The sequence below is a fragment of the Phaeobacter sp. B1627 genome (assembly GCF_006265095.1).
In the GTDB taxonomy this organism is placed as follows: Bacteria; Pseudomonadota; Alphaproteobacteria; order Rhodobacterales; family Rhodobacteraceae; genus Epibacterium.
The window spans coordinates 1-45,186 of the sequence record NZ_VCNK01000037.1; the positions used below are offsets into that span (position 1 = coordinate 1).

The 45,186-nt window shown below is 62.5% G+C and carries 46 protein-coding genes, 2 tRNA genes, 3 pseudogenes and 1 riboswitch; of the genes and pseudogenes, 27 read left to right on the forward strand and 24 right to left on the reverse strand.

All coding sequences use genetic code 11. The features are described from left to right. The first annotated feature begins 474 nt into the window (after positions 1 to 474). Positions 475 to 876: a Cu(I)-responsive transcriptional regulator gene (cueR, locus tag FGE21_RS17355; RefSeq protein ID WP_139664682.1), complete on the forward strand. Its 402-nt coding sequence runs from the start codon at positions 475 to 477 to the stop codon at positions 874 to 876. An 81-nt stretch (positions 877 to 957) separates the two neighbouring features. Here cueR and FGE21_RS17360 read toward each other — a convergent pair whose 3' ends face one another. After that, entirely contained in the window at positions 958 to 1,887 is a 930-nt protein-coding gene (locus FGE21_RS17360; protein ID WP_139664683.1) for a CehA/McbA family metallohydrolase, read from the reverse strand. Between the two features lie 684 nt (positions 1,888 to 2,571). Between FGE21_RS17360 and FGE21_RS17365 the strand changes: the two genes are divergently transcribed. Beyond that, positions 2,572 to 4,236 (forward strand): tetratricopeptide repeat protein, encoded by a 1,665-nt coding sequence (locus tag FGE21_RS17365; RefSeq protein ID WP_139664684.1) that lies wholly within the window; start codon positions 2,572 to 2,574, stop codon positions 4,234 to 4,236. 197 nt (positions 4,237 to 4,433) lie between these two features. Next, a tRNA-Gln gene (locus FGE21_RS17370) sits at positions 4,434 to 4,508 on the forward strand. A gap of 282 nt (positions 4,509 to 4,790) precedes the next feature. On the opposite strand, the gene FGE21_RS17375 is transcribed toward FGE21_RS17370, so the two are convergent. The 5 genes from FGE21_RS17375 to FGE21_RS17395 all read right to left on the reverse strand — a co-directional run bounded on the left by FGE21_RS17375 (position 4,791) and on the right by FGE21_RS17395 (position 8,774). Then, positions 4,791 to 5,294 (reverse strand): DUF3299 domain-containing protein, encoded by a 504-nt coding sequence (locus FGE21_RS17375; RefSeq protein ID WP_139664685.1) that lies wholly within the window; start codon positions 5,292 to 5,294, stop codon positions 4,791 to 4,793. 189 nt (positions 5,295 to 5,483) lie between these two features. Further along, a complete protein-coding gene (locus tag FGE21_RS17380) occupies positions 5,484 to 6,734 on the reverse strand; it encodes an ABC transporter permease (RefSeq protein WP_139664686.1) in 1,251 nt (416 codons plus the stop codon). Next, the gene (locus tag FGE21_RS17385; protein WP_255731640.1) at positions 6,731 to 7,411 is read right to left on the reverse strand and encodes an ABC transporter ATP-binding protein; all 681 of its coding nucleotides are present in this window, start codon (positions 7,409 to 7,411) and stop codon (positions 6,731 to 6,733) included. The genes FGE21_RS17380 and FGE21_RS17385 overlap by 4 nt, the downstream gene beginning before the upstream one ends. A 35-nt stretch (positions 7,412 to 7,446) precedes the next feature. Continuing rightward, positions 7,447 to 8,121, reverse strand: a complete 675-nt coding sequence (locus FGE21_RS17390) for a DUF2796 domain-containing protein (RefSeq protein ID WP_139664688.1) — start codon at positions 8,119 to 8,121, stop codon at positions 7,447 to 7,449. A 248-nt stretch (positions 8,122 to 8,369) separates the two neighbouring features. Continuing rightward, positions 8,370 to 8,774: an Rrf2 family transcriptional regulator gene (locus FGE21_RS17395; RefSeq protein ID WP_139664689.1), complete on the reverse strand. Its 405-nt coding sequence runs from the start codon at positions 8,772 to 8,774 to the stop codon at positions 8,370 to 8,372. A gap of 103 nt (positions 8,775 to 8,877) precedes the next feature. On the opposite strand from FGE21_RS17395, the gene FGE21_RS17400 reads away from it, so the two are divergent. The 15 genes from FGE21_RS17400 (at position 8,878) to FGE21_RS17470 (ending at position 23,081) form a co-directional block, all read left to right on the forward strand. Further along, on the forward strand, positions 8,878 to 9,156 hold the full coding sequence (locus FGE21_RS17400) for a DUF6525 family protein (protein WP_255731641.1): 279 nt from the start codon (positions 8,878 to 8,880) through the stop codon (positions 9,154 to 9,156). A 68-nt stretch (positions 9,157 to 9,224) separates the two neighbouring features. Beyond that, on the forward strand, positions 9,225 to 10,760 hold the full coding sequence (locus FGE21_RS17405) for an ABC transporter substrate-binding protein (RefSeq protein ID WP_139664691.1): 1,536 nt from the start codon (positions 9,225 to 9,227) through the stop codon (positions 10,758 to 10,760). Then, on the forward strand, positions 10,757 to 11,440 hold the full coding sequence (locus tag FGE21_RS17410) for an ATP-binding cassette domain-containing protein (protein WP_139664692.1): 684 nt from the start codon (positions 10,757 to 10,759) through the stop codon (positions 11,438 to 11,440). The genes FGE21_RS17405 and FGE21_RS17410 overlap by 4 nt, the downstream gene beginning before the upstream one ends. A gap of 35 nt (positions 11,441 to 11,475) precedes the next feature. Then, positions 11,476 to 12,159, forward strand: a complete 684-nt coding sequence (locus tag FGE21_RS17415) for an ABC transporter ATP-binding protein (RefSeq protein ID WP_255731642.1) — start codon at positions 11,476 to 11,478, stop codon at positions 12,157 to 12,159. Further along, positions 12,156 to 13,094, forward strand: coding sequence for an ABC transporter permease (locus FGE21_RS17420; RefSeq protein WP_139664694.1), 939 nt, complete (start codon positions 12,156 to 12,158; stop codon positions 13,092 to 13,094). The genes FGE21_RS17415 and FGE21_RS17420 overlap by 4 nt, the downstream gene beginning before the upstream one ends. Further along, a complete protein-coding gene (locus FGE21_RS17425) occupies positions 13,087 to 13,881 on the forward strand; it encodes an ABC transporter permease (protein WP_139664695.1) in 795 nt (264 codons plus the stop codon). The genes FGE21_RS17420 and FGE21_RS17425 overlap by 8 nt, the downstream gene beginning before the upstream one ends. Beyond that, positions 13,878 to 14,864, forward strand: coding sequence for a DMT family transporter (locus tag FGE21_RS17430; RefSeq protein WP_139664696.1), 987 nt, complete (start codon positions 13,878 to 13,880; stop codon positions 14,862 to 14,864). Before FGE21_RS17425 ends, FGE21_RS17430 begins: the two co-directional genes overlap by 4 nt. Before the next feature lie 332 nt (positions 14,865 to 15,196). Beyond that, positions 15,197 to 16,114, forward strand: coding sequence for a glycosyltransferase family 2 protein (locus FGE21_RS17435; RefSeq protein ID WP_255731643.1), 918 nt, complete (start codon positions 15,197 to 15,199; stop codon positions 16,112 to 16,114). Beyond that, on the forward strand, positions 16,111 to 16,905 hold the full coding sequence (locus FGE21_RS17440; protein ID WP_218062788.1) for an NAD(P)-dependent oxidoreductase: 795 nt from the start codon (positions 16,111 to 16,113) through the stop codon (positions 16,903 to 16,905). Before FGE21_RS17435 ends, FGE21_RS17440 begins: the two co-directional genes overlap by 4 nt. Beyond that, the gene (locus FGE21_RS17445; RefSeq protein WP_139664698.1) at positions 16,898 to 17,692 is read left to right on the forward strand and encodes a glycosyltransferase family 2 protein; all 795 of its coding nucleotides are present in this window, start codon (positions 16,898 to 16,900) and stop codon (positions 17,690 to 17,692) included. The genes FGE21_RS17440 and FGE21_RS17445 overlap by 8 nt, the downstream gene beginning before the upstream one ends. Then, a complete protein-coding gene (locus FGE21_RS17450) occupies positions 17,689 to 18,882 on the forward strand; it encodes a DegT/DnrJ/EryC1/StrS aminotransferase family protein (RefSeq protein WP_255731644.1) in 1,194 nt (397 codons plus the stop codon). The genes FGE21_RS17445 and FGE21_RS17450 overlap by 4 nt, the downstream gene beginning before the upstream one ends. Before the next feature lie 80 nt (positions 18,883 to 18,962). Continuing rightward, positions 18,963 to 20,081, forward strand: coding sequence for a GDP-mannose 4,6-dehydratase (gene gmd / locus FGE21_RS17455; protein WP_139664699.1), 1,119 nt, complete (start codon positions 18,963 to 18,965; stop codon positions 20,079 to 20,081). A 365-nt stretch (positions 20,082 to 20,446) separates the two neighbouring features. Further along, entirely contained in the window at positions 20,447 to 21,253 is an 807-nt protein-coding gene (locus FGE21_RS17460) for an allophanate hydrolase subunit 1 (RefSeq protein ID WP_139664700.1), read from the forward strand. After that, a complete protein-coding gene (locus tag FGE21_RS17465) occupies positions 21,250 to 22,302 on the forward strand; it encodes a biotin-dependent carboxyltransferase family protein (RefSeq protein WP_139664701.1) in 1,053 nt (350 codons plus the stop codon). Before FGE21_RS17460 ends, FGE21_RS17465 begins: the two co-directional genes overlap by 4 nt. After that, on the forward strand, positions 22,299 to 23,081 hold the full coding sequence (locus FGE21_RS17470; protein WP_139664702.1) for a LamB/YcsF family protein: 783 nt from the start codon (positions 22,299 to 22,301) through the stop codon (positions 23,079 to 23,081). Before FGE21_RS17465 ends, FGE21_RS17470 begins: the two co-directional genes overlap by 4 nt. Before the next feature lie 226 nt (positions 23,082 to 23,307). On the opposite strand, the gene FGE21_RS17475 is transcribed toward FGE21_RS17470, so the two are convergent. From FGE21_RS17475 to thiC, 7 genes are read right to left on the reverse strand one after another with little or no spacing between them, the layout of a single operon-like run. Further along, complete coding sequence (locus FGE21_RS17475) at positions 23,308 to 24,033, reverse strand: hydroxymethylpyrimidine/phosphomethylpyrimidine kinase (protein ID WP_139664703.1); 726 nt, start codon at positions 24,031 to 24,033, stop codon at positions 23,308 to 23,310. Next, a complete protein-coding gene (locus FGE21_RS17480; RefSeq protein WP_370285789.1) occupies positions 24,030 to 24,998 on the reverse strand; it encodes a ThiF family adenylyltransferase in 969 nt (322 codons plus the stop codon). The genes FGE21_RS17475 and FGE21_RS17480 overlap by 4 nt, the downstream gene beginning before the upstream one ends. After that, positions 24,986 to 25,579: a thiamine phosphate synthase gene (locus FGE21_RS17485; protein WP_139664704.1), complete on the reverse strand. Its 594-nt coding sequence runs from the start codon at positions 25,577 to 25,579 to the stop codon at positions 24,986 to 24,988. The genes FGE21_RS17480 and FGE21_RS17485 overlap by 13 nt, the downstream gene beginning before the upstream one ends. Continuing rightward, positions 25,579 to 26,346: a thiazole synthase gene (locus tag FGE21_RS17490; RefSeq protein WP_139664705.1), complete on the reverse strand. Its 768-nt coding sequence runs from the start codon at positions 26,344 to 26,346 to the stop codon at positions 25,579 to 25,581. Before FGE21_RS17490 ends, FGE21_RS17485 begins: the two co-directional genes overlap by 1 nt. A gap of 4 nt (positions 26,347 to 26,350) precedes the next feature. Further along, entirely contained in the window at positions 26,351 to 26,548 is a 198-nt protein-coding gene (gene thiS / locus FGE21_RS17495) for a sulfur carrier protein ThiS (RefSeq protein WP_139664706.1), read from the reverse strand. After that, positions 26,517 to 27,482, reverse strand: a complete 966-nt coding sequence (locus FGE21_RS17500; protein ID WP_139664707.1) for an FAD-dependent oxidoreductase — start codon at positions 27,480 to 27,482, stop codon at positions 26,517 to 26,519. The genes thiS and FGE21_RS17500 overlap by 32 nt, the downstream gene beginning before the upstream one ends. Beyond that, positions 27,479 to 29,293 carry a phosphomethylpyrimidine synthase ThiC gene (gene thiC / locus FGE21_RS17505; RefSeq protein ID WP_139664708.1) on the reverse strand — a complete coding sequence of 605 codons (1,815 nt, stop codon included), beginning with the start codon at positions 29,291 to 29,293 and terminating at the stop codon, positions 27,479 to 27,481. The genes FGE21_RS17500 and thiC overlap by 4 nt, the downstream gene beginning before the upstream one ends. Before the next feature lie 121 nt (positions 29,294 to 29,414). Beyond that, a riboswitch (TPP riboswitch) is annotated at positions 29,415 to 29,536 on the reverse strand. Between the two features lie 188 nt (positions 29,537 to 29,724). On the opposite strand from thiC, the gene FGE21_RS17510 reads away from it, so the two are divergent. Continuing rightward, positions 29,725 to 30,243: a DUF2478 domain-containing protein gene (locus FGE21_RS17510; protein WP_139664709.1), complete on the forward strand. Its 519-nt coding sequence runs from the start codon at positions 29,725 to 29,727 to the stop codon at positions 30,241 to 30,243. A 1,253-nt stretch (positions 30,244 to 31,496) separates the two neighbouring features. Then, on the forward strand, positions 31,497 to 32,357 hold the full coding sequence (locus FGE21_RS17515) for a LysR family transcriptional regulator (protein WP_176695477.1): 861 nt from the start codon (positions 31,497 to 31,499) through the stop codon (positions 32,355 to 32,357). Between the two features lie 116 nt (positions 32,358 to 32,473). Here FGE21_RS17515 and FGE21_RS20490 read toward each other — a convergent pair. From FGE21_RS20490 to FGE21_RS20110, 3 genes and pseudogenes are all read right to left on the reverse strand, one after another. After that, positions 32,474 to 32,731, reverse strand: a pseudogene (locus FGE21_RS20490) (hypothetical protein); the annotation flags it as partial. A 215-nt stretch (positions 32,732 to 32,946) separates the two neighbouring features. After that, a pseudogene (locus FGE21_RS17525) lies at positions 32,947 to 33,883 on the reverse strand (IS5 family transposase). Positions 33,884 to 33,992: 109 nt separating this feature from the next. Then, positions 33,993 to 34,076 (reverse strand) — tRNA-Tyr (locus FGE21_RS20110). Between the two features lie 118 nt (positions 34,077 to 34,194). Between FGE21_RS20110 and rlmB the strand changes: the two genes are divergently transcribed. The 4 genes from rlmB (at position 34,195) to FGE21_RS17545 (ending at position 36,757) form a co-directional block, all read left to right on the forward strand. Then, positions 34,195 to 34,983 (forward strand): 23S rRNA (guanosine(2251)-2'-O)-methyltransferase RlmB, encoded by a 789-nt coding sequence (gene rlmB / locus FGE21_RS17530; RefSeq protein ID WP_139664712.1) that lies wholly within the window; start codon positions 34,195 to 34,197, stop codon positions 34,981 to 34,983. Positions 34,984 to 35,065: 82 nt separating this feature from the next. After that, positions 35,066 to 35,371, forward strand: coding sequence for a hypothetical protein (locus FGE21_RS17535; RefSeq protein WP_255731645.1), 306 nt, complete (start codon positions 35,066 to 35,068; stop codon positions 35,369 to 35,371). Between the two features lie 140 nt (positions 35,372 to 35,511). Further along, a complete protein-coding gene (locus FGE21_RS17540; RefSeq protein ID WP_255731646.1) occupies positions 35,512 to 35,994 on the forward strand; it encodes a YHS domain-containing (seleno)protein in 483 nt (160 codons plus the stop codon). Positions 35,995 to 36,292: 298 nt separating this feature from the next. Continuing rightward, positions 36,293 to 36,757, forward strand: coding sequence for a CoA-binding protein (locus FGE21_RS17545; protein WP_139664714.1), 465 nt, complete (start codon positions 36,293 to 36,295; stop codon positions 36,755 to 36,757). A gap of 150 nt (positions 36,758 to 36,907) precedes the next feature. Here FGE21_RS17545 and FGE21_RS17550 read toward each other — a convergent pair whose 3' ends face one another. The 3 genes from FGE21_RS17550 to hisA form a co-directional block, all read right to left on the reverse strand. Further along, entirely contained in the window at positions 36,908 to 37,228 is a 321-nt protein-coding gene (locus FGE21_RS17550) for a phosphoribosyl-ATP diphosphatase (RefSeq protein ID WP_139664715.1), read from the reverse strand. Continuing rightward, entirely contained in the window at positions 37,225 to 37,986 is a 762-nt protein-coding gene (gene hisF, locus FGE21_RS17555; protein WP_139664716.1) for an imidazole glycerol phosphate synthase subunit HisF, read from the reverse strand. Before hisF ends, FGE21_RS17550 begins: the two co-directional genes overlap by 4 nt. Before the next feature lie 355 nt (positions 37,987 to 38,341). After that, on the reverse strand, positions 38,342 to 39,064 hold the full coding sequence (hisA, locus tag FGE21_RS17560) for a 1-(5-phosphoribosyl)-5-[(5-phosphoribosylamino)methylideneamino]imidazole-4-carboxamide isomerase (protein WP_139664727.1): 723 nt from the start codon (positions 39,062 to 39,064) through the stop codon (positions 38,342 to 38,344). A 202-nt stretch (positions 39,065 to 39,266) separates the two neighbouring features. Between hisA and FGE21_RS17565 the strand changes: the two genes are divergently transcribed. Continuing rightward, entirely contained in the window at positions 39,267 to 39,656 is a 390-nt protein-coding gene (locus FGE21_RS17565; protein ID WP_139664717.1) for a DUF2147 domain-containing protein, read from the forward strand. A 170-nt stretch (positions 39,657 to 39,826) separates the two neighbouring features. On the opposite strand, the gene FGE21_RS17570 is transcribed toward FGE21_RS17565, so the two are convergent. The 3 genes from FGE21_RS17570 to hisB all read right to left on the reverse strand — a co-directional run bounded on the left by FGE21_RS17570 (position 39,827) and on the right by hisB (position 41,703). Beyond that, a complete protein-coding gene (locus FGE21_RS17570; RefSeq protein WP_139664728.1) occupies positions 39,827 to 40,078 on the reverse strand; it encodes a WGR domain-containing protein in 252 nt (83 codons plus the stop codon). A gap of 178 nt (positions 40,079 to 40,256) precedes the next feature. Beyond that, the gene (hisH, locus tag FGE21_RS17575) at positions 40,257 to 40,895 is read right to left on the reverse strand and encodes an imidazole glycerol phosphate synthase subunit HisH (protein ID WP_139664718.1); all 639 of its coding nucleotides are present in this window, start codon (positions 40,893 to 40,895) and stop codon (positions 40,257 to 40,259) included. Positions 40,896 to 41,115: 220 nt separating this feature from the next. Next, the gene (gene hisB, locus FGE21_RS17580) at positions 41,116 to 41,703 is read right to left on the reverse strand and encodes an imidazoleglycerol-phosphate dehydratase HisB (RefSeq protein WP_139664719.1); all 588 of its coding nucleotides are present in this window, start codon (positions 41,701 to 41,703) and stop codon (positions 41,116 to 41,118) included. 179 nt (positions 41,704 to 41,882) lie between these two features. On the opposite strand from hisB, the gene FGE21_RS17585 reads away from it, so the two are divergent. Further along, positions 41,883 to 42,122, forward strand: coding sequence for an Lrp/AsnC ligand binding domain-containing protein (locus tag FGE21_RS17585; protein WP_139664720.1), 240 nt, complete (start codon positions 41,883 to 41,885; stop codon positions 42,120 to 42,122). A gap of 350 nt (positions 42,123 to 42,472) precedes the next feature. On the opposite strand, the gene FGE21_RS17590 is transcribed toward FGE21_RS17585, so the two are convergent. Together FGE21_RS17590 and FGE21_RS17595 are read right to left on the reverse strand one after the other, a co-directional pair. Further along, a complete protein-coding gene (locus FGE21_RS17590; protein WP_139664721.1) occupies positions 42,473 to 43,825 on the reverse strand; it encodes an aminotransferase in 1,353 nt (450 codons plus the stop codon). A 369-nt stretch (positions 43,826 to 44,194) separates the two neighbouring features. Continuing rightward, positions 44,195 to 44,449: pseudogene (locus tag FGE21_RS17595) on the reverse strand (transposase); the annotation flags it as partial. 350 nt (positions 44,450 to 44,799) lie between these two features. Here FGE21_RS17595 and FGE21_RS20495 point away from each other — a divergent pair. Further along, positions 44,800 to 44,964: a hypothetical protein gene (locus FGE21_RS20495; protein WP_255731648.1), complete on the forward strand. Its 165-nt coding sequence runs from the start codon at positions 44,800 to 44,802 to the stop codon at positions 44,962 to 44,964. The last annotated feature ends 222 nt before the right edge of the window (positions 44,965 to 45,186 follow it).

Below are 45,186 nucleotides of genomic sequence, written 5' to 3' on the forward strand. Positions count from 1 at the left end.
CCCGGGGCAAGTGCAACAGCGGCGCGGGTTTTCATCATCGGTGTTCCTTCTTGTCTGACTTTTCAGACCCTTGGTCCCGATAGGCGGAGAGGTGGATCGGGTATCGGGGCGGGTCTCATGGGCGAATGTCACACCCGGAACTGCATGGACCGGGCGTGGTTGAGCTAGGCCTACATCACTCATCGGGCGGGGCGCAACTACGGAAGAGAGGGCGGAAGCGCATTCCGAGTTTCAGGCCAGAGCGTAGGCCAGGGCCTCAGGCCGGAGCGTCAGGCCCGAATTTCAGGCGGAGTGCCAGGCTGTTGTTTCGAGGCTCGCGGATCAGCCCTTCAGGAAAACCCCTTCTCAGGGCCCCATACTGTTGCAAACCTGTCAAGTTTACGTTGAGTGGCTTGAGATTGCGGGTGGGTTTGCCCATCTTGAGGAGTGTAGGGCGCGGGCAGCCGCGTGGGCGGACCAGGGAGGTGCAAAGACATGAATATCGGCGATGTCGCGACCAGATCAGGGCTGCCGGCCAAGACGATCCGCTATTATGAGGATATCGGTCTGATCCGCCCTGGCCGCAGTTCCAATGGCTATCGCTGCTTTGAGGAACGTGACCTGCATAAGCTGGCGTTTCTGGCGCGCGCGCGGGCGTTGGGGTTTTCGATCGAGGATTGCCGCGTACTGCTGGGCCTCTATGAGGATGAGAGCCGTGCCAGCGCCGATGTCAAACAGCTTGCGCAAACCCATCTGACCAAGATCGAGGCGAAGATCGCTGACCTTGCGGCGATGCGGGCGACGTTGAAAGAGCTGATCACCTGCTGTGCCGGTGACACCCGTCCCGATTGTCCGATCCTGAAGGATTTGTCCGGCGAGGGCGCGGGCCAGTCGTGACGCGCGGGGCGCGGCCCGCCCGCCGTGGCTGTCCTGCCACGGCCGTTGGCCCGGACGCCGACCGCGCAGTCGCCGAGCGGATCAGAGCGTGCCGGGCCAGACCGGGTTTGACCAGGCGCGTTTGCCTGCCCGGTCGATGACCGTCACCCGCAGCCAGGGGCTCTTGCTCAGTCGCCCGAGTTCCACCCGGACGTCGGTCATGGCGTCGCCAACGGCCATTTCGGCGGCGTTGCCATGGGCCTGGACAACCACAATGGAGGCCGCTGAACAGGCAACGCGAACCTGGCTGTCCTCCAGCCAGATGCCATGAATCTCCGGCCCCTGTGAGGCGTAGAAATGACCGGCCTTCAGGGCGGCGAGCAGATGCTCCGGGTCATTTTCAGCCGCTTTGACCATGACCCAGCCTCCGAAAGCGTCCGGCCCTTTGAAATGCGCGTCGTCAGTTGCGATCAATGTCAGATCGCGCCCCTCGGACAACAGCAGCTCCAGCATTGGCATCCCCGTGCCACGGTCGCTGAGGCTGTGGGCGCCGTGATTGTAGATCTCGACCGCATGGGCTGCGGTGATACTGCGCGCATCCTCCATGGTCAGCCCGGACCATTGGGGATGGGCGATGGCGACAAAAGCGCCGGCCTCCCGGGCGCGCATTGCGATCTCAGCTCCGGTTTCCTGACCCGCGACCGGCTGGAAGTCGGGGGAGTTGGAGGGGGCGAAATCCGCAGGAAGACCTACGGCCAAAAGATGCCAAAGCTCACCGTTGGCCTGCGCGCCGGAATGCAATTCTGCGCCGAGCAGCGTCGTGAACCGGTCGTCCCGAAATGGCAGGGTGTCGGTGATCGGATAGTCCCAGCGGCCGACAAAGTGATCCGTCAGAGAGATGAAATCATAGCCTTCGGCTTTGTATCTGCGACAGACCTCAGCAGGGTCCAGCGCCCCGTCGGTCACATTGGAATGCGTGTGCAGGTTGCCCCGGAAAAAGGATCCGGCAGCGGTGAAGGGGGGCAGCAGCATGGTAGGGCTCATTTCCTCAATCGGGGTGTCGATCCGCCCGACCTACCGAGTCTGTGCGACAGCCGTGTGACCGGCTTGCGGTCAAGCGCATGCAGGCCCTGAGCCTTCATCGCGGCCCCGGTGGAGCGCGGTGGCCGTCGGCTTGTCTTTTTGTCGGTGATTCTTGGACATTTGAGAAGGCGGCTGAATCTTCCCGACTGCAGCAATGTCCGGCAGGGAACGATCAATCCGGTTTACCGAGGACGCGCCACTGCGGCGATGGAATCAGAGTCTTTTCGATCAGGGCACGCCCTTCTGGCCTCGGGCAGGGCGCCGTGCGATCCGGTTGACCCTAGGTAATCTGCGGCGGCAGTGGAGGAAACCAAATAAAAACCTAGATTAAAAATTAGGCTATTCGTCGGATGGCGATTTCCAAGCAATTTCATATAATTCCGCTCGCGGCAGCGTGAAATTGCAATACATGTTATGCAAGTTCAGGTTGTGTTGCCGTGTGGTCTGTTAACCATTTGTAGCGAGTGTTTACAATCTGTTAATAGGCTGAAAGGAAAAGCTTTTATATAATGTCCCTTTTTTTGTTGGCCGGTCGCGGTTTTGGTGGTTTAATGGTGGCGTGAGGTTGCTCATGGGCAATTTATGAGTTTTTTGCCACAGCGTCTCTGGTAATGGTTATGGCGAGAGTGTCCAATGGTAGTAGTTTTAAAAGTCCGTCAGTGCGGTGCGTTTGGTGTATTCCGACCTGATGGTGAGTCTATTCAACTCGGTGCAAAACATCAGGCGCTTATGGCGCTTTTGATCACGGCCGAAGACGGAATCCGAACGCGTGCATTTCTAGAGCACATTTTATGGAGTTTCGCCCAGCCGGAGCAGGCCAAGGCCAGTCTGCGAACAGCGCTTTCGACCTTGCGAAAACACATTGGCCCCCTGGCTTCCGGCGCATTGATCGCCAACCGGGAGCGGGTCACGCTCGACCTCAGCATGATCGAGATCGAAGCCGACGCATCCCGTGGTGATTTCATGGAAGGCTTTGAATTGCCCCATGAACATGTCTTTGCGGACTGGCTGGCAGAGATGCGGGCGCAGACCGACAGTTCCACCAGCCAAGGAAAAGATCTGCCCTGGGCGCCGCGCGACCGGAGCCGGATTATTCTGGACGAGCTACTGCCGTCTATTGCAGTGTTGCCCTTCGTACAGCGATCGCCCGGAAACGCCACGGCGCCGCTGGGGTCGATCCTGTCGGAAGAGCTGTCGCGCCAATTGTCGCGGAGCCAGGCGTTTTCTGTCACCTCCTACATGGCCTCCCGGCAATTCAGTATTGAGGATGTACGCCCGGCAGACGTGTCCTCCGTCGCCGGAGTGAGCTATCTCGTGTCCGGATCGGTTTTTATCGATGGCCATGATTTCATTGCGCAGATAGATCTGCATGATGCGCATCGCGAAAAGGTGATTTGGTCGCGGGAATTCAAAGGGTCGCTGTCGGATCTTCTGATGGGACAGAGCAGCTCTCTGCGCGAGGCGACCAGCCAAATTGGTCAGACCGTCGTCGGAGAAGCCGTGCGGTTGGTCAGCTTTCGCCCTTTGTCCAATCTGGCCAATCACACCTTGCTGATGGCCGCGATCGTGATGATGCAAAGCAAACATCCCGACCAGTTCGAAAAATCGAACGAGATTCTCGATACCCTGCTGGAACGCGAAATGCACCATCCCGTGGTGCTGACCTGGGCTGGGATCTGGCATGTGATGCAGGTTCAAAAAGGTCTCTCTGCTGATCGCCACAAAAGCACCCTGATGGCTGAAAATCTCGCCAGTGCCGCGCTTGCACAGGATCCCGCGTTTTCGCTTGCCCATACTCTTCGCGGGATGATTGCCAGCTATCTGACGTTCGACTTCGACACCGCGCAATATTCCTATGACAAGGCGCTGCAGGACAATCCGAACGAGGCGTTGGCCTTGCTGCTGAAGGGCGCGACCCGGGCAATGCAGAACCACCCGGATGAGGGGCTGCGTCTGACCGAGGCGGCGCGAAAACTGACGCCTCTGGGGCCACAGCGCTACTACTTTGACTCTTTGGCGGCATCCGTGAATTTGGCCGCCCGGGACTATGACCGCGCCATCGAACTTGCGGACCAATCGCTGCAGGAAAACGATTCCTACCCATCGACGCTGCGCACCAAGGCGATTGCGTTGCAGATGTCGGGCAGGGCGGATGAAGCGCGCGATGTCGTGGCCTGTCTGATGCGGGTCAGCCCGGACTTCAGCCTGTCGCGATACATGCAGGAACACGCGGCCGCCTTCACGCCTTCAGGGCGGGACTGGGCCAGTGCGCTGCGGGAAGCGGGCGTCCCTGAGTAGTCCTTCTGGCGCTGATGCACGGGATAAACAGAGGGCCACCCGCCCTCTGTTTACGTCTTTGAAATCATTGTGACCCGGAGTTTAATATTCTGATTTTGTTGAGAAAACAGCTTTGGTCGCTCGGGTGCGCACTTTTTTCGCAAAAACCCCTTGCAGCGCTCTGCAACACTCATTAGAAGGCCTCTCACACAGAGCGCTGGGATGTAGCCAAGTGGTAAGGCAACTGTTTTTGGTACAGTGTACCGTAGGTTCGAATCCTACCATCCCAGCCAATTTCCTCCAGAAAACGAATGCGGCCCACCGCGATAGCATGTAGCGCACCGGCAAACCGTCGGTCTCCAGATCGCTGTCGCTGGTAAACAGGGGCGCGGAGCAGTGGTGCGCAAACTGGGTTTCATAGACCGGGATGCAGACGGGGATGCAGACGGCGCGCGCTGTCTGGAAGGCGGGTGTTACCTCGCGGGAAAATCCTCTTTGCAACGCTGACTTCTGTGAAGCAGTCGTGTCGCTCAGTCGCGTTCCTCGCCCAAACCTACGGGACGCGGGACGGGTTTTCAAAACGGTACGATGCGATCCGCTGAAATGGCATAGGCGATGTCAGCCAGTTGCGTCGAGGTCGAAGCGGTGCCGAACATGCCCGTGACGTTCACGGCTTCAAACAGGCCTGTTGCTTCGTAGGGCTTTGCGGTGGTGACAAACACTAATTGGTTCGCGGGCGGCGGCGGGACATGGACGCAGGCGCCGACAAATGGCACCAGGATAAACGCAGTCACGCCCGTCCCGGAGTATTCGATGGGGACAATGTAGCCGGGCAGCCGCACTGTCTGGCCGTTCCAATCCGTGCGCACCCCGTGCGACGGGGGTTGCTGGCGTGTCATCGCAGGGGTGTCATGCTGAATGAGGCCCTGTACGAATGGCGGGACCCTGGGCTGCCCCTCCGGGATCAGATCGGTCCATTTGAGGTCGATAATATCTTCGGCCATTGCACCGGATGGTGCAACCGCCAGTGCTCCGAATGCCGCCAGCACGGCCCTGCGGTCCAGGCGCCGGATTACCATTGGAACACCTCGATCAGATCGGCGTCCTGCGCATCGCCAATGTCAGCCAGGGAAGGGGGCGGGCATGTGGTCGGGCAAGTGAATTGACGTCGGTGTCGCATCTGGCCACCCGCAGGCGGAGGTGGCGCGCATGGTGCAGCAGCTGCGATCAGAGGCCGAGAGGGCAATTCCATCATATCATTCCGTCTTCTAGATCCTGACCATCATACCATCCGCCAGTGACATGCGGTAGGCTCTCAGCGCAGGCCCGACACTCACAATCGCGCCAGCGGCGACCACGCCCAGCACCACCTGAAGCTCGCGCAGCGATGGGGGCTCTATCGGGAGCCACAGGCCGAAGCTGGCATCAATTGCGGGCTGGGCGATCAGCAACCCCAAGTAAAGCATCCCCAGTCCGGCTAGCGCTCCGATCGCGGCCATAACAGCTGCCTCGATGATCAAAAGACTCAGGATCACGCGCGGGCGCGCGCCCATCGCGCGGAAAATAGCCATCTCGCGGCGGCGCTCGTTCAAGCTGGAAAATATCGTGGCCATCATACCAATCAGGGCTGTGACGACCACCATCCCGGACACGGCAATCAACGCTGTTTCTGCGATCCCGACGATCTGCCACAATTCCTGCAGCGCAACGCCGGGCAAAATCGCCAGCAACGGCTCGTGTGGGTAGTCATTTATCGCGCGTTGCAATCCAAACACCTGCAGTCGGCTTTTGACGCCGATCAGGGCGGCGGTCACCGCCTGCGGTTCAAGCGCCATCTGCCGGATGGTCTGCGCCGATGTGGACTGTCCCGGGATCGCTGCACCATTTTGCCAATCCACATGAATGGCCTCGATGGCACGAAGGCTGACAATCACGGTCCGGTCGACGGGCGTCCCGGTTTTTTCCAATATGCCAGAGACGCGAAACGGTTGATTGTCGTGGTCCACAAAGGAGGCAAGCCCGTGTGCCACGACGATCGGATCGCCGATCGCGTATCCCAATGTCGCCGCGACATCGGCGCCGAGGACGGTGTCAAACACATCGTCCATCACGGCGCCCTCTGCAAGGATCAGGGATCGGCCCGCGCGGAATTTGTAGCGATCAAAGAACTCCGTGGTTGTTCCCATCACCCGGAATTGCCGGTGGCTGTCTCCCAGAGAGATGGGGACAATCCAGTCCGTTTCGGGGCGAGCGGCAATGTCCTGGTAGCTTTCCCATGTCAGATTGTTGGTCGCATTCCCGATGCGGAAAACCGAATAGAGAAGCAGTTGGACCGAGCCTGATCGCGCCCCCATGATCAGGTCGGTCCCGGAAATCGTATCGGCAAAGCTGGCTTTTGCGCCAGTGCGCACCTTCTCGACCCCTGAAAACAGGGCAACGGACAGGGCAATGGCGAGGATCGTCATGCCCACAGTCAGCAAACGGGCGCGCAGCGACGCAAGGGCAAGACGCAGGATCATGGGCGGACCTGCATCGTTTGCGTGATGTCAGCCATCCGGACGACACGATCAAATTGCGCCCCGAGGCGGGCATCGTGGCTCACCATCAACAGGGTGCTGCCAGAGGCGCGCGCCTGGGCAAACAGCAAGCTCAGGAAGGTGGCCTGTGTCGCGGCATCCAATGCCGATGTCGGCTCGTCCGCGACCAGCAACGGCGGTGCCCCGATGAGGGCGCGCGCCGCCGCGACGCGCTGTTGCTGCCCGACGCTGAGCCTGCCGGCCTGTGCGGTCAGGGTTTCCGGCGGCAGCCCCAGGTCAAGGCACAGTGCCCGTGCCGCCGCGCGAGGAGATGGCACGCGGGCGCGGCGCATCGGGGCGAAACGCAACGGAAGAAGGATATTGTCGAGGACAGTTGCATAGGGCAACAGATTGAATTGCTGAAAGATCAACCCGATATGCTCCGCCCGGAACCGGTCCCGCGCCCCTGCCGACAAGGAGGCGATGTCTGTGCCGCCAACCCTGACCGTGCCCCTCTGCGCGGTTATCGTCCCACAGACCAGCGATAACAGCGTCGATTTGCCGGACCCGCTTTCCCCCAGAAGCAAGACGCTCCCGGCCTTGGACAGTTGGAAGTGCGGAATGTTCAGCGCAAAGGAGGCCCGCCCGCCCCAGCGGTAGCAAACGTCCTCTAGCGACACGACGGGTTCATCCTGTTCCACGATCGGGCCAGGCCTCAGAACAATTCGCGCAGATCGAGCGTGGGGGCGTCCCGCATAACCTCAAACGCGGTCGCTCCGCGGTCCGTGATCACCTGAACGTCCAGCTCCATCGCCTTTGGGAAGGCCTCAAAATATGCAAATGTGATGAGGCTTGCCCGGGTGGGGTCATTACATTCCAGCAGGTATTGCGCCTGAAATTCGCTATGAGCTGGCTCCTGCCCGTGGCTATCATGCTCATGCTCATGCTCATGCTCATGTTCATGCTCGTGATCCTCTGTCTCATTCTCGCCCGGCAGAGTCTCACCCCTGTGCCCGCCCATCTGCTCGCTCGACTGCCCGTCTGTGTCATGCTCCTCGTGCTCCGCCTGTCCTGCTTCGCTTTCAAGGGAGGCACTCGCTTCAAGAACACTGCATCCGGCCGCGTCAGGGAGGGAGAACAAGTCGAGCGGACGCGCCAGACGGGCAACCGCCTCATTCACCTTCGCACGGTCTTCACTGCTTTTGGCCGCATATTCAAAGCCTGTGATATCGGCGCCCGGGACATGAAGCGCCATTGCAATGCGGTCGCCGTCAAAGGCGATGTCCAAATGGCCTACACCGTGCTCGTGCGCGTCCAGCTGGCGCATCCCCTGAGCAGTGACAGCGCCGGCCGAGAGAAGAACAAGGAGGGTGGAAACGGATTTGATCATGGGCTTGCCCTTCGAGACGTTTGGACGGGTACATACCGCGTGGTCATTGCAGCGGTGGTGAGATTCAAAATGGGTAGAGAGGATCACAGCCTATGGGGCTCGATGGCCGTGTCTGGCCTGTGGGATATGCTTCGGCGGCATCCCAGCCTCTGCATTTGCGGCCCCTGAGCTGGCGGCCCCTGAGCTTGCGGCCCCTGGACTTGCGACCTGTGGACTGGCCACCTGTGAAAGCCTTGCCTGCGGCATCTTCAGGTCCCCCGCATGTCTGAGATGGAGGTTTCGCGGAGCTTCTGAACAAGGCTGTGCTCGATGTCCTCCAGCACGCCCGAGACGGTTCTGTGCAACGCGTTCTCCACCGAGCAGCCGGACGCATGGGGGCTTTGGTCACTGGCGACCAGCCGCTCATCCAGCGCGAGATAGACATCTGCCAAGGTGATTTGTTCAGGAACGCGCGCCAGTCTCCAGCCGCCTGCGTGGCCCTTTTCCGACGTCAGCAGTCCCGCCTTGCGCAACCGTCCTAAAACGCGGCGCACAACAACTGGATTGGTGCCTGCGTGCTCGGCAATATCGGCAGATGTCCGCATTTCATCCGGATTTCCCGCCATATGGCTGAGGGTATGAAGAGCCAGGGACAGGCGGCTGTTTCGCTTCACGGCAGATCTCCGAATATTTCTTGACCCTCACGTAACATTTCAGGTTGCGTGGCTCCAGTAACTTCTCTAGTTACGTGAAGACTTTTCAACTCCGAGCGACACAATGCCCTCACAACATTCCCGCAACCTGGGTCAGACAAGTCTGCGCGGCAAGCGGCGTGCGGGAGCGCCGATGCAGACCTATGACGCATTGCCCGCGCCCCTGCGGCTCTGGCTGGGGCAGGCGGTGCTTCCGTGGTCACCTACCTCTGCGCGCCGCATCTGGAACACCGCCCGTGCCCGCGGTCTGAGCGAGAATGACGCATTGTCGATGCTCTCGAAAGCCGAAGCCAAAACACTCTCCCGCGATACGTTCAGCACGCAAATCCCCCGTAATTTCTAGATCCGCCCGTAGCCTAAATCCGCCCGTAGTCTAAATCCGCCCGTAGCCTAAATCCGAAGGACGCCATTATGTCACTCTTTGAGAGCCTCGCAGCATCCGCCCTGATCGCGCTGAGCCTGGCGCAACCCGTCTTCGCACAGAAGGCTGACCAGAAGGCTGACCTGACGATTGCAGTCGGTTTCGGTCCGACATCGGATGTGCCTGATCCACGTGCGGGATACAATGGCTGGATGTCCAACCAGACGGGCGTGACAGAGACGCTGATGGGCATCGACTATGATCTGAAACTCTATCCGCGTCTGGCACAAGTCATAGACCTGATCCAGCCGACCACATGGCACGTCACCCTTCGCGAGGGGGTCAAGTTCCATGACGGAACCCCGGTGACCGCCCAAAGCGTAACCGATGCGATTGCGCCGGTGCTTGACCCGAGCCATTCGGCGTATAATGCGAGGATCGCCGATCTGCTGGATCTGGCCTCCGTCACGACGGTCGGCGACCGTGTTGTCGTGTTTGAGACAAACAGCCCGAACGCGGCCTTTCCATGGTCCCTTTCCGAGCCCGGTCTCGCCGTATTGGGGGCCGGATCCGGGGCGTTTCCCATCAACGGCACCGGCCCGTATATCTTCCGAGAGGCGATCGCCGGGCAGCTCTACCGCGTCGAGGCAAATCCGGATTACCGCCTTGGCGCCCCCGGTCTCAATGAGGTGCGCGTGGTGGCGATTTCGGATCCCGGTGCTGCGGCGCTGGCATTCGAGGCGGGGGACGTCGATATGGTGATCAACTACCCAGAAACGGATTTCACCCGCATTCAGGCCACCGGCGCGCTTGGGTTTTCCGCCCCGACGGGGCGTTTGTATTTCTACACGGTCAACGCCGCCAGCGGCCCGATGAGCAATCCGCTGATCCGCCGTGCCGTCTCGGTCGCAATTGATCGCGAGGGGATCGTGGAGGCGGCCTTGTCGGGTGTGGGCGGTGTCCCGGCGGGGACGATCTATCCGGCCGGAACGGGATGGGCCGCGGATATCACTCCTGTCTACGACCCGGCCATGGCAGAGGACCTGCTGGCCGAGGCGGGAGCCGTGAAGACGGCGGGGCGCTGGTCCCTGGAGGGAGCGCCGCTGGAAATCGACATTGTGACATATGCCTCCCGCGCCGCATTGCCGCCCACCGCAGAGCTGACCCAGGCTTTTTTGCAGGCGATCGGGATCACGGCAAATATACGCATCGGCGAGTACGGGGCCAGTGCCGATGCCATTTCCGACGGAAGCGCGGACATGTTTCTGCAGGCCTGGGTCACCGCGCCGCAGGGCGACCCTGGTGCGGTCCTTGAGACGCTGTTGGGATCGGGCGGCGGGTCAAACGCGGGCGCCTACAGCAATGGCGAACTGGATCAGCTTCTCGCCGACGGCCGCAGCACCTTTGATGAGGGCGCGCGCGCGGACATCTATGATCGTGTCCAGCACATCATCGCATCCGAAGCGGCGATGATCCCCGTTTTTCATGTGAGCCAGACCAATGTGGCGCGCGCGGGATTGACCGGTTACGCGGTGCACCCGACCGAGACCTACTGGATCACTCATGAGACGGCTTTGACAAAATGACGATCCGGGCCACTGGCCTGAGCGGTATCCGCGCGGGTCGCATCATTCTGCATCCCACCGATCTGGAGATCAGGGCCAGCGAACGGGTTGGGCTGGTCGGCCCGTCGGGATCCGGTAAATCAACGCTGGGTCATGCGCTGGTCGATCGCCTGCGCCAGCAGGGGCGAGGGGTGTCCCACGTCCCGCAAAGCCCGGACGAGGGGCTGGATCCGTTGCGCTCCATGGCGTTTCACTGGCGCGAGGCGGCGCGGGCGATCGGGGTGTTGCCTGACCCTGCACAGCAACAGGCGCTGTTCTCGGCTCTTGGGATTTCGGGCGGCAACATGCGCGACCGCCCATGGGGATGGAGCCGCGGCATGCAACAGCGGTTTGTGATTGCAATGGCCCTTATTGGCCGCCCCGAGCTTCTGGTCATGGATGAGCCGACCTCGGCGCTAGATCCGGTGGTTGCCGCCGATACCATGGATTTATTGGAGGGCTATCTTGCCACGCGCAGCACAGCACTTCTGCTCATTACCCACGACCTTGGCCTGGCGGCACGTCGGGTGGCGCGGCTGATGGTTATGGACCAGGGCCGCATCATCGAGGACGCCGCAACCGCTCACTTCCTGACGGCCCCGGAAACCCATGTGGGCAAAATGCTGTGTGGGCATCGAAACTGGCGCGCATTTCCATGCTGAACCTAGATCGTGTCTGCGTGCACAGGGCGGCCAGGATGACCCTTGATACGGTGTCGCTGAGCCTCGCTCCGGGGCGCACGCTTGCTGTTGTCGGACAAAGCGGAGCGGGAAAATCGACGCTCATCAACGCAATTCTCGGGCTGGTGCGCTGCAGCGCGGGAGAGATCACATGGCAAAATGCACCTCTGTGCCGTTGCCGACCCGCCGTTGTCCTGCAAGAGCCGCGCAGCGCCTTCAACCCGCGCCTGTCACTGCGCCGCTCGGTGATGGAACCGCTGGCCGCCCGCCGACGGACTGCAGATCCCGCGCGGTTGGAAAAACTGTGTGACGGGCTTGAAATAGCGCCTGCGCTGCTGGAGCGCCGCCCGGCGCAGGTCTCTGTCGGTCAGGCGCAGCGGATCGGCATTCTGCGGGCGCTGATTGCGCAGCCCCCCCTTGTCTTGTTTGACGAGCCGCTCTCTGCCCTGGACGCCATAGCGCAGAAACAGACGGCCCGTCTGATCGCAGATCTGCAGCGCGAGGAGGGCTTTGCCGCGTTGATCGTCACCCATGATCTGGGCTATGCGGCCGCCTGTTCCGATGACATTGCCGTGCTGCGCGCGGGGCGTATCGAAGAACTCAGCCGCACGGAGGCCTTTGTTGCCGCACCTGAGACGGCCTATGGTCGCACTCTGCGCAATGCCGCCTTCGCGCTCGGCGCGTTGGAGCACGCTGCATGACGGGGCTTGTGGTCGGGCTCATTCTGCGCGCCGGTGTGGTGCTCACAGGGGCGGCGCTGGCGACATTTGCCTTGCTTTGGCATGCCCCGGGGGACCCGGCGCTTGCGATTGCGCTGGCACGATTTGACACGGTGGTGCCTGCGGCGGTGATCGATCAGCTGCGCGCGGAGGCCGGACTGGACGGCGGCTTCTGGCAGGCCTTTCTGGCCTGGGTGGCGCCATTGCTGGTGGGCGATTTCGGGCAGTCGTCTGTGACGGGACGCGACGTCTGGCCGGACCTCGTGAGGGCAATGTCCTACACTCTGCCGCTCGCCCTCGCGGGGCTGCTGGTGGGTCTGATCATATCTCTGCCGCTGGCGCTGGTGGCGACGCGGCGGCCGGGGGGCTGGCTTGATCGATGCGCCGTGGGGGTGGCGGCGCTGGGAGCGTCGATCCCTGCCTATTGGCTGGGTCTGCTGCTGATTATGCTGTTTGCGGTCCGGCTGGGCTGGTTGCCCGCCACGGGGGCGCGGACGCCGGTCCATATTGTGCTGCCCGCTGTGACATTGGGGCTGGGGGTGGCCGCGTCGTTCACGCGGATCCTGCGCTCGGGTATTCTCGATGCGCGGGCGCAGCCTTTCCTGCCGGCCTTTCGTCGCCGTGGCGTGGCCTGCCGTGACATCGCGCGCGCCCATGTCGCACCGCATGCGGCCATTCCGGTCGTGACTGTATTCGGCCTCGAATTGGCCTTTCTTCTGGAGGGGGCCGTCATGGTCGAGACCATTTTTGCCCGTCCGGGGCTGGGCAGTTTTCTGGTCGGCGCGATTGAGGCCCGCGATTTTCCCAAGGTACAGGCCGTCGTCGTTTTCTCCGCGCTCCTGTTCGTGACCTTCAATATGATCATCGACCTGATCTACCGCGCCATTGACCCGCGCATCGGAGAGCACAATGCGTAGTGTCGGCGGTCTGGCTGCCCTCTTTCTGCTGCTTGGGATCGCGGGACCGTGGCTTGCGCCGCATGATCCGACACAGATCAATATCGCGCACCGCCTGAGCCCCCCGGGCGCCGAGTGGCTGCTGGGAACGGATGCTTTGGGGCGCGATATTGTGTCGCGCCTTCTGCATGGGGCGCGCTGGTCGCTTGGCCTCGCCTTTGTCATCTCTGTGGCAGGCCTGTGTATCGGCACCCTCGTGGGCCTTGTGGCTGCCCTGGGGGGAAGACTGGCCGATTGGGCCCTCATGCGCACAACCGATACGTTTCTCGCCTTCCCGGACCTTGTGGCGGCGGTGGTCATTGCCGGGGTTTTGGGCGCGGGAACAGGCAGCCTGATCTTTGCCCTCACCGTGACAGGGTGGATGCGATATGCCCGCGTTGCACGGGCGGTCGGGGTCTCGCTCCATTCGCGGGGATATGTGGTGCAGGCCCGGTTGGCCGGCCTGTGGCCTGCAGCCATTGCCTTCTGGCACTATCTGCCGTCGCTGCTGTCCTCGCTCATGGTGGTCTGGACCGGGATGTTCGCCCGCGCGGTTCTGGGCATATCGGCGCTGGGTTTTCTCGGCTTCGGGGTTCAGCCTCCTTCGCCAGAATGGGGCACGATGCTGCTTGACGCCCGCATTCATATGCGATCAACACCGCTGCAAATGCTATGGCCCGGTCTTGCGGTGGTTGGCTGCGTTCTTGCCATCAATCTGACGGGAGATGCGCTGCGCGACCGGCTTGCCGAAAAGGATGGTCACCGATGACACAGAGGGACCCGTCCAGCCTTGGCATTGGCCTGCGCGTGCTGTCTGGCGTGTTGATGGGCGGTATGTTTGTCTGCGTCAAAACGGTCAGCGCAGATGTCCCCTTGGGCGAGATCGTCTTTTTCAGATCAGCCTTTGCGTTGGTCCCGCTGATCCTATTCCTGTGGCTGCGGCGCGAATTTCCGCAGGGACTGGCGACAAAGCGGCCCCTGGATCATGTTCTGCGGGCCAGCTTCGGTGTGATTGCGTTGTTTGCCTCCTTTGCGGCGGTTGCCAGGCTGAACCTCGCCGAAGCAATCCTGATCGCGCAGCTGTCTCCCGTGATTCTGGCCGTCGCCGCATGTGTTCTGTTGCGCGAGCGGCTGACGCGTTGGCGGGTTGGGGGGCTGGCGCTGGGCTTTGCGGGCGTGGTTGTCATGGTGTGGCCGGAGCTTGACAGCGCCGCCGCGTCCGACAAACGCATCACCGGGCTGTTGCTTGCGGTGCTCTCTGCCGGGATGTCGGCATTGGCATTGATCATGGTGCGACGCCTGAACAAAACCGAAAGTCCGGGCGCGATTGCGCTGTACTTTGTCCTCGCTTCGATGGTCGGGGCATTGGCCACGATACCGATGGGGTGGAACCTGCCAAAGGGTGCGACACTTCTATGGCTGATTGGGGCGGGCCTGTTCGGCGGGTTTGCCCATATCGCGATGACCCTTGCCTTTCGCTACACAGAGGCGTCAAGGCTTGCTCCCTTCGAATACATCGCACTCCTTTGGCCCCTGCTGGCGGATCTTTTGATCTTCCGGCTGCCGCTATCGAGGAGCTTTCTGTTCGCTCTGCCCCTTGTTCTGTTGGGCGTCATGATTGCTTCCGCAGAACGGAGCCCGGCGGCCCGGGCAGGGCCCGGCGGATGGAGACTGCGACGCCGCTCAACTGATCCGCGACGACCAAATGATGGAAAATTCCCCCGTCCCGAAGTGGAAGCGCCCGAGGCATGACCCCTCCCGGAGGCTGATTTCCGGGCCGCCCAACTCCAAGCCGCCGATGCCTGTCACGATCCGACACCCCGAGAGGGGAAATCCTGAAAACCTACTGCGCGCACAGGCCGCGCAATCCAGCGCTGTGATGGGGTTAGTGCACTGAAATAATGGAATAGACCTGCGATCGCGATACAGGCTGCACCGCAAGTTTCCACTTAACTTAAAATTATTTCTTTGGACCTATCTGTTTTCCGAGAGCGGAGAAAAAGCCGCGTATATGGATCCGGAGAACCCGAGGCGTGCAGTTTAAATCGTATAACCAGCCTGTTTCAGACCTGCGCAAGCCACCTATGGCGACTGTGTTTTGCGCAGTGTGGCATAAACAGGCGGACAAACTGGATCTGTTGCGGTCCCATTGGGAAAACCTGAAGGCGCAGTCATTGCCGGTCGAGGCCTGCTATATTTTCGACAATGGGGATGAGGCACCGGACTGGCTTGATGCAACGTGGCATAGTTTTTCCGAGCCGCTGACCATCTATGAGGCCTGGGCGGCCGGGGTCGCGCTGAGCAACACCAAATATACCATGAACCTCAATATGGATGATCGCCTCGCCACCGATGCGGTGCGGATGATGGTCTCCACTGCCGAAGCGACACAATCGGCACTCGTTGCCGGCGATTGGTTGGTCAGTTTCGACAAATCGCATCTCAACGCAGAATTTACAGTGACGGATCTGTGGGGGACGCATCATTCCCCGGAATGGCCCTTGATGGCACAGCCCAATTTGCGATTGGGCAGCGGCAGTGGCGATCGCGGCACCTTTGGCCCGGCGACGCTGTGGAATCTTGACATATTGGGGAAATGGTATCCGACCCATTTCAACAATAATACGCCGATCCAGTCGATCGGCGACCAGATATTCTGGAAAGTCGTACTGCAGAACAAGCAAAAGGCGACCCGGCTGCCGTTGATCATCGGGCGTTACTTCTCCGATACCAATAGCCAGGCGGAGTTTCGACCGCACAATGACAACGCGTTTCTGAAGACATATGGTGTCAACCCTGTGTCGTTTGCGCAATGCGTGACCTCTGGTGATTTTTCCAAACGTCCGGGGCAGGCTGGCGCCGCGCTGGATGCAGAGGCGCGGGATGCGGCTGCGCCAGAGGCGCTGAATGCGGTTGAGCAGGCCAGCGCCCAACTGGCTGAAAAATTCCGCGCCGCGGGCCTCGGCGCCGGGGCCGGGCCAACGCCGGGAATATCTCGATGATGCGGGTCCTTCTGACTGGAAGCGGCGGCATCGTCGGCAAGCATGCAAAACGGGCGCTTGCCGAGCTGGCACCCGATGCAGAGGTCCTGTGCAACACCGCCGATCTGACCGATCTGGCTGCGACGACGCGGATGGTTGAGGACCTGGGCCGGATCGATTTGGTCATCCATCTTGCCGCCCTGGTGCCGGTGGCCGAGGTTCGATCCAACCCCGCCCGGGCGTTTGCGGTCAATGTCGGCGGAACCATGAACCTCTTGTCGGCGCTGACGGATAACGCGGCCCGGTTCTTGCTGTGTTCCTCCAGCCATGTCTACGCGAGCAAGGACGATGCCATTGGGGAATGTGATCCGACCGTCCCCGTTTCGGTCTATGGCCAGACCAAGTTGCTGGCGGAACGGGCCGCAGATCAGATCTGCAGCGCCACCGGGCGGTCTCTGTGTCGGGCGCGGCTCTTTTCCATTCATGACCCGCAGCAGACAGGGAGCTACCTGCGGCCCACATTGCAGCGGCGCTTTGCCGAGGCTGACCCCGAGGCAGAGTTTGAACTATATGGCGCGGGAAGTGTGCGGGATTTCCTGACCGCGCAAGAGGCCGCGCGACTGCTGGTGCAGCTGGCCCTGTCCGGAGCCGACGGGGTGGTGAACGTGGCGTCGGGGCAGGCGATCACCGTGGCGGATTTCGCGCGCGAACTGGCGCCATTCCCGCTAAAAATCAGGCCCCTGGGCCAGAACGACACCCTCAAAGCCGATGTGACTCGCCTGCGGGCGATCCTTGGAGAATACCATGCCTGAAAAACAGATTTCGCCTGAAAAACAGATTTCGATCGTCATTCCCACCTTCAACCGCGCGGATATGCTGCCAAAGGCGATTGACTGCTCGCTGGCGCAGACGATGCCCTGCGAAGTGCTGGTCGTCGATCATGGCTCCACAGATGCCACGCCGGAGGTGGCGGCCGCCTATGGTGACAAGATCACCTATATTCGCCGCGAAAAGGATTTCGGCCCGCATTTCTGCTGGCTGGAGGGGGTTTTGCATGCAAACGGGGACTATGTTCACCTGCAGTATGACGATGACTGGATCCACCCGACATTCATCAAGAAATGCTTTGCGGTGATGGCGGATGACGTCGGGTTTTCGTTCAGCGGTGCTGAGGTCATCGACGACAAGACCGGGCGCCAGATGATGACCCAGTTTCTGGAGTGGTTGCCCGATACCGGAGCCTTCGAGAACCGCCTCGCCGAGGAAAAGATTGTCGGCTCGCTGATCTCGCCCGGCGCTGCATTGTTTCGCCGCCAGGTGCTGATCGACGCCCTGTATCAGGGACGGCTGCCGCTGCAGCAGAGCGAATATCATGGCGTGGGGCCGGATATTTTCGCCTCGCTGCTGTCGATGCTGCGCTATCCGAAAGTCGGCTTCGTCAAGGAGCCTCTGGCGAGTTTCCGGGCGCATGACGGCTCCATCACCATCGACGCGTTCAAGGATCAGGCCAAAAAGGCAAGCATCGCCGCCGCCTACAACGAAGTGCGCCGCTACTATGTCGAACTGAAAGCCATGCAATCTGTGCGGGGAGCGCAATGATGAAGAGTGACGTAAAGCCTGTGACCCTCGCAGAGGACACGATTTCACAGGATGAACTGGAACAGACGGCAGCCTGGATGCTGGCAGGCAACCGGCTCACCAAGGCCGGGCTGACGACGCTCTTTGAGGAAGAGTTTGCGGCCTGGATGGGGTGCAAACACGCCGTCTTCGTCAATTCCGGATCCTCTGCAAACCTGTTGATGATCTATGCCGCCCAGGAGGCCGGCCGTCTGCGCAACAAGAAGGTGATCGCACCGGCTGTCAGCTGGGTGACCACTGTCTCGCCCTTGATCCAGCTCGGCTTTGATGTCCGCCTGTGCGATTGTGACCCGGTCAATCTTGGTCTCGATCTGGAGCATCTGGAAACCCTGTGCCGCGAGGACGCGCCGGCGATGCTGATCCTCGTTCACGTCCTCGGCCACGCAAACCACATGCGCGAAATCCGCGAGATCTGCGACCGCTACGGGGTTTTGCTACTCGAAGACAGTTGCGAGGCGCTGGGGTCGACCTATGACGCGCGCAAACTGGGCTGCCATGGTGTGGCGGGCAGTTTCTCATTCTACTACGGCCATCATATTTCCACGATCGAAGGTGGCATGGTGGTGACCGATGACAGCGAGCTGCATCAGGTGATGCTGTCCCTGCGCTCGCATGGCTGGAGCCGTGATCTCGATCCGGCGCGGCGCGACAGCCTGCAGCAGGAACACGGGATCGATGATTTCCGCAATCTCTACACCTTCTATCACGCGGGGTTCAATCTGCGCTCTACCGACCTGCAGGCCTTTATCGGGCGTCTGCAGATTGCCAAACTGGATGACATCTCCTGGGTCAGACAGGCGAATTTCAATTCCTATGCCGCGCAGCTCCCCGATTTCTTCCGCCAAGAGAGCGACGCAAATCTGGTGTCCTCCTTTGCCTATGGAACGCTGGTCGAGAACCGGATGGAGGTCTACGCGCATCTGAAGCGCCAGCAGATCGAGTGTCGCCCTCTGATTTGCGGCAACATCGCCCGCCACCCCTTCTGGACCCGGCGGTATGGGCATCAGGTGTTGCCAAACGCAGATCTCATTCACGAATTCGGCATCTACCTGCCCAATCATCACAATCTCAGCACTGCAGATGTGGAGCGGGTGACGACGGCTTTCAATGCAGTGGCCCGGCCAAAGGGGCTGCAGGCTCAGGCTGCCTGACGGGCCGCCCGACAGGCCACCTGAAACGCCGCAGTGGGAACAGGCCTCACAGAGGGCCGCAGGACAACGGACGATATGCAATGAAAAAAGCTCTGATCACTGGCGTCACCGGACAGGACGGCTCCTACCTGGCTGAACTCCTTCTCGCCAAAGGCTACGAGGTGCATGGCATCAAACGCCGCGCCTCGTCGTTCAACACGCAGCGCGTGGATCATATCTATCAGGATCCTCAGACTGACCACGCGCGGTTCCGGCTGCACTATGGTGATCTGTCAGATACCTCGAACCTGACACGGATCATCTCTGAAGTGGAACCGGACGAGGTCTACAACCTCGGGGCCCAGAGCCATGTGGCCGTGTCCTTTGAGGCACCGGAATATACGGCGGATGTCGATGGCTTGGGCACCCTGCGGATGCTGGAAGCGATTCGTTTCCTCGGTCTGGAGAAAAAGACCCGGTTTTATCAGGCCTCCACGTCAGAGCTCTATGGTCTCGTTCAGGAGATGCCACAGCGCGAAACCACGCCCTTTTACCCGCGCAGCCCCTATGCGGTGGCCAAACTCTACTCCTATTGGATCACGGTGAATTACCGCGAGTCCTATGGCATGTATGCCTGCAACGGGATCCTGTTCAACCATGAGAGCCCGCGCCGCGGCGAGACCTTCGTGACGCGCAAAATCACCCGGGGCCTGGCCAATATCGCGCAGGGTCTGGAAGAATGCCTCTATATGGGCAATATCGACGCGCTGCGGGACTGGGGCCACGCCAAGGACTATGTGCGCATGCAGTGGATGATGCTGCAGCAGGATAATCCCGAGGATTTCGTGATCGCCACGGGCGAGCAGCATTCGGTGCGACAGTTCATTCTCTGGGCGGCGGCAGAGCTGGGTATCACCCTCGAGTTCCGCGGCGAGGGAACCGAGGAACATGCGGTGGTGGCCGCCCTCACCGGGGACAAGGCCCCGGCGCTTCAGGTCGGGGACGTGATCCTGCAGATCGATCCACGCTACTTCCGCCCGGCCGAAGTGGAAACGCTGCTCGGCGATCCTTCGAAGGCCAAGAAAACCCTCGGTTGGGAGCCGGAAATCACCGTTCAGGAAATGTGCGCCGAGATGGTCGCTGCGGATCTCGACTGCGCGCGGCGTCATTCGCTGCTGCGCGACCATGGCTTTGACATGCCCGTCGCACTGGAGGCATAGCGGGCGACACGCCCCCACGCAGGGAGCCGGGCGTCGCCGCATCCCCGACGGCTCCGATGGCCAGTGACGTGTCGGCCATGTCGCCGTAGGCGCCCGATGCCACGCGCCCAATGTTACGCAGCCGATGCCCGCGCCGGGGCGGCGGCGGCCGCAAAGGCGGTGAGCGTCGTCAGCGGCGGCAGATCAGGGTGGCGCCGAGACAGGCCGGGCGCCCGGCCTGGGGCTTGGGGCAGGGGGACATGAGGCGAGCTCCGGCGCGTATGGGGCCTCCCCAATGGCTTGGCGAGTAGGCCTCCCGACAAAAGGCCGGTTGGTTCTGACATTTGGGACTGGCATTTCGCAGCACGCGCTGGCAGGGATATGGCATGACTGACCTACGCGATGTTTCGCCCCAGGCGCCCCATGCACCGGAGGCGCAGGAGTGGCCCCATGCACCGGAGGGGCCTGAATGGCCCCGGGTGACCACCGCCGGTTTCGACGGGTTTGTGGTGCGGTTTGGCGACGCGCTGAGCGAAGCGGCCAACCGGGCTGCGCTGGCGTTTCGAGCGGCGGTGGATCTGGCCGGGTGGCCCGCCGTGGCAGAGACCTCGACCTCGCTGGTGTCGACCTATCTGCGATTTGATCCCTTGGGCACCGATCATGCGGTGATGCGCAGGCAGGTGCAGAGCCTTCTGGCCACCCAGGACTGGTACGCCGCGGCGCTTCCGCAGGGACGCAGGTTGTGGCGGGTTCCGACGGTCTTTGGCACCGGATACGCGCCCCAGCTTGACGAGGCTGCCGCCCGCGCCGGTCTGACGGCGGCAGAGGCGATCCGCCAGATCGCGGCGACACGGTTGCGGGTGCAGACCATCGGCTTTGCCCCCGGTCAACCCTACCTCGGCGAATTGCCCCCGGCATTTGACATTCCCCGCCAGACCGAGCTGACACCCGAAGTCCCGGAAGGCGCGGTGGTGGTGGCGATCCGCCAGATTGTCCTGTTCTCTGTCACCACACCGACGGGCTGGCGCCATATCGGGCAGACCCGGTTCCGCCTGTTCAGGCCCGACGCCGACGACCCCTTCGTGCTGCGCCCCGGTGATGAGGTGCTGTTCGAGCCGATCTCACCGGAACGCTACAGCGCGTTGGCGAAGGCCGGACCCGACGGGGGCGCGCTCAGCGAGGCGCTGAAATGAGCAGGACCCTCACCCTTCATACCGCCGGGCCCGGGCTGACGGTGCAGGATCTCGGCCGTCCCGGCTACCTTGCCTTCGGCCTGTCGCGTGGCGGGGCGGCCGACCGGCTGGCGCTGGCAGAGGGCGGCGCGCTGCTCGGGCAGGACACCAGCTTTGCCGCGATTGAAATGGCGGGCCTCGGCGGCACCTTCGAAGCCTCCGCAGAGATGCGCATTGCGCTGACCGGCGCGCCGATGGGGGCTGCGCTGGATGATGGAACCGCGCTGCGCTGGAACGCCAGCCACCTGCTGCCAAAAGGCGCGCGGTTGACGGTGGGGGCCGCGCGGCGGGGATCCTATGGCTACCTGCATGTGGGCGGAGGGATTGCCACGCCGGACCGTCTTGGCGCGCGCGGCGTGCATCTTGCCGCGGGCCTTGGTGCGCGGCTACAGGCCGGGGCTGTGCTGCCCGTCGGGGACGATGCCGGTGGTCCGGTCAATATGGCTCTGGACCCGGAGCCGCGTCTGGAGGGGGGGGGGCTGCGGATGGTGCCGAGCCTGCAAACCGAGCTGTTCGGCCAGGCGGAGCTGATCCGGTTTCAGCACACGACCTTTGTGCGCGACAGCCGTGCCAACCGGATGGGCGTGCGGCTGCTGCCCGAGGGCGCTGGTTTTGCGCTCGATGGCGGGCTGAGCGTGCTGTCCGAGGTGATTGCGCCCGGCGACATTCAGGTCACCGGCGACGGCACGCCCTTCATTTTGATGAGCGAGTGTCAGACTACGGGCGGCTATCCCCGGATCGGCTCGGTGATCCCCTCGGATCTGCCCCGGGTGGCCCAGGCTCCGGCCGGGGCGGCGTTTCGGTTCACGCTGGTATCGCTGGCCGAGGCCGTGCAGATAGAGCGTCGCGCCGCCGAAGACAGAGCGCGGCTGCCCGCTCGCCTCGCGCCGCTGTTGCGCGATCCCGCCCAGATCCGGGATCTGCTGGCCTATCAATTGGTCAGCGGGGTCACCGCCGGGACCGATCTGGATGATGACGATCCCGACACAGAGGAGGGCCGCCGGCCATGACACGCACAGTAGATCTGAACGCGGATATGGGAGAGAGTTTTGGCCCCTGGGTGATGGGCCGGGACGCCGAGGTTCTGGACGTTGTGACCTCGGCCAATGTGGCCTGTGGTCTGCATGCGGGGGATTGGGACGTGATGGCACAGACTATGGCCGCCGCAACCGCGCGCGGGGTGGGGATCGGGGCGCATCCGGGGTTTCCGGATCTGCAGGGCTTTGGCCGCCGCAAGCTGCATCTGCCGCCGCAGAGTCTGGCGCATCTGGTGCAATATCAGGTCGGTGCGGCGCAGGCGATGGCCCGCGCCGCAGGGAGCGAGGTGCGGCATCTGAAGCTGCATGGGGCGATGGCGAATATGGCGGCGGCCGACCGCGAGATGGCCCGGGCCTGCTACACGGCGGCGCTGGCTGTGGCGCCGGAGATCATCATCATGGTGATGGCGGGCACCCAGCAACAGGCCGCCGCCGCGGAGCTCGGATGCGGGGTTGCCTGCGAGATCTTTGCCGATCGGGCGTATAATGCAGATGCGTCACTGGTTGATCGCGCCCTGCCCGGGGCGGTGATCCACGATGCGGAGCGCGCCGGGGAACGGGTGGCCCGGATGGTAGAAGACGGCGCGATTTTTGCCGAAGACGGCAGTCGCATCCCGACCCGCATCGATACGGTCTGCCTGCATGGCGACACGCCAGAAGCCCTTGATATTGCGCGCAGTGTCCGGACCCATCTGACAGCAGCCGGGATTTGCCTGCAGATGTTCGCCGGGGCATCGCTGACGTCTGCCTGACTGGGGCTGACCCGTCATGACTGGGGGGCCTCCCGCCCATCTGCCGTGGCCATGCGGCCCCGCCATCCGGTTGGGCCCGGCGCAGCGCGCGCCCGTCCCGGGCGCGCGCTGCGCCGGGCGCTTCGGGCAATGCCCGAAGCGCAACACCTCATTTTCAGAGGATGGTTCTCCATTGCCGTGACACAGGATCGCCGTGACACAGGATCGCCGTCACACAGGATCGCCGTCACACAGGGTCTGAAGATGCCAGCCAGTTGGTGATTTCTGTTTTTGCCGCCTGGCAGGCCGTTTGCAAATCGCGCCCCAGCGCCAGGCCACAGGCAATTCCGGTGGCGAGGCTGCATCCTGTCCCCCTGCGCGCCCCTGGCATCCGGGTGGCGTCAAACCGGGCGACGCCCTCGGGCCGGATGAGGGTGTCGGTCGATCTTGGCCCCCCAGCATGCCCCCCTTTGATCAACACGGCCCTGCAGCCCACAGCCAGAAAGGCCTCGCCCTGGTGCTGCAGATCTGCATCGGTGGCGGCGATGGTCCGCCCGGTCAGCGCGGCGCTTTCCGGCAGGTTCGGCGTGAGCAGCGTGACCCGCGCCACAAGCGGCAGGAGCGCCTCCCGCGCGCTGAGCATGCCCCCGGAACTGGCCCGCAACACCGGGTCCAGAACAATCGGGATCTGCGCCGGTAGCTCTGTCACGAGAACATCGATCTGCTCCGCCGAGGCAACAATGCCGATCTTGATCGCGGCCGGTCGCGGCGCGGCGAGCGCGGCGCGAAGCTGTGCCCTCAGGGTATCTGCCTCCACCGGGTTGATGGCCTGCACCGCCTGGCCCGTTTGCACCGTGACCGCGGTCACGACTGGCTTTGTCGCGGCGCCCATACGCGCGGCCATGGCCGCATCCCGGGTCAGCCCGGCACCACCGCTGGGGTCGGTGCCGCCGATGGTCACGATATGCGTCATGGCGCGTTGACCGCGTGCAGCGCCAGATCGCGGTACCCCAGCTCCTGCAACCGTCGCGCCGCCCGCCAGGCCCGCAAGCCGCTGCTGCAGGCCAGGATCACCCGCCGGTCCCGGGGCAAACCGGCCTCGGCAACCTTGTCCGGCGACAGGCGACGGGCGCGCGGGGTGGCCAACTGCGGCGCTTCGGTGGCGGCGCGCAAATCCACCACGAGGTCCTTGCCACCGCCGAGCGGGACAAAGCGCAGCGCCGCCTCCGGTTCCTTGGCGGTGTCAAAGCGAAACCCCGTAACCTGCAGCCGGCCCATGTCAAACGACAGCATCTGACCGACAACCGGCGGCGTGGTCCCGAGCAGGTGCTGCAGCACCATCTGCGCCTCAGCGGCCCCGATCATCCCCACCAGAGGCCCCAGCACTCCGGCGTCTGAACAGGTGGCCGCCTGCTCCGGCAGATCGGGAAACACGGCCCGAAGGGAGGGCGCGCCCCCGCAAAACCCACCGACATAGCCGGCCACGCCCAGCGCCGAAGCCGAGATCAGCGGCTTGTCGGCGGCGAGACAGGCATCTGACAGGATATAGGACACGGCAAAGCTGTCGGCGGCGTCGACGACGATATCGACCGGCGCGATGGCGGGCGCGGCATTGGCGGCGCCAAGGGCGGTGGCGTGCAGGGTCAGCCGCAGCCCGGGGGTCTGGGACCGAAGCCGCACCCCTGCGGCCTCCACCTTCATTGCGCCGACATCGCGTGGCGTAAAAAGCGGCTGGCGGTGCAGGTTCGAAAGCTCCACCCGGTCAGGATCCATCACGGTGATCTGACCGAGGCCCGCCGTTGCGAGATAGGTCAGCACCGGACAGCCGAGACCACCGGCGCCGACCACCAGCACATGCGCGGCGGCAAGACGCGCCTGACCCGCACGGCCGACCTCGGGCAGGGCAATCTGGCGGGAAAACGGGCTCAGGTCCTGCATGCCGTAATCCACTCCCGCGCTCTCGCCTCCGGGTCGGTGGCCTCCTGGATGTCGGTGACCACCGCCGCACTGTCCGCGCCGGCGGCAAAGACAGGGCCCAGGCGCTCCGGTGTCAGCCCGCCAATCGCCACCAGCGGCACCGACCCGGCGGCGGCTTTCCAGCGGCTCAGCCGGTCCAGACCCTGCGGCGCCCATTTCATCTGTTTCAGCCGGGTGGGGTAGACAGGCCCGAGCGCAACATAGGCCGGGTTCAGCGCCAGCGCCCGGTCCAGCTCGGCCTCGTCATGGGTCGACAGCCCGTAGCGGACCCCGGCCCGGCGCAGCGCCTGGATGTCGGCTTGGTCCAGATCCTCCTGCCCGAGGTGGACAAAATCGCACCTCAGATCCAGCGCCGCCTGCCAATAGTCATTCACCACCAGCTGCGCGCCATAAACCGCGCAGAAATCCCGGGCGCGGGCAATCTGTCGGCGGACCTCGGCGTCGGGCTGATCCTTGAGGCGCAGCTGCACCAGTCGCACGCCCTGCGGAACCAGCAGCTCCAGCCGGCCGACATGGCCCACGATGAGGTAAAATCGCTCCATCAGATCAACTCCGCCAGGCCGGGAACAGGTGTCGAGGGCACGGCCATGTCGCGCCGGTCCATGGGGTCGGCGTGATGGCCCAGACGGCCGGCCTCCACCGCCTGTGCCATGGCGCGGGCCATCGCCACCGGGGCGCCTGCGCGCGCGACTGCGGTATTCACCAGCACCGCATCCATGCCCAGCTCCATCGCCACCGCCGCATCCGAGGGTCGCCCGATGCCCGCATCCACCACCAGCGGCACCCCGGGGAAATGCGCCCGCATCGCGCGCAGCCCCTCGGGATTGACCACCCCGCGGCCAGAGCCGATCGGCGCGCCCCAGGGCATCAGAACCTCGCAGCCGGCCGCCAGCAGATGTTCGCCGACCACCAGATCTTCGGTGGTGTAGGGAAAGACCTGAAACCCGTCGGCGCTCAGAATGCGGGCGGCCTCAACCAGCCCGAAAACGTCGGGCTGAAGGGTATCCGCATGGCCGATGACCTCCAGCTTGATCCAACGGGTGCCAAAGACCTCCCGCGCCATATGTGCTGTGGTGACCGCTTCGCGCACGCTGTGACAGCCGGCGGTGTTGGGCAGGATGCGCACACCGGTTTCCTGCAGCAGGTCCCGAAACCCCGCGCCAGAGCCATTGGCGTTTTCGCGCCGCAGCGATACCGTCGCCACCGCGCAGCCACTGGCCCGGATGGCCTCCTGCAGGATCGCAGGCGAGGGGTATTGCGCGGTGCCGAGAAACAGTCGGGACGGCAATTCCGTATCATAGAGGATCATGCGCTCATCCTCCCTGCATCGGGGCCAGCACCTCGATGCGGTCGCCCGCCGACAGGGTCTGCTCGCCCCGTCGGTCGCGCGGCACGAAATGGCCGTTCAGCGCGGTGGCAAAGGCGCCACCGCTGTAGCCCAGTTCCTGCAGGGCGGCGCTGAGCGTCGGTCCTGCGACCTCACGCGGTTCTGAATTCACGAGGATTTCCATGCCTCATCTCCATTATTTTGTCTGCAGCAGCCTCGGCCATTGCCGGGGCCAGCAGAAAGCCGTGCCGATAGAGCCCGTTGAGGAAAAGCGTGCCGTCACGCCAGTCGAGCCGGGGCAGGTTGTCAGGAAAGGCGGGCCGCAACCCCGCACCGGTCTCGATCACCTCGGCCTCGGCAAAGCCGGGCGCGAGGGCGAAGGCGGCGCCCAGCAGCTCCATCAGGGCGCGCAGGGTGGGGGGGCCGTCGTGGTCGCTTTCCACCATTGTCGCGCCCAGCATGTAGATCCCCTCGCCGCGCGGAACGAGGTAGATGGGGGTGCGCGGATGGAGCAGCCGCAGGGTCCGCGTGATGCGGATCTCGGCACTGCGCAGCACCGCCATCTCGCCGCGGACGGCACGCAGATCCGTCAGGGGCGCGCTGATGCCGGTGCAGTCCAGGTCCACCCCGGCCGGGGCCGCCGTTCCGAGCCGGATCTCGCCGCCGCGCGCGGCGACGGCGCGGGCCAGATCGCGCAGCGCCCGGCGCGGGTCCAGATGCGCCTCCCGGTCAAAGAACAGCCCTGCGTCAAACCGCCCGGCCAGCTCCGGTTCCAGATCGGTGATCTCTGCGGCGTCGAGGTCGCGAAACCCACGGGTCCTGCGGGCGAACCGGCGCAGTTCGGCCCGGTCGCGACGCGGCGCCACCACCAGCGTGCCGCGCCGATGCACCGGGGTGATCCGGGCCCACCAGTCGAGGGCGCGGCATCCGAGCGTGATCACCTCCTCCTCGGCGCTTTCGCGTTCGCACCATGGCGCCAGCATGCCCCCCGCATAGCGCGATGCGCTGGCGGCTCCGATCTCCTCGGCGCGGTCATAGACCGTGACCGGCAGGCCGCGCGCCAACAGCTCATGGGCGCAGGCGAGACCGGCCAGACCCGCACCCGCAATCGTGATCACGTCCGCGCCTTGGCCGGTGCTGCAACCGGCACATATAATTCTCCGCCCTCCCGGAATTTCGCGGACATCGCCTCGAACCCTTCCTTCTGGGCCTCGGCACGGATGTCATGGCTGATGCGCATGGAGCAGAATTTCGGTCCGCACATGGAGCAGAAATGAGCGACCTTATGCGCCTCTTTGGGCAATGTCTCATCGTGAAAGCTCTGCGCGGTTTCCGGGTCCAGCGAGAGGTTGAACTGATCCTCCCATCGGAATTCGAACCGCGCCCGGCTCAGCGCATCGTCGCGCCGCTGCGCCCCCGGCAGGCCCTTGGCCAGATCGGCCGCATGAGCCGCGATCTTGTAGGTGATCACCCCGGTTTTCACGTCATTGCGGTCCGGCAGCCCAAGGTGTTCCTTCGGCGTCACGTAGCACAGCATGGCACAGCCGAACCAGCCGATCATGGCCGCCCCGATGCCGCTGGTAATATGGTCATAGCCTGGCGCGATATCGGTCGTCAGCGGCCCCAGCGTGTAGAACGGCGCCTCGTGACAGCACTCCAGCTGCTTGTCCATATTCTCCTTGATCTTGTGCATCGCCACATGGCCGGGCCCCTCGATCATCACCTGACAGTCCCTGGCCCAGGCGATTTTGGTCAGCTCGCCCAGCGTTTCCAGCTCGGCAAACTGTGCGGCGTCATTGGCATCGGCAATCGATCCGGGCCGCAGCCCGTCGCCCAGGCTGAAGGACACATCATAGCGGCGGCAGATCTCGCAGATCTCTTCAAAATGCTCGTAGAGGAACGACTCGCGGTGGTGATGCAGGCACCATTTCGCCATGATCGACCCACCCCGCGACACGATCCCCGTCACCCGGTTTACGGTCATGGGCACCATATGCAGACGCACGCCCGCATGGATCGTGAAATAGTCGACGCCCTGTTCGGCCTGCTCGATCAGCGTGTCGCGGAACACCTCCCAGGTCAGATCCTCGGCGATGCCGCCCACCTTCTCCAGCGCCTGATAGATCGGCACGGTGCCGATCGGCACCGGCGAGTTGCGGATGATCCATTCGCGGGTGTTGTGGATGTTGCGCCCCGTCGACAGATCCATCACCGTATCGGCCCCCCAGCGGATCGCCCAGACCAGCTTGTCCACCTCCTCCTCCATCGAGGAGGTCACCGCCGAGGTGCCCATATTGGCGTTGATCTTCACCATGAAGTTGCGGCCGATGATCATCGGTTCCAGCTCCGGGTGGTTGATATTGGCGGGGATGATCGCACGCCCCGCGGCGATCTCGGAGCGCACGAACTCCGGCGTCACATAGTCGGGGATATTGGCGGCAAAGTCATTGCCGTCCCGCGCGCCATGGCCCGCAGGCAGCTCCCGCAGCTGGTTCTCGCGGATGGCGACATATTCCATCTCTGCGGTGATGATCCCCGCCCGCGCATAGGCGAGTTGCGTCGGGGCGGCCGTGCCCTTTGCCCGCCGTGGCGCGGGGCGCACCGGGAATTCCGGCACCAGCCGATCCCCCGACACGAAACCGTTGTCCGCCGCCGTCACATCGCGTCCGACATAGCGCTCCACGTCGCCGCGTGCCTCGATCCACTCGGTGCGCAACGGTGCCAGCCCCGCGCGGATATCGGGCAGGATCTCAGGATCGGTATAGGGGCCGGAGCTGTCATAGACCGGCAGTGGCGGCTCTGCGGCGGTGGGATGGGTGGAGATCTCGCGCATCGGCACGCGGATGCCTTTGTGCATCTCGCCTGCCACATAGATCTTCCTGGAGGCGGGCAGCCCGCCGGTGGTAATCTTCGGGTTGGGGACGTTCATCTTGGTGCTCCTCGAGGCCAAATCTCAAAAAGACACCAATTGAGCCGGGCCGGAGGAAAACGCGGGCAGGGGGTACAGGCCTGCCTGTTCGGCGCAGACGGTCCCAACCTGTACAGGGGTGGTCACGGCTGTCCTAGCTTCCTACGCCAGTATCAACTGGGTCAGGTTCTAAGGGTCGCGTCACCGGGATTTCTCCCTGTCAGCCTCTCAGTCCCCTCGGGCGGGACTCCCCTGCGTGCCCTAGGGGTAGAGGAGCGGGCCGCAGAGCGTCAAGAGGATTTTTACGCCGCCCATTTGCCCGCCTGTCGTGGCGCGGGGCAGGGGGAACTGCCACTGGCGGGCCTGCGGCATCCGCGCTAGGCTGTGATGGGTTCGGGCCTGCGGCTCTTGCACGGATCTGACCCAAGCTGGCCACACAAGGAATACTGGAAATGCAGCTCGCCTATGTCATGACCGCCGAACGGGGCGCCACGGACCGTCTTTTGACCGCACTTGCCGAACGTCTGGCGGCCAGGGGCATCCGGACGGCTGGCATCGTGCAGACCAACACCGAATGCTATGACAACAAGCTCTGCGATATGGATGTCCGGGTCCTGCCCGATGGCGAAACGATCCGGATCTCCCAATCCCTCGGCGAGGGTGCGCGCGGATGCCGTCTCAATCCCTCCGCCCTGGAACGTGCGGTCGGCCAGGTCACCGGCGCCCTGTCAGAAACCCCGGCGCCACAGGTTCTGATCGTCAACAAATTCGGCAAACACGAGGCCGAGGGGCGCGGCATGCGGCCGGTCATCGGTGAGGCGCTGGCCATGGGGGTGCCGGTGATCACCGGCGTGAACCGGATGAACGTCAGCGCGTTTGATGGCTTTGCCGAGGGGCTGGCCGAGGAAGCCGAGGCCGATCTGGAGGCTCTGGTGGCCTGGGTCGAAGTGGCCATCGCCGAGCCCGCCTGAGGCGGGTCGCGAGGGAATGCCCATCTGGCGCGTGGTCAAGTCATGGAGTATTTCGTTTCATCTTCACGCCTTGCGCAACATATTGAAGGTGCAGGTGGTGGGGGCGCCACCGTTCTCCGGTATTCATGAGTCAGTATGTGTAAACATACCTTTTGTATCACTTGCTTGGTGCGTACATGCGCAAACATGTGTTGCCCACATGCATTCTCCCTTTGTGGGGTATGATGTGGTGATGAAATGCCGAAATAGGGTCCCGAACTATCCCCCATTGCCGCGCGGCGGCTCACGCACCCGGGCTATGGCGTGAATGTGATGTTCGCCGTCTGCGGGGGCTGCGGGGGCTGCGGCCTGCATCTGCAGAGTGCGCATCCACCGCAGCGCGCGTTGGGCAACTGTCCGATATGAGTATTTGCAAGGGGATGCGAGATATGCAAAAGCGCGCCGCAACGTCGGCGAAAAGGGCTGGCGCGGATGCGAGCACCGTAGGCTGGCGGGATAGGCAAAGCGGCGCGCTTGCTGCGCCGCACGCCTGCGCAGCACGTCCCGAGATTGGGCGGCGGAATTCACTGACTATCCGCGCGATCTGATCGAGATCGCCTTGGCCCAGGAAGTCAGGTCAGAGATTGAGCGGAGTATCGACGCGGCGATGCGGCCTCTGTCGACACTGCGGTTTACGAGGTTGTTGGCCATCATGGTCTCCATGCAACACGAAACGACGCATCGGCGGCTGTCAGCGCGTGTGATACTGTCGCCAAGCCGCTCACTGATGCTCATTCAACGATGACTCATTCGCCGAGATGAAGCGGATATACCTTGAGGTATCGCGGTGGTTCCGCGAACGCAGCAATCCGCGCTTGAGGGTGGCTGTGAGAAACGAGTTGATAAAATCCACGACCCGCTGAGTATATGTACATATCGGTCAGCATTCTTGGCAAAGTGGATGCAGATACTGTGTACATCAACGACAAAGACTTTGCCGCGCCTTACGGCGTCACCCGTCAAGCCATTTGGGCGAGAACGCGGAATTTGCGCAGCCTTCTCGCCTGTCCGGGAAATGCACCCGCTGGCGGCTGTCCGAAATTGAAGAATGGGACGCCTGCCAGGCGCTGGTGGTTGAAAACGAATACCCGCCAAATAGGCCAATGCCATCCAGAATAACGGCTTGTGTAGCATCCATTGTCGTTTCTCCAAATATTGGCCGGACCGTAGGGCTGCCATTGCTTTAGAAAAAGCGAATACATACGATGAGGCCCATGAATGAAAACGAACGCATGCCCATCGACAGCGATTTGCTACTCACATTCGTGCGCATCGCGGAATGCGGCAACCTCACCGTTGCCGCTGGAAAACTGGGACGCACGCAATCGGCAATCAGCGTCCAACTTCGCAAGCTTGAAGATGGCTTGGGCGTGACGCTCTTTGCGCGGACCGCAAAAGGCATGGTGCTGACACCTGCCGGAGAAACGCTGCTGTCGCGCGCCACTATTATCATCTCTGAGATACGGGAAACAGCACAACTGTTCCGTGAGCCGCTCACGGGGTCCATTCGGGTGGGTTTGCCGGATGACTTCGATGACGTTGTCCTGGAACGTATCCTTGCTCACTTCTCCAGGGCGCATCCGGGCGTCCAGGTACTCGCCCGGTCAGGTTGCACATCTGGATACTCTGCCTTGATCCAAAACGGCGCGCTCGACGTTGCCGTTTGTTCCGGCCTGAATGATCCGGGGGGGATCGCCCTTGACGCAGATGAAATCGTCTGGGCCGCCCGCGAGGGCATGGATTGGTCCAAAACAGACACCCTGCCGTTGGCCGTGCTCGACCGCCCGTGTTATTGGCGGGATTTGCCAAAACAACTTCTCGACGCGCAAGGGCAAAAGCACAGGGTCGCGTTCCAAAGCGGCAGCTTCACTAGCCTTCAGGCGGCCCTGCGCGCAGGTATTGCGATAGGTTTGCTCCCGAAATCCTGCCTTGGTGACGGCTTGCAGATACTGACCGAGACAGACGGATTGCCTCCGCTACCGACCTCATACCGCGCCATTCTGACATCGGACAACGCGCCGAAAGACATCGTGATGGCAATGGTGAACGCGACCCGAGCCGCGTGCCAGCTTTAGAATGCGGCCATTGATGCGATACGCAGTATCGGTGACTTCGGGTTGATGCCGTGGAAAATCACCCGATCGCGGGCGCAGAATTTCGTCGCTGGAGTTGGGCGCGGGCGCCTTTCCTATCAGGCTTTGCGTGGTTGCTGCGGTGCAGGAAAGATCCCTCGCGTACATTGGCTTTGCCAATACCCTGCCGGGCAATGCTTGGCCAGTTTGCGGAGGTTCTGGGCAGTTGCGGCGAGGAGGAGTGAGCCGGGACCGTGGCCCCAGTGGGGCCGCGAAAGCCCGAAGCGAACGTCATTTGCACCGCATGGGCCGCGCAATCGCAGGCGTCCCAGCCCGAGGATGCGTTTGAGGTGGGCGAAGAGCATCTCGATCTTCTTCCCGAGCTTCATTGAGAAGGTTCTCTGATTGCGGCTATGTCAACAGCAGTTTGCATTGCCTCTGTGGGGCATGGTGCTCTCCGAGGTGGATGGTGTTCGCCTCGTGATGGCTTCCGGCCTCTGACCGTCTCCATATGTCGAATGCGCGTTCCATTCGTACCGGCGCTGTTGCGCAAATCTGAAACTTGCCGCAGTTCCCCTTTCCCCCGACACACTTAGCCAGCAGCAATTGTGACGGGTATGCCGAGTGCCGTGAAACGGTTCAGAACCGCGGCGCGGATCTGAACCTCGGCCACCTGGCGGTCAAAGTCACGGGCCATAAGGCGCTGACCGAGGATCTTCACAGAGTTCATCTTCGTTTCAACACGACTTCGTCGGTGATACTCACTCCAGCGTCTCCAGAGCGCTCTGCCGAGATATGTCGAGGCTCACAGCGCTTCATTTCTGGCTCTGGCTCCAGCAGTTGTCGGCTTCCACGGCTTGGCGTTCCGGCGCGGTGGAATTATTGCTGCGGCGCCACGGTCAGCGATAACATTGTGGCATCGGCGTGTGTTATGGACGCCGTCAGCGGTGACGGTTGCGATGTCTTGGTCCGGAGCAATCTGCTCCAGAAGAGCTGGAAGCATCGGCGCATCTCCAACGTTGCTGGTGGTGACTTCAACGGCTCGGATTTCCAGTGTTTCTTTGTCTATTCCGAGGTGTATCTTACGCCAAACACGCCGTTTGAGGCCGCCATGCTTGCTTGCGCGCGTGCCACTCACGTTCACCCTCCACCTTGATCCCCGTGCTTTCAATCAAGAGGTGTAACGCCCCCTGCGACTCCCGATAGGGAATGTTCACGGCAAGGGTTTTCTGACGGCGGCTCAGGGTGCTGAAATCAGGAACGGACCAGTCAAGGCCTGCGAGTTTCAACAAGCTCGCCGTGAACCCGGCCGTCTGTCGAAGCGCCATGCCAAACAGGACTTTGATCGTGAGGCACGCCTGGATGGCAGCATCGCTATAGGTCTGCTGGCGGCCACGTTTGCCGGAGGGCGCTGACTCCCACACCATCGCCGGATCGAACCAGACGGTCAGCGAACCACGTTGTCTCAGTGCTCGAATGTAGTCATGCCTGTTCGTGGTCTTGTAGATCGTCTTTTCGGGTATGCCCATCCACGCAAGCTATAACATTGGATTCCTGTCGTGAATCCTACTCAGTTTTTGCGCAACACAGGCCCATAGACCCCTTGTGAGGAAAATATTGAATAAAATCAAGGGAAAGTGGTGGGCGACCCTGGAATCGAACCAGGCGTGCGTCTCCGCGAGGGAGTTACAGTCCCCTGCCACACCTTGCGGCCTGTCGCCCACTGTCAGAAGCATGTTGCACCTGACGTGGAGGCGTGATTACTAGCGCACCAAACGGGCGTCAACAGGAAAAGCGTATCTTTTTTCCGCCGTCTCGAATTTTGTTTCCGGAGCATAGCATGAGCAATAAACCCAGCAAGAAGCCCGCCTGGGTGGTGGACAAGGAAAAGGCCAAGAAAGCGGCCGGGGCCGAGACCGTATGGCTCTTTGGTCTGCATGCCGTGCGCGATGCTCTGCTGAACCCGAAGCGCGAAAAACTGCGCCTGGTCGTCACGCCAAATGCGCAGATCAAGCTGGAAGAGGCGATCACCGAGGCAGGCATCGCACCCGAGGTGGTGGAGCCGCGCAAGTTCTCCGTTCCGATCGATCCGGGCTCGGTGCATCAGGGGGCGGCGCTGGAAGTGAAACCGCTGAACTGGGGCGGGCTTGAGGACAATTGCATCGGTGCCGAGGTGCCGCGGGTGCTCCTGCTGGACCGGGTGACCGATCCCCATAACGTGGGGGCGATCCTGCGCTCTGCCGAGGTGCTCGGGGCGTCGGCCGTGATTGGAACCCGCCACCATTCCGCGCCTGAAACCGGTGCGCTCGCCAAAACGGCGAGCGGTGCGCTGGAGCGCCAGCCCTACCTGCGGATGCGCAATCTTGCGGATACGATCGTCGCACTGCAGCAGATGGGCTATCTGGTGCTGGGGCTCGACGGGGAGGCCGAGGACACCATCGAGCAGGCGGTCGCAGGTCGCAGCGGCGATCCCATCGCGCTGGTGCTCGGGGCAGAAGGCCCGGGCTTGCGGCAAAAAACCAAGGAAACCGTGGACAAGCTGGTCAAAATCGACGCTGCGGGCGGTTTTGGCTCGCTCAATGTTTCAAATGCGGCCGCGATCTCCCTATATGCGTCCCTGAGGGGCTGAACGGGCACAGGAGGTCGCCATCGCACATCGAAGTATATCCGGCGGCAAGGTGATCACCTGCTGCTATTGTAGTGTGCAATCAGTGTTCACGCCGGATGCGCGGCTGCATGCGCTGGTGTGCGGCACCTGCGGGGCGCCCCTGTCGGCCCAGAAGCAACGCCCCCTGGTTGAGCAGAGGCCAAAGGCGGCAAAACCGGATCTCAAGGGAACGAAATTACCGCGGGCCGGGAAAAAGAAGCCGAAAAAAGCCTCGTATCACACAGAGCGCAAGGGGGCATCGATCCATCGGGACGGCAGCCCGACGCGCAAAAAGAAAAAGAGCCGGAAATCGCCCTGGAAGTCGGTGTTCGAAGAGGTTTTCGATGTCATTGAGGACCTCTTTGACTAGGCTTTCGCCAAGCGGAGTGGTGGGCGTGTTGCACTCCTGAGTCACTCCGCTCACGCGGTGTTCAATTTCGCGTATGCTCTCTTTTCTCATCTAGCCGGTTTGGGCATTCTCTGCCTGTTCATCAAAGCCGGAGATCTCATGTGCTGCTGTACCGTCTGAAATCGCTTCTGTTGACCATGGCCTGTGGGCTGCTGCTGGCCGCCTCGCTTGGTGTCGTGGCCGGCCAGCGTGCGATGGCCGGCACGGTCTATTTCTCGGTTCAGGACGGCATCGCCATCCGTGGCTACGATCCCGTGTCCTTCTTTTTCGCCGAAACCCCGGCGCGCGGGCACCGGTCGCATGCGGTGATGTGGAAAGGGGCGGTCTGGCTGTTTCAGTCGGCGGAGAATCAATCGCGGTTTGAGTCGAACCCGCGTGCCTTTGCGCCTCGGTTCGGGGGGCATTGCGCATATGGGATGGCCCGAGGGCGGATGTCCGATGGCGACCCGCTGGCGTGGGAAATCGTCGATGGCCAGCTCTTTCTCTTTCATAATCAGAGGGTTGAAGATCTTTGGCGGGCGAACCACGATGCCATGATCCAGGCCGCCCGCGCTGTCTGGCCGGATATTCTGCGGGGCGAGTGACGTAGCCCTCTGTCGCAAGACCCCAAAGTCAAGCCTCAAAGCTCGCACACCGTTCACGAAAGTGAGAGCAGCCCTTTCATTTCCCCATCTGCGCACCACATTCAAAATCAGGCTGTGGCTCTGGAACGGCCACAGATCTTTTTCACTGTCCCTCGTTCCACACCTGGCGCCCGAAGTTGCTTCGGGCGCTTTTTCTCTTCTCTGGCAGACGGTTCGCAGATAGTTCGCAGCGGGATCACAGAGGCTTCGTGGTGCAACAGGCCTTGCAAGGGCGCAATGGCGGCGCCAATGTGGGGCCATGTATTCCGATGCTCTGTTCAAGAAGATCCTGACAACGACCAAGGTCATCGCCGTGGTCGGGGTGTCTCCTAATCCGGTGCGGCCGAGCTACTATGTGGCGCGCTATCTGAAGCTGAAGGGGTTCCGGGTGATCCCGGTCAATCCCGGCCACGCGGGGAGGGAGCTGTTCGGAGAAACGGTGCGAGCTTCACTTCGGGACGTGGAAGTGCCGGTGGACATGGTCGATGTTTTTCGCCGCTCCGAGGCGGTTCCGCCTATTGTGGAAGAGGCGCTGGAGGTTTTTCCGCAGCTGCGCACGGTCTGGATGCAGATCGGCGTTGAGAATGCGCAAGCCGCCGCCATGGCAGAGGCGCGGGGGGTGACGGTGATCCAGAACCGCTGTCCGAAGATCGAATACCAGCGATTGTTCGGGGAGCTGCGGCAGGGTGGCTTTGCGACCGGAATTATATCATCAAAACTATAGGCCAGAGGCGAGGGGGGCGCTCCCGCCCGTCGGGTTCTGCATTGAAATGCAGCCCCTCCCGTTGGGCCGGGCGCCTTGCCTGCGGCAAGGCGGGCGCGCGTCGCGACTGGTGCCTGCCGGGGTCGCTGCGGCGTCGCGCGTCGGGACGGTTCAGGATGCGGATGGCCGCGCGGCTTTTTCATCGATGCCGCTGAGACCCTGGCGCTGGGCAAGCACGGCCAGAACGTCGTCCAGTGACACATCGCGCGCCGCCAGCATGACAAGGAAGTGATAGAGCACATCGGCCCCTTCGGAGGCGAGGCCCGCCTTGTCATCCCGGACCGCTTCGATGATCGCCTCGATCGCTTCTTCGCCGAATTTCTCGGCACATTTCTCGGGGCCTTTGGAAAGAAGCCTGGCCGTCCAGCTGGTGTCCGGATCTGCGGATTTGCGCGCCTGTATGGTGGCTTCTAGCTCGTGCAGCAGGGTCATTGGAGCCTCATCGGGATGCCGTTTGCGATCATATGGTGTTTGGCGTCTTGCACGGTGTACTCGCCGAAGTGAAAGATTGACGCCGCGAGGACCGCACTGGCGCCGCCCTTGGTCACTCCCTCGACCAGGTGATCCAAGTTGCCGACGCCGCCGGAGGCAATCACCGGCACGGCCACGGCGTCAGAGACGGCGCGGGTCATTTCGAGGTTGAAGCCGGATTTGGTGCCGTCGCGGTCCATCGAGGTCAACAGGATTTCACCGGCGCCCTTGGCGGTGACCAGGCGGGCAAAGTCGACCGCGTCAATTCCGGTTTCGCGGCGGCCGCCGTGGGTAAAGATCTCCCATTTGCCGGGCGCTACGGATTTGGCGTCAATGGCGCAGACGATGCACTGGCTGCCGAACTGGTCGGCGCTCTCGGCGATCACGTCCGGGTTGGCCACGGCGGCAGAGTTGAACGACACCTTGTCCGCCCCCGCCAGCAGCAGCGCCCGCACGTCGTCCTTGCTGCGCACGCCCCCGCCCACGGTCAGCGGAACAAAACACTGCTCGGCCGTGCGGCGGACCATGTCGAACATCGTTCCGCGGTTTTCATGGGTTGCGTGGATGTCGAGAAAACAGATTTCGTCAGCGCCGGCGGCGTCATAGGCGCGTGCGGCCTCGACCGGGTCACCTGCATCGCGCAGGCCGACAAAATTCACCCCCTTGACCACACGGCCATCGGCCACATCGAGACAGGGGATCAGGCGGGTTTTCAGCATGGTTCAGCGAGGCCTCTTGCGGATCAGGTCGATCAATGCCATGCGCCGCTGAAAAAGGCCAGTCTACCAGTGCGCGGGTGCATCAGTATCGCAGGGAAGCAAGGTACAGAGTGCGCCCGGCGGAGGATCGCAGTGGCGTGAAGCCTGCCTATGAAGCGCGCAAATGCATCCCCCCACGAAGAGCCTCCGGTGTGCTCCCGCCCACGCGGGGATCGCCCCCTTTGGGGTCGACCCTCGCGAGGTTGGGCTGGGCGGCGCGGCGCGTGTCCAAAGGACACGCGCCGCGCCGGTCGCTTCGGGCACAGCCCGAAGCGAAACACCTCCTCCGACGCGTGTAGGCCAGAGGCAACGCAGGTCAGTCTTTCAGGACGGCAAGAGCTTCCTTCAGGTCGATAGCGCCATCATAGAGCGCCCGCCCCGAGATTGCGCCATTCAGCGGAGCACCACAGGATTTGAGCGCGCGCAGATCGTCCAGGGATGACACACCGCCGGAGGCGATCACCGGGATCGATACGGCCTTGGCCAGAGTGGCGGTGGCGTCGATGTTTGGCCCCTTCATTGCGCCATCGCGCAGGATATCGGTATAGATGAGTGCCGCCACACCGGCATCTTCAAAGGACCTGGCGAGGGAGGTCACATCCACGTCGGTCTCCTCGGCCCAGCCCTTGGTTGCAACCTTGCCGTTGCGGGCGTCGATCCCGACGGCGACCTTGCCCGGAAACGCCCTTGCGGCCTCCCGCACGAGGGCCGGGTTTTCTACCGCCACCGTGCCGAGAATGACGCGGGCCAGTCCCTTGTCGAGCCAGCGCTCGATGGTGGCCATATCGCGGATCCCGCCCCCCAGCTGCGCCGGCACATTGGTCTGTTTCAGGATTTCTTCCACCGGGCGGGCATTGACCGGCTCTCCTGCGAAAGCGCCGTTCAGATCGACCAGATGCAGCCACTCACAGCCCGCCGCGACGAACTCCAGCGCCTGTGCGGCCGGGTTGTCATTGAACACCGTGGTTTTGTCCATATCGCCATGCAGGAGCCGCACGGCCTGACCGTCCTTGAGGTCGATGGCGGGGTAGAGGATCATCATATGCACCCTTCGTGGTGGTTTCGAACGTCTGAGCGCCCTTTTGCCCAAGCGGCACGACAATTGCAACGCATGGCCTGCGGCGTGCGGCGGCCGGGAAAGGTGAGGGCCTGGGCGCCAGCGCGGCAAGGCGACCCGAGGTCAATCTTGCCTGCGTGGCCCGGCCTCGGTCACAGTTGCCGCAGTAGGGAGGAACCACACCATGAAACAGATGATTGCTATTCTCGCGGTATCGGCGGGCCTTGCCAGCGCTGCACTGGCTGCAGACCCGATTGAGGGCACCTGGCAAACGGAACCCGACGATGGCGCCTATGCCCATGTGGCCATGGCGCCCTGCGGCGGCGGCCTCTGCGGGACCATCGCGCGCACCTTCAATGACAGTGGCGAGTATAAATCTCCGAACCTCGGAAAGAGGCTGGTGATCGATATGAAACCGAAGGGCGGCGGTGCCTATGAGGGCAAGGTCTGGCGCCCGTCAAATGACAAGATCTACATCGGCAAGATGGATCTGAACGGAAATTCTCTTCGCTTGCGTGGCTGCGTCGCGGGTGGGTTGATCTGTTCGAAGCAGACCTGGACGCGTGCCAAGTAAACCGGGCCAAGTAAACCGGGCCAAGTAAAGCCGGCCATGTAAACCAAGCAGACGCGCGGCCGGTAGAACGGTCAGCAGAGCGATGCGCGCAGCAGGCTGGGCAGCGATCGGCAGAGCAGGCTGCGCCGGGCAGGCCACAGGCCTGCGCGCTCAGGTCAGATCCGGACCGCTCAGAACAGCCCCATCTGGACCGGGATCGGGACAAAGCCGCGTTTGACCTGCTGTGCGCGGGCGCTGTCGAACAGGGCCTGCGCCTCATCAAGCGAGGCACAGTAGTTGCGCCGCTCGTGGCCGCCCGGCTTGCCGATCGGGCCGGAGGCCTGAACCACACACCAGTCGCCGAACAGGGTCGGCGTCAGGCTCAGCACCAGATAGCGGTGCTGCCCGTCCCGGTGGCTGAATTTTTCAAAACGCAAGTACAAGGCAGATCTGGCCTGGCGAGAAAGAAAGGTCACGCCCATATGCCTTGTCAGAAAGGCGGTGTCCATTGCCGACCGCAAGTCATGCCTGACCTCAGGCGCCCCCAGTAATCAATAGTCCAGGAAACGATAGTCACGGCAAAACCCGGCCGGAGGGCGAGGCGTCATCACCCCCTGACGGTCAAGGGGCCCATTTGAGGAAGTTCGCAATCATCCGCAGCCCCACGTGCTGGCTTTTCTCCGGGTGAAACTGCATGCCGAGCACGGTGTCATGGCCCACCACGGCGGTGACATCGCCGGAGTAGTCGACATGGGCCAGGCGCTCGGTCGGCCGGGCGACGCGGAAGTGATAGCTGTGCACAAAATAGCAGTGATCCCCGGTGCGGATGCCCTCGAAGATCGGGTGGGGCTGGTCGATGATCAGATCGTTCCACCCCATGTGCGGGACCTTCAGCGCCGGATCCTGCGGGGTGATCCTGACCACGTCGCCTGCGACCCAATCGAGGCCCGCAGTCTCCTCGTATTCATGGCCGGTGGTGGCCATCAGTTGCATGCCGACACAGATGCCGAGGAAGGGCCGGCCGCGATTTTCAACCGCGTCGACCATGGCGTCATAGATCCCCTTGTGCCCGCGCAGTTCAGCCGCACAGGCCGGAAAGGCACCGTCGCCCGGCAGCACCAGACGGTCCGCCCGGGCCACGACCTCTGCATCTGAGGTGACCACAACCTCGCCCGCGTCGACCTCTGCGGCCATCCGCTGAAAGGCTTTTTCGGCGGAGTGCAGGTTGCCGGATTCATAGTCGATGATGGCGGTCAGCATGGGCGCAGTGTCCTTGTGTCTCAGACCTCAGGAAGTGGCGGCAAAATGGGCAATGGTCAAGGGGATGGCCAGTGGGATGGCCGGGGAGATGGCCAGGGGGATGGCCAGGGGTAGGGCCAGGCGGGGCAGGGGGCAGGGCGATGTGATCCATGGGTCCGGACGCGGCCAGCCCGCATGCGCTGTCGCGCCGCCCGTCACCGGGGCGGCGCCCTCAGCGGGATCAGAGCGCGCCCTTGGTGGAGGGGACCGCGTCCGCCTTGCGGGGATCAACGTCCACGGCGGTCCGCAGCGCCCGGGCCACGGCCTTGAAGGCGGCCTCGGCGATGTGGTGGCTGTTCACCCCGTGGATCTGGTCGATATGCAGGGTAATGCCGCCATGGGTCGCCAGCGCCTGAAAGAACTCGCGCACCAGCTCGGTGTCGAAGGTGCCGATTTTCGCGGTCGGCAGGGTGACATTCCACACCAGAAACGGGCGGGCCGACAGATCCAGCGCCGCGCGCACCTGCGCATCGTCCATCGGCAGGTGACATTCGCCATAGCGATTGATGCCGCGCTTGTCGCCGAGCGCCTGCACCAGGGCCTGGCCGAGGGCAATGCCGGTATCCTCGACCGTGTGGTGGTCGTCGATGTGGTAGTCGCCCTTGGCGCGGATGGTCATGTCGATCAGCGAATGGCGCGACAACTGGTCCAGCATATGATCGAAAAAGCCGACGCCGGTCTGATTGTCATATGTGCCGCTGCCGTCAAGATTGACCGATACGGAGATCTCCGTTTCGGCCGTGGAGCGGGAAACCTGGGCTGTGCGCATGGGAAGGTCCTCATTCTATGCCCGTGGCTTATAAGGCGGGGGCGCGGGGGGGCTCAAGCCCGGGAAGGCAGAAAGGCAGGGGCTGTGACATCAATGGGGCGGCCTGCGCGGGATTGCCCTTTGTTGCGGCGCATGCGACGTTGCCGGGCAATCAGACCTGACAGAATTCGAGGCCCGTTATGTCGACCTGTGTCTTTATCCAGATCCGCTGTAAACCCGGCACCACCTACAAGGTTGCCGAAGATATTGCGTTGCGGGAGATCCACTCGGAACTCTATTCCACCAGCGGCGAATATGACTTGCTGATGAAGCTCTATATTCCGCAAGGCGCGGATGTGGGGAAATACATCAATGACCATCTTCTGCAGATCCCGAACATTGAGCGATCCCTGACCACGATGACCTATAACGTGTTCTGAGAGGTAACCCAAAGGAGCGCCTCGCGGCGCACTGGATGAGCTTTCCCGAGAGGGAAAGCCGGTCCCTGTCACGGCAGCCGATGGAAGGGTGCTGATGCACCTGAGGCCGATGCACAGCTGGTCAGGCGGGCTGTATCGGACAGGCTGGGATGTGACTTGCTAGGATTTGACTGGCTGCGATCCGGCAGGCGGGAATTTTGCGGGCGAGATTTTGCGGGCGGGATGTGGCGCCGTTATCTTCCGGTGGTATGGGGCCGTGCACGATACGCGCAGGGCCCCGCCCAGATGTCCCAGATGTCCCTGTCCCCGCGCCCCGGATGAGCCAGCAAGGGACAGCCAGCGCCCGGGGATCACCCGTCCAGCAACCCTTCGGACTTGAGCTGATCGTAGGCTGCGTCGACACCTGCCTTGGCGCGTCGGAGCATCTCGTCGACTTCGTCTCTGGTGATGATCAGGGGCGGGCAGAAGGCCAGAGCGTTGCCCGCGACGGCGCGCAGAATGAGCCCCTCGGCCTGACAGGCCTGGACAGCCGCCGCGCCGCCCTTGCCGCCCGCGATGGTGGCGCCTGTGGTTTTGTTCGACACCAGCTCCAGCGCCGCAATCAGGCCCTTGCCGCGCACTTCGCCCACCATTGGGTGGTCTTCGAACATCTCGCGCAGCCGGGTCTGCATATAGGCACCGACCTCTGCGGCATGTTCGAAAATCCCGTCGCGTTCGTAGATTTCGAGCGTTTTCAGAGCGGCGGCGCAGGCGGCGGGATGGCCGGAATAGGTGTAGCCATGGCCAAAGACGCCGACCTGGTTGGTCTGGTCGATCATCGCGTCATACATCCAGCCGGGGATGACCGCGGCGGAGATCGGGAAATAGGCCGAGGAGAGCTGCTTGGCGAAGGTCATCAGGTCCGGTTTGATGCCCATTGTGGTGCTGCCGAAATCGGCTCCGGTGCGGCCGAAACCGCAGATGACCTCATCGGCCCAGACCAGAATGTCATGTTTGCGTAGCAGCGCCTGCAGCCCTTCGTAATATCCCTCCGGGGGCACGATCACGCCGGAGGCGCCGGTGATCGGCTCCACGATCATGGCCGCGATGGTGGCGGGATCCTCGGCGAGGATCTGATCTTCGAGCGAGGTCAGGATGCGGTCGACGAATTGCGCTTCGGTCTCATTGCCCTTGCGGCCGGTATAGTAATGCGGCGCATCCGTGCGCAGGATCGACAGGGCCTCCAGCGGGGCATCGAAATGGGCCAGGTTCGCGGGCAGAGAGGTCAGGGCGCCGGCCGCGACGGTGACACCGTGATAGCCGCGTTCGCGGGTGATGATCTTGCGCTTTTCCGGTTTGCCGATCGCGTTGAAGTAGTAGCGCAGCATCTTGTAGTGCGAATCATTGGCGTCGGACCCGGAGTTGCCGAAGAAGAAATAGGCGTCCTCCACCGGCACCATCGCCTTGAGCTTGTCGGCCAGCTGCATCACCGGTTCATGGGTCTTGCCGCCGAATGTGTGCTGAAAGGGAAGGCGGTGCAGCTGTTCGGTGATGGCTTCGACCACTTCGCTGTTGGAATAGCCCAAAGAGGTGCACCACAGGCCCGCGAGCCCTTCGATGTATTCCTTGCCGTCGCTGTCGTAGACGTGGATGCCCTCACCATGGGTGATGCAGAGCTGCTCCGTCGCGGTGAAATTCGTCGTTGGGTAAATCACGGAGGACATGCGGCCGGTTCCTTTGCTGCCAGAGAGATGGTGCAAGGATTGGCGGGCATTGCCGGAACAGTCAATTTTTTTGATCAAAAAGCGCTTTGTTCAGTGGAGGCAAAGCTATGAACTGCAGCGCGGACGGGAGGTGAAGAGGGTGGGGGGGGGCATGCAAACAGTCGCCTGTTGACGGGTTTCATTCAGTTTGATGCCTGCTGAAATTTTTATCATATATTTTCAGAAGGTTATTAGGTCTGGATTCCAGCAAGTTTGATACCATTCGAAAGATACCGCTACATTTTCCGGGTGCAGCACATAGTCTCTTCGAAAAAATTCAATGATTTCAATAAAGGGCTTGTGATAGGTGGTCGGCTTTTCCCGCCCACCGTAGGTTGCATCGATCATCACGGTCTTCTCTTCGGTATGCTCGGCCGCCAGTTCCGCCATCATCCGGGCGAAGACACCCTTGTCGCTCCACCGCTTCCAACGATTGTAGAGTGTCTTGTGCGGCCCGAAGGCGGCGGGCGCATCACGCCACCTTAAGCCATTACGATTTATGACGATAATCCCGCTCAACACCCGCCGATCATCGAGGCGGGGCTTGCCGTGGGACTTCGGAAAGAAGGGCTCGAGGCGCGCCATCTACGCATCTGTCAGCCAGAAAAGATCAGACATGTTCACCGCTCCATTTGCGAAGCCGTGAATCGCGCGCCTACGCGGGAATCAATGGGTCCTGACCCTAGCCCGAACGGAGAACGCAGTCGCAGCGGTGCGCCGCATCAAGCGTACCTGTGAGCGCTACGGCATCTTTGACCGTTTTCCCCAAGCCTACGGCACAGGTTCAGCCGTATTACTCAGTGCTTGGCCCGGACCTCACCGTTCAGTTCCTACTCGAATTCGGAGGGGCTGAACTGTTCATACCGCAAAATCCGAAGGGCAAGTCGCGGGTGGAAAAGTTGGTAGGAGCAGAAAACACGAAAGCACTGGCAGACATGTCGCATCTCCTTCAGCGGCGAGTTCCGCTCGCAAACCCTTGGATTGCAGCCTTTCTTTACTGGCAGGGGATGCCTGTAAGCGAAATTGCGCGCCCCATTCGCCGAACTGAGAGAACCGTCCGTTTGTCCCTCGCACACAATCACGAACGGAATTTAGCTTGAAGGATTTGGGGCGAAGTGCAGGCGGTGGGGCCTCCCAGTCCGGCAAGCCGGAAACCCCAGATGGCGCTCCGATCTTAAGTCTGCACTTAAGACCGTGCTACGGCCGGGAGAATATTACCGCGTCACGCCTGCTGAAACGGCGGTATCAGGCTGAATGATTACTAACACCTGTGACGCGGCTGGTTTGGGAGGACCGACTGGAGCGGGCGAGGCGATTCGAAC

Bases quoted from the DNA above. Each gene is read 5' to 3' on its own strand.
- cueR (WP_139664682.1), top strand. From the start codon at position 475: ATGAATATCGGCGATGTCGCGACCAGATCAGGGCTGCCGGCCAAGACG.
- FGE21_RS17360 (WP_139664683.1), bottom strand. From the start codon at position 1,887: ATGCTGCTGCCCCCCTTCACCGCTGCCGGATCCTTTTTCCGGGGCAAC.
- FGE21_RS17365 (WP_139664684.1), top strand. From the start codon at position 2,572: ATGGTAGTAGTTTTAAAAGTCCGTCAGTGCGGTGCGTTTGGTGTATTC.
- FGE21_RS17375 (WP_139664685.1), bottom strand. From the start codon at position 5,294: ATGGTAATCCGGCGCCTGGACCGCAGGGCCGTGCTGGCGGCATTCGGA.
- FGE21_RS17380 (WP_139664686.1), bottom strand. From the start codon at position 6,734: ATGATCCTGCGTCTTGCCCTTGCGTCGCTGCGCGCCCGTTTGCTGACT.
- FGE21_RS17390 (WP_139664688.1), bottom strand. From the start codon at position 8,121: ATGATCAAATCCGTTTCCACCCTCCTTGTTCTTCTCTCGGCCGGCGCT.
- FGE21_RS17400 (WP_255731641.1), top strand. From the start codon at position 8,878: ATGCCCTCACAACATTCCCGCAACCTGGGTCAGACAAGTCTGCGCGGC.
- FGE21_RS17405 (WP_139664691.1), top strand. From the start codon at position 9,225: ATGTCACTCTTTGAGAGCCTCGCAGCATCCGCCCTGATCGCGCTGAGC.
- FGE21_RS17410 (WP_139664692.1), top strand. From the start codon at position 10,757: ATGACGATCCGGGCCACTGGCCTGAGCGGTATCCGCGCGGGTCGCATC.
- FGE21_RS17415 (WP_255731642.1), top strand. From the start codon at position 11,476: ATGACCCTTGATACGGTGTCGCTGAGCCTCGCTCCGGGGCGCACGCTT.
- FGE21_RS17420 (WP_139664694.1), top strand. From the start codon at position 12,156: ATGACGGGGCTTGTGGTCGGGCTCATTCTGCGCGCCGGTGTGGTGCTC.
- FGE21_RS17425 (WP_139664695.1), top strand. From the start codon at position 13,087: ATGCGTAGTGTCGGCGGTCTGGCTGCCCTCTTTCTGCTGCTTGGGATC.
- FGE21_RS17430 (WP_139664696.1), top strand. From the start codon at position 13,878: ATGACACAGAGGGACCCGTCCAGCCTTGGCATTGGCCTGCGCGTGCTG.
- FGE21_RS17435 (WP_255731643.1), top strand. From the start codon at position 15,197: ATGGCGACTGTGTTTTGCGCAGTGTGGCATAAACAGGCGGACAAACTG.
- FGE21_RS17440 (WP_218062788.1), top strand. From the start codon at position 16,111: ATGATGCGGGTCCTTCTGACTGGAAGCGGCGGCATCGTCGGCAAGCAT.
- FGE21_RS17445 (WP_139664698.1), top strand. From the start codon at position 16,898: ATGCCTGAAAAACAGATTTCGCCTGAAAAACAGATTTCGATCGTCATT.
- FGE21_RS17450 (WP_255731644.1), top strand. From the start codon at position 17,689: ATGATGAAGAGTGACGTAAAGCCTGTGACCCTCGCAGAGGACACGATT.
- gmd (WP_139664699.1), top strand. From the start codon at position 18,963: ATGAAAAAAGCTCTGATCACTGGCGTCACCGGACAGGACGGCTCCTAC.
- FGE21_RS17460 (WP_139664700.1), top strand. From the start codon at position 20,447: ATGACTGACCTACGCGATGTTTCGCCCCAGGCGCCCCATGCACCGGAG.
- FGE21_RS17465 (WP_139664701.1), top strand. From the start codon at position 21,250: ATGAGCAGGACCCTCACCCTTCATACCGCCGGGCCCGGGCTGACGGTG.
- FGE21_RS17470 (WP_139664702.1), top strand. From the start codon at position 22,299: ATGACACGCACAGTAGATCTGAACGCGGATATGGGAGAGAGTTTTGGC.
- FGE21_RS17475 (WP_139664703.1), bottom strand. From the start codon at position 24,033: ATGACGCATATCGTGACCATCGGCGGCACCGACCCCAGCGGTGGTGCC.
- FGE21_RS17480 (WP_370285789.1), bottom strand. From the start codon at position 24,998: ATGCAGGACCTGAGCCCGTTTTCCCGCCAGATTGCCCTGCCCGAGGTC.
- FGE21_RS17485 (WP_139664704.1), bottom strand. From the start codon at position 25,579: ATGGAGCGATTTTACCTCATCGTGGGCCATGTCGGCCGGCTGGAGCTG.
- FGE21_RS17490 (WP_139664705.1), bottom strand. From the start codon at position 26,346: ATGATCCTCTATGATACGGAATTGCCGTCCCGACTGTTTCTCGGCACC.
- thiS (WP_139664706.1), bottom strand. From the start codon at position 26,548: ATGGAAATCCTCGTGAATTCAGAACCGCGTGAGGTCGCAGGACCGACG.
- thiC (WP_139664708.1), bottom strand. From the start codon at position 29,293: ATGAACGTCCCCAACCCGAAGATTACCACCGGCGGGCTGCCCGCCTCC.
- FGE21_RS17510 (WP_139664709.1), top strand. From the start codon at position 29,725: ATGCAGCTCGCCTATGTCATGACCGCCGAACGGGGCGCCACGGACCGT.
- FGE21_RS17515 (WP_176695477.1), top strand. From the start codon at position 31,497: ATGAATGAAAACGAACGCATGCCCATCGACAGCGATTTGCTACTCACA.
- rlmB (WP_139664712.1), top strand. From the start codon at position 34,195: ATGAGCAATAAACCCAGCAAGAAGCCCGCCTGGGTGGTGGACAAGGAA.
- FGE21_RS17545 (WP_139664714.1), top strand. From the start codon at position 36,293: ATGTATTCCGATGCTCTGTTCAAGAAGATCCTGACAACGACCAAGGTC.
- FGE21_RS17550 (WP_139664715.1), bottom strand. From the start codon at position 37,228: ATGACCCTGCTGCACGAGCTAGAAGCCACCATACAGGCGCGCAAATCC.
- hisF (WP_139664716.1), bottom strand. From the start codon at position 37,986: ATGCTGAAAACCCGCCTGATCCCCTGTCTCGATGTGGCCGATGGCCGT.
- hisA (WP_139664727.1), bottom strand. From the start codon at position 39,064: ATGATCCTCTACCCCGCCATCGACCTCAAGGACGGTCAGGCCGTGCGG.
- FGE21_RS17565 (WP_139664717.1), top strand. From the start codon at position 39,267: ATGAAACAGATGATTGCTATTCTCGCGGTATCGGCGGGCCTTGCCAGC.
- hisH (WP_139664718.1), bottom strand. From the start codon at position 40,895: ATGCTGACCGCCATCATCGACTATGAATCCGGCAACCTGCACTCCGCC.
- hisB (WP_139664719.1), bottom strand. From the start codon at position 41,703: ATGCGCACAGCCCAGGTTTCCCGCTCCACGGCCGAAACGGAGATCTCC.
- FGE21_RS17585 (WP_139664720.1), top strand. From the start codon at position 41,883: ATGTCGACCTGTGTCTTTATCCAGATCCGCTGTAAACCCGGCACCACC.
- FGE21_RS17590 (WP_139664721.1), bottom strand. From the start codon at position 43,825: ATGTCCTCCGTGATTTACCCAACGACGAATTTCACCGCGACGGAGCAG.
- FGE21_RS20495 (WP_255731648.1), top strand. From the start codon at position 44,800: ATGTCGCATCTCCTTCAGCGGCGAGTTCCGCTCGCAAACCCTTGGATT.